The 56,784-nt window shown below is 66.4% G+C and carries 55 protein-coding genes, 1 tRNA gene and 1 pseudogene (1 of these 57 only partly in view); 32 read left to right on the top strand and 25 right to left on the bottom strand.

What is annotated here, in order from left to right; all coding sequences use genetic code 11:
• On the top strand, nt 1–420 hold a 420-nt coding region (locus WS62_RS28360), incomplete at its 5' end, for an IS3 family transposase (RefSeq protein WP_156441176.1).
• Between the two features lie 257 nt (nt 421–677).
• On the opposite strand, the gene WS62_RS28365 is transcribed toward WS62_RS28360, so the two are convergent.
• On the bottom strand, nt 678–1,154 hold the full coding sequence (locus tag WS62_RS28365; RefSeq protein WP_066578048.1) for a DUF721 domain-containing protein: 477 nt from the start codon (nt 1,152–1,154) through the stop codon (nt 678–680).
• A 624-nt stretch (nt 1,155–1,778) separates the two neighbouring features.
• Here WS62_RS28365 and secA point away from each other — a divergent pair.
• The 4 genes from secA (at nt 1,779) to WS62_RS28385 (ending at nt 7,300) form a co-directional block, all read left to right on the top strand.
• The gene (gene secA, locus WS62_RS28370; protein WP_066578050.1) at nt 1,779–4,565 is read left to right on the top strand and encodes a preprotein translocase subunit SecA; all 2,787 of its coding nucleotides are present in this window, start codon (nt 1,779–1,781) and stop codon (nt 4,563–4,565) included.
• 157 nt (nt 4,566–4,722) lie between these two features.
• Nucleotides 4,723–5,964, top strand: coding sequence for a bifunctional glutamate N-acetyltransferase/amino-acid acetyltransferase ArgJ (argJ, locus tag WS62_RS28375; RefSeq protein WP_066578279.1), 1,242 nt, complete (start codon nt 4,723–4,725; stop codon nt 5,962–5,964).
• A gap of 20 nt (nt 5,965–5,984) precedes the next feature.
• A complete protein-coding gene (locus WS62_RS28380) occupies nt 5,985–6,854 on the top strand; it encodes an ATP-binding protein (RefSeq protein WP_066578051.1) in 870 nt (289 codons plus the stop codon).
• Nucleotides 6,851–7,300 (top strand): NUDIX domain-containing protein, encoded by a 450-nt coding sequence (locus tag WS62_RS28385; RefSeq protein ID WP_066578053.1) that lies wholly within the window; start codon nt 6,851–6,853, stop codon nt 7,298–7,300. Before WS62_RS28380 ends, WS62_RS28385 begins: the two co-directional genes overlap by 4 nt.
• Nucleotides 7,301–7,413: 113 nt before the next feature.
• Here WS62_RS28385 and WS62_RS28390 read toward each other — a convergent pair whose 3' ends face one another.
• The 9 genes from WS62_RS28390 to WS62_RS28430 form a co-directional block, all read right to left on the bottom strand.
• Complete coding sequence (locus tag WS62_RS28390; RefSeq protein ID WP_066578057.1) at nt 7,414–7,617, bottom strand: DNA gyrase inhibitor YacG; 204 nt, start codon at nt 7,615–7,617, stop codon at nt 7,414–7,416.
• A 35-nt stretch (nt 7,618–7,652) separates the two neighbouring features.
• Nucleotides 7,653–8,408, bottom strand: a complete 756-nt coding sequence (gene zapD, locus WS62_RS28395; protein WP_066578060.1) for a cell division protein ZapD — start codon at nt 8,406–8,408, stop codon at nt 7,653–7,655.
• Nucleotides 8,409–8,557: 149 nt separating this feature from the next.
• A complete protein-coding gene (gene coaE / locus WS62_RS28400; RefSeq protein WP_066578063.1) occupies nt 8,558–9,169 on the bottom strand; it encodes a dephospho-CoA kinase in 612 nt (203 codons plus the stop codon).
• 3 nt (nt 9,170–9,172) lie between these two features.
• Nucleotides 9,173–10,084, bottom strand: coding sequence for a prepilin peptidase (locus tag WS62_RS28405; RefSeq protein ID WP_066578065.1), 912 nt, complete (start codon nt 10,082–10,084; stop codon nt 9,173–9,175).
• A 44-nt stretch (nt 10,085–10,128) separates the two neighbouring features.
• Nucleotides 10,129–11,346 (bottom strand): type II secretion system F family protein, encoded by a 1,218-nt coding sequence (locus WS62_RS28410; RefSeq protein ID WP_066578067.1) that lies wholly within the window; start codon nt 11,344–11,346, stop codon nt 10,129–10,131.
• Entirely contained in the window at nt 11,343–12,620 is a 1,278-nt protein-coding gene (locus WS62_RS28415) for a GspE/PulE family protein (RefSeq protein WP_066578069.1), read from the bottom strand. Before WS62_RS28415 ends, WS62_RS28410 begins: the two co-directional genes overlap by 4 nt.
• 114 nt (nt 12,621–12,734) lie before the next feature.
• Nucleotides 12,735–14,030, bottom strand: coding sequence for an HlyC/CorC family transporter (locus tag WS62_RS28420; RefSeq protein WP_066578071.1), 1,296 nt, complete (start codon nt 14,028–14,030; stop codon nt 12,735–12,737).
• Nucleotides 14,031–14,179: 149 nt separating this feature from the next.
• Nucleotides 14,180–14,256: transfer RNA gene (locus tag WS62_RS28425), tRNA-Pro, on the bottom strand.
• Nucleotides 14,257–14,286: 30 nt separating this feature from the next.
• Nucleotides 14,287–15,279, bottom strand: coding sequence for a polyprenyl synthetase family protein (locus tag WS62_RS28430; RefSeq protein WP_066578282.1), 993 nt, complete (start codon nt 15,277–15,279; stop codon nt 14,287–14,289).
• Between the two features lie 221 nt (nt 15,280–15,500).
• On the opposite strand from WS62_RS28430, the gene rplU reads away from it, so the two are divergent.
• The 4 genes from rplU (at nt 15,501) to proB (ending at nt 18,609) form a co-directional block, all read left to right on the top strand.
• Nucleotides 15,501–15,812 carry a 50S ribosomal protein L21 gene (rplU, locus tag WS62_RS28435; protein WP_059470690.1) on the top strand — a complete coding sequence of 104 codons (312 nt, stop codon included), beginning with the start codon at nt 15,501–15,503 and terminating at the stop codon, nt 15,810–15,812.
• Between the two features lie 28 nt (nt 15,813–15,840).
• The gene (gene rpmA, locus WS62_RS28440) at nt 15,841–16,104 is read left to right on the top strand and encodes a 50S ribosomal protein L27 (RefSeq protein ID WP_066487665.1); all 264 of its coding nucleotides are present in this window, start codon (nt 15,841–15,843) and stop codon (nt 16,102–16,104) included.
• Nucleotides 16,105–16,290: 186 nt separating this feature from the next.
• Nucleotides 16,291–17,409 carry an Obg family GTPase CgtA gene (gene cgtA, locus WS62_RS28445; RefSeq protein WP_066578073.1) on the top strand — a complete coding sequence of 373 codons (1,119 nt, stop codon included), beginning with the start codon at nt 16,291–16,293 and terminating at the stop codon, nt 17,407–17,409.
• 81 nt (nt 17,410–17,490) lie between these two features.
• Nucleotides 17,491–18,609 (top strand): glutamate 5-kinase, encoded by a 1,119-nt coding sequence (gene proB / locus WS62_RS28450; protein ID WP_066578076.1) that lies wholly within the window; start codon nt 17,491–17,493, stop codon nt 18,607–18,609.
• Between the two features lie 172 nt (nt 18,610–18,781).
• Here the strand turns inward: proB and WS62_RS28455 are convergent, their stop codons facing one another.
• On the bottom strand, nt 18,782–19,339 hold the full coding sequence (locus WS62_RS28455) for a CNP1-like family protein (RefSeq protein ID WP_197422941.1): 558 nt from the start codon (nt 19,337–19,339) through the stop codon (nt 18,782–18,784).
• An 87-nt stretch (nt 19,340–19,426) separates the two neighbouring features.
• Nucleotides 19,427–20,077, bottom strand: a complete 651-nt coding sequence (locus tag WS62_RS28460) for an RNA pyrophosphohydrolase (RefSeq protein WP_066578082.1) — start codon at nt 20,075–20,077, stop codon at nt 19,427–19,429.
• Nucleotides 20,078–20,295: 218 nt separating this feature from the next.
• Between WS62_RS28460 and WS62_RS28465 the strand changes: the two genes are divergently transcribed.
• Together WS62_RS28465 and WS62_RS28470 are read left to right on the top strand one after the other, a co-directional pair.
• The gene (locus WS62_RS28465) at nt 20,296–22,032 is read left to right on the top strand and encodes a proline--tRNA ligase (protein WP_066578084.1); all 1,737 of its coding nucleotides are present in this window, start codon (nt 20,296–20,298) and stop codon (nt 22,030–22,032) included.
• 24 nt (nt 22,033–22,056) lie between these two features.
• Nucleotides 22,057–22,659 (top strand): MarC family protein, encoded by a 603-nt coding sequence (locus WS62_RS28470; protein ID WP_066578086.1) that lies wholly within the window; start codon nt 22,057–22,059, stop codon nt 22,657–22,659.
• A gap of 127 nt (nt 22,660–22,786) precedes the next feature.
• Here WS62_RS28470 and WS62_RS28475 read toward each other — a convergent pair whose 3' ends face one another.
• Together WS62_RS28475 and ffh are read right to left on the bottom strand one after the other, a co-directional pair.
• A complete protein-coding gene (locus WS62_RS28475) occupies nt 22,787–23,338 on the bottom strand; it encodes a hypoxanthine-guanine phosphoribosyltransferase (RefSeq protein WP_066578089.1) in 552 nt (183 codons plus the stop codon).
• 97 nt (nt 23,339–23,435) lie between these two features.
• Nucleotides 23,436–24,803 carry a signal recognition particle protein gene (gene ffh, locus WS62_RS28480; RefSeq protein WP_066578090.1) on the bottom strand — a complete coding sequence of 456 codons (1,368 nt, stop codon included), beginning with the start codon at nt 24,801–24,803 and terminating at the stop codon, nt 23,436–23,438.
• 87 nt (nt 24,804–24,890) lie between these two features.
• Between ffh and WS62_RS28485 the strand changes: the two genes are divergently transcribed.
• From WS62_RS28485 to ampD, 3 genes are read left to right on the top strand one after another with little or no spacing between them, the layout of a single operon-like run.
• On the top strand, nt 24,891–25,790 hold the full coding sequence (locus WS62_RS28485) for a cytochrome C assembly family protein (RefSeq protein WP_066578092.1): 900 nt from the start codon (nt 24,891–24,893) through the stop codon (nt 25,788–25,790).
• A 13-nt stretch (nt 25,791–25,803) separates the two neighbouring features.
• Entirely contained in the window at nt 25,804–26,121 is a 318-nt protein-coding gene (locus tag WS62_RS28490) for a PP0621 family protein (protein ID WP_066578095.1), read from the top strand.
• Entirely contained in the window at nt 26,118–26,708 is a 591-nt protein-coding gene (gene ampD, locus WS62_RS28495; RefSeq protein WP_066578096.1) for a 1,6-anhydro-N-acetylmuramyl-L-alanine amidase AmpD, read from the top strand. The genes WS62_RS28490 and ampD overlap by 4 nt, the downstream gene beginning before the upstream one ends.
• A gap of 152 nt (nt 26,709–26,860) precedes the next feature.
• Here ampD and WS62_RS38930 read toward each other — a convergent pair.
• Nucleotides 26,861–27,144 (bottom strand): annotated as a pseudogene (locus WS62_RS38930) (hypothetical protein).
• A gap of 24 nt (nt 27,145–27,168) precedes the next feature.
• Here WS62_RS38930 and WS62_RS28500 point away from each other — a divergent pair.
• From WS62_RS28500 to WS62_RS28510, 4 genes are all read left to right on the top strand, one after another.
• The gene (locus WS62_RS28500; RefSeq protein ID WP_066578098.1) at nt 27,169–30,168 is read left to right on the top strand and encodes a ribonucleoside-diphosphate reductase subunit alpha; all 3,000 of its coding nucleotides are present in this window, start codon (nt 27,169–27,171) and stop codon (nt 30,166–30,168) included.
• Nucleotides 30,169–30,534: 366 nt separating this feature from the next.
• The gene (locus tag WS62_RS28505) at nt 30,535–31,749 is read left to right on the top strand and encodes a ribonucleotide-diphosphate reductase subunit beta (RefSeq protein WP_066487636.1); all 1,215 of its coding nucleotides are present in this window, start codon (nt 30,535–30,537) and stop codon (nt 31,747–31,749) included.
• Between the two features lie 78 nt (nt 31,750–31,827).
• Complete coding sequence (locus WS62_RS35315; protein ID WP_082721364.1) at nt 31,828–32,154, top strand: hypothetical protein; 327 nt, start codon at nt 31,828–31,830, stop codon at nt 32,152–32,154.
• 28 nt (nt 32,155–32,182) lie between these two features.
• Nucleotides 32,183–32,782: a histone H1-like DNA-binding protein gene (locus tag WS62_RS28510; protein WP_066578100.1), complete on the top strand. Its 600-nt coding sequence runs from the start codon at nt 32,183–32,185 to the stop codon at nt 32,780–32,782.
• A 247-nt stretch (nt 32,783–33,029) separates the two neighbouring features.
• On the opposite strand, the gene WS62_RS28515 is transcribed toward WS62_RS28510, so the two are convergent.
• The 10 genes from WS62_RS28515 to WS62_RS28560 form a co-directional block, all read right to left on the bottom strand.
• Nucleotides 33,030–33,503, bottom strand: a complete 474-nt coding sequence (locus WS62_RS28515) for a glycine zipper 2TM domain-containing protein (protein WP_010106539.1) — start codon at nt 33,501–33,503, stop codon at nt 33,030–33,032.
• A gap of 23 nt (nt 33,504–33,526) precedes the next feature.
• Nucleotides 33,527–34,465, bottom strand: a complete 939-nt coding sequence (locus WS62_RS28520; RefSeq protein WP_066487631.1) for a carbohydrate kinase family protein — start codon at nt 34,463–34,465, stop codon at nt 33,527–33,529.
• Between the two features lie 101 nt (nt 34,466–34,566).
• Nucleotides 34,567–35,070, bottom strand: a complete 504-nt coding sequence (gene tpx / locus WS62_RS28525) for a thiol peroxidase (protein WP_066578101.1) — start codon at nt 35,068–35,070, stop codon at nt 34,567–34,569.
• Between the two features lie 67 nt (nt 35,071–35,137).
• Nucleotides 35,138–36,472 carry a DUF3426 domain-containing protein gene (locus tag WS62_RS28530; protein WP_066578103.1) on the bottom strand — a complete coding sequence of 445 codons (1,335 nt, stop codon included), beginning with the start codon at nt 36,470–36,472 and terminating at the stop codon, nt 35,138–35,140.
• A 47-nt stretch (nt 36,473–36,519) separates the two neighbouring features.
• Entirely contained in the window at nt 36,520–37,422 is a 903-nt protein-coding gene (gene prmA / locus WS62_RS28535; RefSeq protein ID WP_066578105.1) for a 50S ribosomal protein L11 methyltransferase, read from the bottom strand.
• A 2-nt stretch (nt 37,423–37,424) separates the two neighbouring features.
• Nucleotides 37,425–38,792 (bottom strand): acetyl-CoA carboxylase biotin carboxylase subunit, encoded by a 1,368-nt coding sequence (gene accC / locus WS62_RS28540; protein ID WP_066487625.1) that lies wholly within the window; start codon nt 38,790–38,792, stop codon nt 37,425–37,427.
• 85 nt (nt 38,793–38,877) lie between these two features.
• Nucleotides 38,878–39,351: an acetyl-CoA carboxylase biotin carboxyl carrier protein gene (gene accB, locus WS62_RS28545; protein ID WP_010106527.1), complete on the bottom strand. Its 474-nt coding sequence runs from the start codon at nt 39,349–39,351 to the stop codon at nt 38,878–38,880.
• A gap of 66 nt (nt 39,352–39,417) precedes the next feature.
• A complete protein-coding gene (gene aroQ / locus WS62_RS28550) occupies nt 39,418–39,870 on the bottom strand; it encodes a type II 3-dehydroquinate dehydratase (protein ID WP_066578107.1) in 453 nt (150 codons plus the stop codon).
• A 194-nt stretch (nt 39,871–40,064) separates the two neighbouring features.
• On the bottom strand, nt 40,065–40,619 hold the full coding sequence (locus tag WS62_RS28555; RefSeq protein WP_066578109.1) for a TlpA family protein disulfide reductase: 555 nt from the start codon (nt 40,617–40,619) through the stop codon (nt 40,065–40,067).
• A gap of 4 nt (nt 40,620–40,623) precedes the next feature.
• Nucleotides 40,624–41,268, bottom strand: a complete 645-nt coding sequence (locus tag WS62_RS28560) for a UDP-N-acetylmuramate--alanine ligase (protein ID WP_066578112.1) — start codon at nt 41,266–41,268, stop codon at nt 40,624–40,626.
• A gap of 193 nt (nt 41,269–41,461) precedes the next feature.
• Here WS62_RS28560 and mpl point away from each other — a divergent pair, with 193 nt between their 5' ends.
• The 14 genes from mpl to araH all read left to right on the top strand — a co-directional run.
• Nucleotides 41,462–42,874 (top strand): UDP-N-acetylmuramate:L-alanyl-gamma-D-glutamyl-meso-diaminopimelate ligase, encoded by a 1,413-nt coding sequence (gene mpl / locus WS62_RS28565; protein ID WP_066578284.1) that lies wholly within the window; start codon nt 41,462–41,464, stop codon nt 42,872–42,874.
• Nucleotides 42,871–43,440 carry a YqiA/YcfP family alpha/beta fold hydrolase gene (locus tag WS62_RS28570; protein ID WP_066578116.1) on the top strand — a complete coding sequence of 190 codons (570 nt, stop codon included), beginning with the start codon at nt 42,871–42,873 and terminating at the stop codon, nt 43,438–43,440. Before mpl ends, WS62_RS28570 begins: the two co-directional genes overlap by 4 nt.
• A 115-nt stretch (nt 43,441–43,555) precedes the next feature.
• A complete protein-coding gene (locus tag WS62_RS28575) occupies nt 43,556–45,634 on the top strand; it encodes a ribonuclease catalytic domain-containing protein (RefSeq protein ID WP_066578118.1) in 2,079 nt (692 codons plus the stop codon).
• Nucleotides 45,631–46,509: a shikimate dehydrogenase gene (aroE, locus tag WS62_RS28580; RefSeq protein ID WP_066578120.1), complete on the top strand. Its 879-nt coding sequence runs from the start codon at nt 45,631–45,633 to the stop codon at nt 46,507–46,509. Before WS62_RS28575 ends, aroE begins: the two co-directional genes overlap by 4 nt.
• 124 nt (nt 46,510–46,633) lie before the next feature.
• The gene (gene mtgA, locus WS62_RS28585) at nt 46,634–47,299 is read left to right on the top strand and encodes a monofunctional biosynthetic peptidoglycan transglycosylase (protein ID WP_442855112.1); all 666 of its coding nucleotides are present in this window, start codon (nt 46,634–46,636) and stop codon (nt 47,297–47,299) included.
• A gap of 481 nt (nt 47,300–47,780) precedes the next feature.
• Entirely contained in the window at nt 47,781–49,415 is a 1,635-nt protein-coding gene (locus WS62_RS28590; RefSeq protein ID WP_066578125.1) for a S10 family peptidase, read from the top strand.
• A 91-nt stretch (nt 49,416–49,506) separates the two neighbouring features.
• On the top strand, nt 49,507–49,905 hold the full coding sequence (locus tag WS62_RS28595; RefSeq protein WP_066578128.1) for an EF-hand domain-containing protein: 399 nt from the start codon (nt 49,507–49,509) through the stop codon (nt 49,903–49,905).
• 265 nt (nt 49,906–50,170) lie between these two features.
• On the top strand, nt 50,171–51,097 hold the full coding sequence (locus WS62_RS28600; RefSeq protein WP_066578131.1) for an IclR family transcriptional regulator: 927 nt from the start codon (nt 50,171–50,173) through the stop codon (nt 51,095–51,097).
• Entirely contained in the window at nt 51,094–52,107 is a 1,014-nt protein-coding gene (locus tag WS62_RS28605) for a 2-dehydro-3-deoxygalactonokinase (RefSeq protein ID WP_066578134.1), read from the top strand. The genes WS62_RS28600 and WS62_RS28605 overlap by 4 nt, the downstream gene beginning before the upstream one ends.
• A gap of 40 nt (nt 52,108–52,147) precedes the next feature.
• Nucleotides 52,148–52,837: a 2-dehydro-3-deoxy-6-phosphogalactonate aldolase gene (locus tag WS62_RS28610; RefSeq protein WP_066578137.1), complete on the top strand. Its 690-nt coding sequence runs from the start codon at nt 52,148–52,150 to the stop codon at nt 52,835–52,837.
• Nucleotides 52,834–53,613 carry an SDR family oxidoreductase gene (locus WS62_RS28615; protein WP_066578140.1) on the top strand — a complete coding sequence of 260 codons (780 nt, stop codon included), beginning with the start codon at nt 52,834–52,836 and terminating at the stop codon, nt 53,611–53,613. The genes WS62_RS28610 and WS62_RS28615 overlap by 4 nt, the downstream gene beginning before the upstream one ends.
• A gap of 130 nt (nt 53,614–53,743) precedes the next feature.
• Nucleotides 53,744–54,739, top strand: coding sequence for an arabinose ABC transporter substrate-binding protein (locus tag WS62_RS28620; RefSeq protein WP_066578141.1), 996 nt, complete (start codon nt 53,744–53,746; stop codon nt 54,737–54,739).
• A gap of 135 nt (nt 54,740–54,874) precedes the next feature.
• Nucleotides 54,875–56,386 (top strand): L-arabinose ABC transporter ATP-binding protein AraG, encoded by a 1,512-nt coding sequence (gene araG, locus WS62_RS28625; protein ID WP_066578286.1) that lies wholly within the window; start codon nt 54,875–54,877, stop codon nt 56,384–56,386.
• Between the two features lie 104 nt (nt 56,387–56,490).
• Nucleotides 56,491–56,784, top strand: the 5' portion of a protein-coding gene (araH, locus tag WS62_RS28630) for an L-arabinose ABC transporter permease AraH (RefSeq protein WP_066578143.1). Its footprint extends 711 nt past the window's final position; 294 of the gene's 1,005 nt are visible here — the first part of the coding sequence; the start codon lies at nt 56,491–56,493; the stop codon falls past the right edge of the window.

Genomic DNA, 56,784 nt, shown 5'->3' on the forward strand with positions numbered 1-56,784 from the left:
CCGGTGATGGATCTGTACAACGGCGAGATCGTGGCCTACCAGATGGATCGACGCCCGAGCTTCGAACTGGTCAGCGGCATGCTGAAGAAGGCGCTGGCCAAACTCAGACGCAAGGACAAACCGCTAGTGCATTCGGACCAAGGCTGGCAATACCGCATGCCGGCGTTTCGCCGGCAACTGAAGCGGCGCAAGCTGACTCAAAGCATGTCTCGCAAGGGCAACTGCCTCGACAATGCTGCGATGGAAAGCTTCTTCGGCACGCTCAAGTCCGAGTGCTACAAGGGGCATCGCTTCACTTGCGTGGAGCATTTGCGCGACACGCTCGATCGCTACATCCGCTATTACAACCACGAACGCATCAAGCTCAAATTGAAAGGGCTGAGTCCCGTGCAATACCGAACTCAGCCCTTGGGCGCCTAGCCTTCAACCACCGTCCAACTTTGTGGGGTCAGTTCACTGCGGGCCGCTTTTTTTATCGCGTCGAGCGTTTTGCGGGGTGGCGACGTCGTCGTCGCGCGCTGCGGTCTCGTTTGCGCTCTCGCGGCGGCGGCTGGATTCGTCGCTTCGTGCGCTGTGCGTCAATGAGCCGTGCCTTCGGTGTCGCGCGCGGCGCGCCGTCCGGCGATCGGGACCGTGTTTCCGGTTCCGCGTGCGGACACATCGCGGCGCGGGGCTGATTAGCGAGGTGCTTTCGTGTGGCGCGCGGCCATCCGCGCGAGCGCGCTTTGCAGCGGCGACTGCTCGAGCGTGTCTGCGAGCTGGCGCAGTGCGTCGGTGCCGGCCGCCGACATCCGCGCTTGCTTGACGCGCGGCGGTTCGGGTGCGGGCTGCGGGCGCACGCGCACCTTCAGCGCAGCCACGGCCCAGCCGCGCGCCTGCAGCTCGGACAGGAGCCGCGGTTCGACTTGCCGCAGCCGTGCGGCAAGCGCGTTGTGCGCGGCGAACAGCGTGAGCGTGCCGTCCTTGATGAAGCCCGGCTCGACGTGATTCGCCAGATAATCGGGGAGCAATGCGGTGAGATCCCGCTGCAGCGCCGCGACTTGCTCGATGCCCGCGCGCAGCGCGGCGAACGCGTCGGTGCGCTTGAGGACGTCGGCGGCGGCTTGCGGCCGCGACCAGTCGTTGGGACGAAATTGCTTCGGCGGTCGGTTCATGAGGGAAGTCGGCAGCGCCGCGTGGTTTGGCGTGTGACGGGCGACCGGATGGTGGAGCGATGCGCCGATTGTACCGCGATGTCGTTTGGCGGCCGAGGGTATCGACTGTCGGGGGCTGAGTCCCGAATTCACCGCCAATACTGGCTTCCGGAGCTGGAACTAGAACCAACGCCGCTCATGCCCGTGGGCGAACCGGGGCCCAAGCCCATGAGGTTCCCTCGATTTTTCGCCTTCCAACGGTCCCGAGTTATGCGGCGGCGTCCTTGGTCTGCTGAGCTTTGACCCAGTCGCGAAGGAACCGCTCTGGAGAAACAAAGCCGAGCGACGAACATTCACGTCCTGTTCATCGCGTTGGCGCGGCTGCCACCCCGGCGCTTCACGCGCCTCCAGGCACCGGGCACGAGCGCCGGGCGCTGCGCCGCTCCCGCCTGCCGGTCAATTTTTGGCCGCCCACGCGGCCGAACCGCGCCCCATGGCGGCTGCCGCCGCCGACACCGGCGCGCCCTGGTGCGCGTGCTAAAATTCGACGTTTGAATTCACTTCTACGCTAAGCCGCCGAGGCTCGGCGCGCCGGGGAGGGCGTATACCGCTCCGGGGCCGTTGCACCGACGCACACCCGATCCGATGACAACCGGTTTTCTTCAGAAAATTTTTGGCAGCCGCAATCAGCGGCTCGTCAAGCAATACCAAAAGACCGTCGTGGCGATCAATGCGCTCGAAACGCAGATCGAGACGCTGACGGACGACCAGTTGCGCGGCAAGACAGGGGAGTTTCGTCAGCGCATCGCGGCTGGCGAGGCACTCGACAAGCTGCTGCCCGAAGCGTTCGCCGTGTGCCGCGAAGCGAGCCGCCGCGTGCTGAAGATGCGCCACTTCGACGTGCAGTTGATCGGCGGGATGGTGCTGCATTACGGCAAGATCGCCGAAATGCGCACGGGCGAAGGCAAGACGCTCGTCGCGACGCTCGCCGTGTACCTGAATGCGCTCGCGGGCCGCGGCGTGCACGTCGTGACGGTCAACGACTACCTCGCGCAGCGCGACGCCGAGTGGATGGGACGGCTCTACAACTTCCTCGGGCTGTCGGTCGGCATCAACCTGTCGGGGATGGAGCACGACCAGAAGCAGGCGGCGTACGCAGCCGACATCACGTACGGCACGAACAACGAATTCGGCTTCGACTACCTGCGCGACAACATGGTCTACGAGACCGATGCGCGCGTGCAGCGGCCGCTCAACTTCGCGGTCGTCGACGAAGTCGACTCGATCCTGATCGACGAAGCGCGCACGCCGCTCATCATCTCGGGCCAGGCGGAAGACCACACCGAACTGTACGTGCGGATGAACGCGCTGCCGCCGCTCCTCGAACGTCAGATCGGCGAAGAGAAGGCGGACGGCACGGGCGTCGAGAAGCCGGGCGACTACACGCTCGACGAGAAGGGCCGCCAGGTGTTCCTGACCGAGTCGGGCCACGAGAAGGCCGAGCGGATGCTCGCCGAATGGGGCCTCATCGGCGACGGCGAGAGCCTCTACGCGCCGCAGAACATCACGCTGATGCACCACGTGTATGCAGCGCTGCGCGCGCACACGCTGTTCCATCGCGATCAGCACTACGTCGTGCAGAACGACGAAGTAATCATCGTCGACGAATTCACGGGCCGCCTGATGCCGGGCCGCCGCTGGTCCGACGGCCTGCATCAGGCGGTCGAGGCGAAGGAGCACGTGAAGATCCAGAGCGAGAACCAGACGCTCGCGTCGATCACGTTCCAGAACTACTTCCGGATGTACGCGAAGCTCTCGGGCATGACCGGGACGGCGGACACCGAAGCGTACGAATTCAACGAGATCTACGGCCTCGAGACGGTCGTGATCCCGACCAACCGGCCGCCGAAGCGGATCGACAAGCAGGACCAGATCTACAAGACCGCGAAGGAACGCTACGACGCGGTGATCCGCGACATCCGCGACTGTCACGAGCGCGGCCAGCCGGTGCTCGTCGGCACGACGTCGATCGAGAATTCGGAGCTGCTGTCGCACCTGCTCAAGCAGGCGGGCCTGCCGCACGAGGTGCTGAACGCGAAGCAGCACGCGCGCGAAGCGGAGATCGTCGCCGAAGCGGGCCGGCCGAAGCGCATCACGATCGCGACGAACATGGCGGGCCGCGGTACCGACATCGTGCTCGGCGGCAACGCCGAGAAGCAGGCCGCGTTCCTCGAGGCCGACGAATCGATCCCGGCCGACGACAAGGCGCGCCGGATCCAGAAACTGCATGACGAGTGGGAAACGCTGCACGAGCAGGTGAAGGCCGCGGGTGGCCTGCACATCATCGGCACCGAACGCCACGAATCGCGCCGGATCGACAATCAGCTGCGCGGCCGCGCGGGCCGTCAGGGCGATCCGGGCTCGTCGCGCTTCTACCTGTCGCTCGAGGATCCGCTCCTGCGCATCTTCGCGGGCGATCGCGTGCGCGCGATCATGGAGCGCCTGAAGATGCCGGAAGGCGAGGCGATCGAGGCGGGCATCGTCACGCGTTCGATCGAGTCGGCGCAGCGCAAGGTCGAGGCGCGCAACTTCGACATCCGCAAGCAACTGCTCGAATACGACGACGTCGCGAACGATCAGCGCAAGGTGATCTATCAGCAGCGTAACGAGCTGCTCGAGGCGCACGATATCGCCGAGACGATCGGCGCGATGCGGCACGGCGTGATGTCGGAAGTGGTCCGCCAGTTCGTGCCGGCGGGCAGCATCGAAGAGCAGTGGGATCTTCCGGAGCTCGAAGAGGCGCTGCGCAACGACTGGCAGCTCGACCTCGCGATCCAGGAAATGGTGAACGAGTCGTCGTCGATCAATGCGGACGAGATTCTCGACGCCGTCACGACGGCGGCCGACGAGCACTACGAAGCGAAGGTCGCGCTGGTCGGCCGCGAGTCGTTCAGCGCGTTCGAGCGCTCGATCATGCTGCAGACGCTCGACCGCCTGTGGCGCGAGCATCTCGCAGCGCTCGATCATCTGCGCCAGGGCATCCACCTGCGCGGCTACGCGCAGAAGAACCCGAAGCAGGAATACAAGCGCGAGGCGTTCGAACTGTTCGCGGCGATGCTCGACGCGGTGAAGCAGGAAGTCACGCGGATCGTGATGAACGTGCAGATCCAGTCGCCGGAGCAACTGGAGGAAGCGGCCGAGCAGATCGAGGAGCAGGGTGGTCATCTCGAGAACGTCGAATTCCAGCATGCCGATTTCGCGGCAGCGGCGGCCGCGGGCGGCGTGGCGGTCGCGGATGCGACGGCCGAGATGGTCGGCCACGCGATGAGCCACAGCGGCCCGGCGGGCGAGGTGCCGCGGGTCGGCCGCAACGATCCGTGCCCGTGCGGCAGCGGCAAGAAGTACAAGCACTGTCACGGCAAGCTGAACTGACGTGATCGAAGGCGGCGCGCGATGAGCGCGCCGCGTCGTCTGTGCGCAAGATTCTTGAGGTGTGATGCGCGGCGGCGCGCGCGAGCGGCCGCCGGTTCTTCAGTCCAATCGATGCCGGCTCGAACGCCGGCATTTTCCTTCGGGGCAGGTGCTTCAGATGGCTGTCAATTTTCCCTCGATCGATCCCGCGCAGTTGCATCCCGTCGCCGGCGTGACGCTCGGCTGGGCGGAGGCGAACATTCGCAAGCCGAACCGCAAGGATGTGCTCGTCGTCTCCGTCGACGAAGGCGCGACCGTGTCGGGCGTGTTCACCGAGAACCGTTTCTGCGCGGCGCCCGTGACGGTCTGCCGCGAGCATCTGGCGCAGGTGCGCGCGGGCGGCGCAGGCATTCGCGCGCTCGTTGTCAACACGGGCAACGCGAACGCGGGCACGGGCGAGCCGGGTCTCGCGCATGCACGCGAAACCTGCGTGGCGCTCGCGAGCCTTGCGGGCATCGCGCCCGAGCAGGTGCTGCCGTTCTCGACGGGCGTGATCCTCGAGCCGCTGCCGATCGACCGCCTGAAGGCCGGCCTCCCCGACGCGCTCGCGAACCGCGCGGCCGCGCACTGGTACGACGCCGCGCAGTCGATCATGACGACGGACACGCTGCCGAAGGCGGCATCGCGCCAGGTGACGATCGACGGCCACACGATCACGCTGACGGGCATCAGCAAGGGCGCCGGGATGATCAAGCCGAACATGGCGACGATGCTCGGCTTCCTCGCGTTCGACGCGAAGGTCGCGCAGCCGGTGCTCGACGCGCTCGTGAAGGACGTCGCGGACCGCTCGTTCAATTGCATCACGGTCGACGGCGACACGTCGACCAACGACTCGTTCATCCTGATCGCGTCGGGCAAGGCGAGCCTGCCCGAGATTGCGTCGGCCGATTCGCCCGCCTACGCGGCGCTGCGCGACGCGGTGACCGCAGTCGCCCAGACGCTCGCGCAACTGATCGTGCGCGACGGCGAAGGCGCGACGAAATTCATGACGGTGAAGGTCGAAGGCGGCAAGAGCGTCGCCGAGTGCCGCCAGATCGCGTACGCGATCGGCCACTCCCCGCTCGTGAAGACGGCGTTCTACGCGTCGGACCCGAACCTCGGCCGGATTCTCGCGGCGATCGGCTACGCGGGCGTCGCGGACCTCGACGTCGGCAAGATCGATCTGTATCTCGACGACGTGCTCGTCGCGAAGGCGGGCGGCCGCAATCCCGCGTATCTGGAAGAGGACGGCCAGCGCGTGATGAAGCAAAGCGAGATTGCGATCCGCGTGCTGCTCGGCCGCGGCGACGCGCAAGCGACGATCTGGACTTGCGATTTGTCGCATGATTACGTGAGCATCAACGCCGACTATCGTTCGTAAGTCATACGGGGCACGACATCATGGACCCACTCGAGCAGTTCCTCATCCGCGCCGAAGCGCTGCTTGGGCGCCTCGAAGCGATTCTTCCGCCGCCGCCGCCGGCAATCGACTGGACGTCCGCGTTCGCGTTTCGCTGGCGCAAGCGCCAGGGACGCGGCTATCTGCAGCCGGTCGCCGCGCGTTCGATGATCGCGCTTGACGATCTGCGGAACATCGATCGCCAGAAGGCGCTGATCGAGCAGAACACGCGCCAGTTCGTGAGCAGGAAGCCCGCGAACAACGTGCTGCTGACGGGCGCGCGCGGCACCGGCAAGTCGTCGCTGATCAAGGCGTGCCTGAACGCCTACGCGGCCGACGGATTGCGGCTCATCGAAGTCGACAAGGAAGATCTGCACGATCTGGGCGACATCGTCGAGCTGATCTCCGCGCGCCCGGAGCGCTTCATCGTGTTCTGCGACGATCTGTCGTTCGAAGAGGGCGAATCGGGCTACAAGGCGCTCAAGGTCGCGCTCGACGGGTCGGTTGCCGCGCAGTCCGACAACGTGCTGATCTACGCGACGTCGAACCGCCGCCATCTGCTGCCCGAGTACATGAGCGACAACGAGACGTACAAGCATCTGCCGGACGGTGAGATCCATCCGGGCGAGGTCGTCGAGGAGAAGATCTCGCTGTCGGAACGCTTCGGCCTGTGGGTCAGCTTCTATCCGTTCAAGCAGGACGACTATCTGACGATCGTCGGCCACTGGCTCAAGCATTTCGGCTGCGACGACGCCGAGATCGATACGGCGCGCGGCGATGCGCTCGTCTGGGCGCTCGAGCGCGGCTCGCGCTCCGGCCGGGTCGCATGGCAGTTCGCGCGCGATCGCGCGGGCCGCAAGGAGAACGTATGAGTATCGAAGTATCGAACGACGCGGCGCCGGCCGGCGTCGCCCGCAAGGTGACCGAGGTCGCGGTCGGCGTGCTGGTGCAGCCGGACGGCCGCTATCTGCTCGCGCAGCGTCTGCTCGGCAAGCCTTACGAGGGCTACTGGGAGTTTCCGGGCGGCAAGCTCGAGGCGGGCGAGAGCGTCGAAGCGGCGCTCGCCCGCGAACTGCACGAGGAACTCGGCATCGTCGTGACCGAATGCCACCGCTGGCATACGCTCGAGCACGACTATCCGCACGCGTACGTTCGCCTGTATTTCTGCAAGGTGACGGGCTGGACGGGCGAGCCGCATAGCCGCGAAGGGCAGGCGTTCGTCTGGCAGCGTTTGCCTGTCGACGTCGCGCCGCTGCTGCCCGCCGCGCTGCCCGTGCTCGAACTGCTCGCGCGCGAGCAGGGCGGCGAGCGGCAATAAACGTGCGCGGGCCCTTGGTCCGTCAGCTTTCCTTCTATCCCGTCACGACCTTCTTGGGACGCGGTCCGCGGCGCCGGCCGCATCCGGCCTCGGCCGTTCGATGCGGCCGGCGGTCAGCCGCGGCCGCCGTCTTCCCGATGGCCTGCGTCGTCGTCGGACGGCGCTTCGTCATCCGTTCCGCCGATCTTGTACTTCTCGGCTGCCCAGGCACCGAGATCGAGCTGCTTGCAGCGGGCGGAACAGAACGGGCGGAAACGGTTTTCGGGCGTCCAGCGGACTTCCTTGCCGCAGGACGGGCATTTCACGACAGTAACCATACGGATGGAATAATCGATGCGGCGCGAGGCCGCCGTTACAGATTGCAGAGCGTGAGCTGGAATGGTACGTCGATGTCGACCGCGCGCGGCCGGACGTCGCCGTCCTGCGCGGTGAAGCGCACCCACAGCATGTACTTGTTCGCGCTCGCCTCGGGAATCACGCGCAACTCGGGGGGGACACGCACCTGCATCAGCTGATAGGTGCGCCCGGACAGCATCTGCTGATAGCTGCCCTGCATCGCCATCACCTTCGAGGCTTGCCCGGATTCGCGCGCGAGGCGCAGCACGATCATCGCGGCGTCTCGCAGCGGCAAGAGCGGCATTGCCCATTTGGCGATGTCCTGGCGGCGCTGCCCGGCGGGCCACTGCTGCCACGCGTAGTACGACGGGAGATCGAATTTGCAGGTGCCGCCGGGGATGACCGCGCGGCTACGGATGCTTGCGAGCCATTCGTTGTCGATCAGATGCTGGCCGGTCTTGCCTTGCATCTGCGCGAGGTTCGAGAGCGTCTGCTCGATTTCGCCGAGCACCGCTTCGAGCGCGTTCTGCTCGATGCCGGGATTGCCGCGAAACGGCGCGAGCGTCTGCCGCTGGCGCTCGAGTTCCTTCATCAGATCCGATTTCAGATCTGCGCGGCCCGCGACTTCGGAGATTTCGAACAGCGTCGTCAGCGCGACATGATGCTCTCTCGCGTCCTCTTGAGCCACGAAGAACGTGAAGCGTTCGAACAAATCTTCGAGACGCAACAGCGTGCGGATTCGCTCGTTGAACGGATACTCGTAAAGAATCAAGCGCGCTCGCCTCTCGCGTAGGGGGTGACCAAAATTGCAGGGACATTCTAATGCTCACGGCCTACCCTAGCAATCGCGCCATTTTTCGGGACGCATGACGGCGTGTTGCAGTTCCGTGCATCGGACGCGACGTATGCGCCGCAGGCTCGTCAATTCTTCGCCGCGGCTGCGTATGCGAGATAGCGTTGGTGCAGTGCGGCGACTGCGGCTGCGAGTTCGTCGTGCGGCGCATTGTCGTTGACGATCACGTCGTCGGCGGCGGCAAGCCGTGCGTCGCGCGACGCCTGTCTTGCGACGATCGCCTCCACCTGCTCGCGGCTGAATCCGTTGCGGCGCATCACGCGCGCGATTTGCGTCTCGACGTCGCAATCGACGGCGAGCACGCGGTTCACACGCGCCTTCCACGTTCCCGATTCGACGAGGAGCGGCACGACGAAGACGACGTACGCGCCTCGCGCCGCGATAGCCTCGCGCTCGGTCTCTTCGCGGATCAGCGGATGGGTGATCGCTTCGAGTCGCTTGCGCGCGAATTCGTCGCTGAAGATCAGCGCGCGCATCTTTGCGCGATCGAGCGAACCGTCGGCTGCGATGAACTCGGCGCCGAACTCGCGCGCGATGAGCGGCATCGCGAGGCCGTGCGGCGCGGTGATGCGGTGCGCGATCAGATCGGTATCGACGATCGATGCGCCGAGCTCGCCGAACAGATTCGCGACGGTCGTCTTGCCGCTGCCGATTCCCCCCGTCAATCCCACCGAAAACATAGATCAGCCTCCGAGCAGCAGGTAGAACGGCGTGCCGAAAAAGAGAGTCGCCGCGCCGCCTGCCGCAAGGAACGGGCCGAACGGCAGCGGTTCCTCGAAGCGCATGCGGCCGCGCCAGGTTGCGACGAGACCGATCGCCGCGCCCGCGACGGCGGCGATCAGCACGATTTGCGGCAACGCTTCCCAGCCGAGCCACGCGCCGAGCGCGGCGAGGAGCTTCAGGTCCCCGTAGCCGATCCCTTCGATGCCGCGCAGCAATTTGAACAGCCACAGAATGCACCAGAGGAAGAGATAGCCGGCGATTGCGCCGATCACCGCAGTGCGCAGGCTCACGAACGTATCCCACAGATTGACGCACAGGCCCGCCCACAAGAGCGGCAGTGTCAGCGAATCTGGCAGGAAGCCGGTCTGCATGTCGATCGCGCTCATGGCGAGAAGCGCCGCGCACAGGCCGAACGCGGTGAGCGCAGCGCCGCTCGGCCCGAAGAGCGCGAGCGCACCGGCGGCGAGCGCGCCGCTCGCGAGTTCGATGAGCGGATAGCGTGCGCCGATCGGCGCACGGCAGCGGCGGCAGCGACCGCGCAACGCGATGTAGCTGAGGACCGGAATGTTCTCCCACGCGCGGAGCACATGGCCGCAGTGCGGGCACGCGCTGCGCGGCACGCAGAGGTTGTAGCGCGGCGGCAGGCTGTCGTCGGCGGGCGGCTCGCCCGTCGCTTCGGCGATTTCCGCGAGCCACGCGCGTTTCATCATGATCGGCAGCCGATGGACGACGACGTTGATGAAGCTGCCGACGACGAGGCCGAGCACGATCGCGAACGCAAGCTGCATCCCCGTGGGGAGCGTCGCGAACGCGGCGAGCGGCCCGGCGGCAGCGTGCGCGGCCGGATCGGGAAGGAACGGATTGGGCGTCATCGAGGCGGTTGGCATCGCAAATGGAGTCGGATTCGGCTGCGATGCTACACCACGTTGCCGAGCTGGACGATCGGCAAGTACATCGCGACCACGAGTGCGCCGATCAGTGCGCCCAGCACGACGATCACGACGGGCTCGCACAGGTTCGCAAGCACGCCGATCTGTTCGTCGATGCGGCGATCGCAGAGCGTCGCGACGTCGATGAGCATCGTGTCGAGCGTCCCCGATTCCTCGGCGACGGCGATCGGCTGCACGACGTCGTCCGGAAAACAGTCTTCGGCGCGCATCGCGCGAGCGAGCCGCTCGCCGTGCTGCAGGCGTGCGGCGATGCCGGCCGTCGCGCGATCGAAGCGCGCGTTGCCGGTCGCGTTCGATAGCGCGGCGAACGCGTCGGTGAGCGGCGTGCCGGCGGCGAGCAGCGTGCCGAGCGCGCGGCTCCAGCGCGCAGCGGCGAGCATGCGCACGAGCGGTCCGGCGAGCGGTGTGCGCAGCAGCGCCTGTGCGAGCGCAAGGCGCGCGGCTTCAGAGCGGTGTGCTGCGTAGCGGGCGGTGAAGCAGACGAGCAATGCTACCGCGGCGGCAGGCGCGCTCCAGCGTGTCGCGCCGGCCGACAGCGTCAGGATGACGCGGGTCGGCGCCGGCAGTGCGGCGCCGAAGCCCGCGAAAATCTGTTCGAACGTCGGCACGACCCAAATCAGCAGGGTCGCTGTGATCGCGAGCGCGAACAGCAGCACGGCGACCGGATAAGCGAGCGCGCCCCTGACCCGCGCATACTGGGCAGCCGCACGTTCTCGATCGTCGGCGAGCCGCGCGAGCACCGCGGCGAGCGCGCCCGCTGTTTCGCCGACCGCGACCAGTTGGCAGAAGAGCGGATCGAACTGGCGCGGGTAGCGGCGCAGGGCGGCGGAGAACTGCCGTCCTGCAATGATCTCCCTCGCGAGCCCTGCCGCGATGCGGGGCATTTCGCTTCGCTGCGTCGCTTGCGCGAGCAGTTCGAGCGACGGCGCGAGCGCGAGCCCCGCGTGCAGGAGTCCTGCGAGTTGACGCGCGAAACGTGTGACGTCGCGTGCACGCACGCCGGGCTGCGGCGCCGTACCGCGCGCTTCGAGATGCAGCACCGTGACGCCCATGCGTTTGAGCGCCGTGCGTGCGGCGGACGGATTGACTGCGATCAGCGTGCCGCGGCGTCGCGCGCCATCGGTCGTCACGCCCGCCCAGCGATAACGGGCCTCGATCGGTGTGGCCAGGCTGCGCGCGCTCATCCAGCCTCCGTCGCGCCGAGCGCTTCGTCCAGGCTCGTCGTGCCGTCGCGCACGCGTGCGAGCGCCGCATCGCGCAAGCTCGTCATGCCTTCGGCGTGTGCCTGCCGCGCGAGTTCGGCGCTGCTCGCGCGGGCGACGATCAGATTGCGTTGCGCGGCAGACAGCGGCATCACCTGATGAATGCCGATGCGCCCCCGATAGCCGATTCCGTGGCACGCGGCGCAGCCCGTCGCCGCATAAGGGCGCCAGCCGGCGACGAGCGAAGCGGGGTCGAGGCCCGCCGCGCGCAGCGCATCGGGCGACGCGTCGGACGGCGCGCGGCACGCGGTGCAGAGGCGGCGCACGAGCCGCTGGGCTGTCACGAGTCGCAGCGCGGCAGCGAGGTTGTGCGGCGCGACGCCGATGTCGAGCAGTCGAGCAACCGCTGCGGGCGCGTCGTTCGTATGCAGTGTCGACAGCACGAGGTGGCCCGTTTGCGCGGCTTTCAGCGCAACGTCGGCAGTTTCTGCGTCGCGTATCTCGCCGACCATGATGACGTCAGGATCCTGGCGCAGAAACGCGCGCAGCGCGACCGCGAAGGTCAGGCCCGCCTTCTCGCGCACGCCGACCTGATTGATCCCGTCGAGTTCGATTTCGGCCGGATCTTCGACCGTGCAGACGTTTCGCGACACGTCGTTCAGCATTTGCAGGAAGCAGTACAGCGACAGCGTCTTGCCGCTGCCCGTCGGTCCCGTGACGAGGACGAGACCGTGCGGCGCGCCGATCGCCGCTTCGACGCGGCGCGTCTGCGCGGCGTCGAAGCCGAGTGCGGCGAGCGACAGATCGGCGGGAAGCGTCTCGAGACGCCGCAGCACGAGCTTTTCGCCGTGCAGCGTCGGCAGCGAACTGACCCGGTAGTCGCCCGCGCGCCCCGGCGCGAGCGCGAGCCGCAGCCGGCCGTCTTGCGGCACGCGACGCTCGGCGATGTCCATCCGCGCGAGCACCTTGATGCGTGTCACGCATGCGTCGCGCAGATGGGCAGGCAGCCGGGCGAATTCGTGGAGCACGCCGTCGATCCGCAGGCGCACGCGCCAGCCCGATTCGCCTGGCTCGACATGAATGTCGGACGCGTCGCGTTCGTGTGCGGCGCGCAGCATGTCGGCGACGATGCCGACCGCGGGCGCGTCGTCGGCGAGTTCGGCGGCGCGGGGACGGGGCGGGGCGGACGCCGCGGGCGGAAGCGGCGCCGTCGGCCACGTGGAAGAAAAAGAAGGGGAAGAGGGTGTTGCGGACATCGGACTCGGCCTCGCGGCCGCCTGCTCGACACGATGGAGCGATCATCGCGCGTCGCGCAGGGCGGCCGCCAGTCGGTCGATTGGCCAACCGCGCCGCGCGTCACACGCCGCTCGTTACGCGCTCAGCGCGCGTCCCCCGAGCGACGTGCGCGGCTTGAACAGCTTGACCGTGCGCACGCCCTGATCGTCGCTGCGCATCACTTCGATCATCACGTCGCCGATCTTCAGGCAGATATCGCCTTCGGGAATTTCCTCGAGCATTTCGAGGATCAGGCCGTTGAGCGTCTTGGGTCCCTTGGTCGGCAGGCTCAAGTGCAGCCAGCGGTTCAACTCGCGCAGCGGCATGCTGCCGGCGACGATGCACTCGCCGTTCGCGTCCCAGCCGCTCTTCGAATTCTCGCTTCTCGGCATCGTCGTCGTGAATTCGCCGATCAACTCCTCGATGATGTCCTCGGGCGTGACGAGCCCCTGCAGCTCGCCGTATTCGTTGACGACGAGCGCCGTGCGCTGCCGGCTTTCCTGGAAGTACTGCAACTGCTGGAACACGGGCGTGCCGGACGGCACGTAGTACGGCTCCGTGAGCAGTTCGCGCAGCGTGTCGCGGTCGAAATCCTGGTTGTGGAGCGCGGCGAGCGTCTTGCGCACGTGCAGCACGCCGAGCACGCGGTCGATGTCGCCTTCGTAGACGACGAGCCGGTTGTGATAGCAGGTCTCGAGCTGATGCAGCACGTCGTCGAGCGGCGCGAGGATGTTGAGCGCCTCGATCTGGCGGCGCGGGATCATCACGTCGTCGACGGTGATGTTCTCGAGATCGAACAGGTTGAGCAGGATGCTGCGGTGCTTGGTCGGCATGAAGCTGCCCGATTCGAGCACGAGCGAGCGCAGCTCCTCGGTCGACAGCCGCTGGTCGCGCCCCCCTTTCGTGTTGATCCGCAGCGCCGCGAGGATCGAGCCCGACAGCGTGTTGACGAACCACACGACGGGCATCATCACGCGCATCAGCGGCGCGATCACGACGCTCGCCGGCAGCGCGATCCGCTCGGGGAACGTCGCGCCGACGATCTTCGGCGTGATTTCCGCGAACACGATGATGAGAAACGCGACGATGCCGGTCGCGATCGACAGCACGAAGTTGTCGTGGCCGAACGTGCGCAGCGCGATCGACGTCGTCAGCACCGGGATGATCGTGTTGAACAGATTGTTGCCGATCAGGATCACGCTCAGCAGCTGATCGGTCCGCGCAAGGAGCCCCTGCGTCGTTTTCGCGCCAAGCGCGCCACGGCCCGCGAGGTGCTTCAGCCGATGGCGGTTGAGTGCCATCATCGCGGTTTCAGAAATGGAGAAGAAGCTGGAGCAGAGAAGAAGCAGGAAGATGGCGCCGATTTGCGCCCATAAGGGAATTTGGTCCACGCGTCGGAGAGTCGGTGAATGACAGGAATGGAAAAGACTATAGCAGAGGGGCGCGGTCGGTTCGCGCATGGCATCGCATCGTGCCGTGGGGCAACGCCGCCGTCGCGCAAAAAAAAACCGCGCATCGTGTGCGCGGTTTTCTGCAAATCTGGTCGGGGTGAGAGGATTCGAACCTCCGGCCTCTACGTCCCGAACGTAGCGCTCTACCAGGCTAAGCTACACCCCGATTTGGACTCTTTCGTCGCTTCGGTCTAGATCAAGACTGGCGTGACGTCGAATAAGAACATAATTCTAGCAGGCTCTCTTTGAAAATGGAAGCGGGAAATGAAGAAATTGCCGCGGCCGCGGCCTCGGCTTCTTGGCGGGCGCATTCGAGCGTATGGTCGAGCGCGCCCGAACGCGTGATTGCGTCGAAGATCGTGTCGAAGCGGTCGGTGCCGCCTTGCTCGATCGCTTCGCGCGCGAGCGCCGACTGCTCGGCCGTGCCGCGTTCGATCAGATAGATGAGCGGCAGCGTCGGCTTGCCTTCGCGCAGGTCGTCGCCGGCGTTCTTGCCCATCGATTCGGCGGTGCCCGCGTAGTCGAGCCAGTCGTCCATGATCTGGAACGCAGTGCCGATCCGGCGGCCGTATTCGGCGGCGGCGGCCTCGGTCGGCGCGTCGGCGCCCGCCAGGACCGCGCCGAGGCGCGCGGAGGCCTCGAACAGCTTCGCGGTCTTGTAGCGGATCACCTGCATGTAGCGGGTTTCGTCGACGTCGGCGTCGTGCATGTTCAGGAGCTGCAGCACTTCGCCCTCGGAGATGATCGTTGTCGCTTCCGACAGGATCTCCATCACGCGCATCTTGCCCACGCCCACCATCATCTCGAACGAGCGCGAGTAGAGATAATCGCCGACGAGCACGCTCGCTGCGTTGCCGAACAGCGCGTTCGCGGTCTTGCGGCCGCGCCGCAGCTCCGATTCGTCGACGACGTCGTCGTGCAGCAGCGTCGCCGTATGGATGAATTCGACAACGGCCGCGAGCACGTGCTTCTGGCTCGTGTTTTCGCCGAGCGCGCCCGCGACGAGAAGGAGAAGCGCCGGTCGCAGCCGCTTGCCGCCCGCGCCGATGATGTACTCGGCGATCTGGTTGATCAGCAGCACGTCGGACCCGAGGCTTTGCCGAATGACGCGATTCACCTGCTCCATATCGCTTGCGATCGGGGCGAGCAAGTGGGCGGCGCTGAGGGAGGGGGTGGCAGTCGACGACATGATCATGGAAATGGGTAGTGCCGCGGATTATAAGGCGAATCGCCCGCGAGCCGGGCCGTCGTGCGACTTCTTCACGCGTTTTTCGGCCGTTCGGCCGATGCCCGCGCCACGGTCGGGCGCGGCAGGCGCGGATGATCTTTGACCGAAGCGCTAACTCTATGTATAATCACGCGTTTTCCGCGCACGGTGCACGGAAAAATGGATCCAGAGTGAGGTTCTCAATGTACGCGGTCATAAAAACCGGCGGCAAGCAGTACAAGGTTGCCGTTGGCGAAAAACTGAAAGTAGAACAGATGCCGGCAGACATTGACGCAGAAATCACGCTCGACCAGGTTCTCGCAGTGGGCGAAGGCGAATCGATTAAGTTCGGTACGCCGCTGGTCAGTGGGGCTTCCGTCAAGGCCACCGTCATATCGCACGGTCGTCATGCCAAGGTCACCATCTTCAAGATGCGTCGCCGGAAGCACTACCAAAAGCACGGCGGCCACCGCCAGAACTACACCGAGCTGCGCATCGACGCGATCAACGCGTAAGCGCCTCCCTCGGTAAAGGAGCAATCAGATGGCACACAAAAAAGCAGGCGGCTCGTCCCGGAACGGCCGCGACTCCGAGTCGAAGCGTCTCGGCGTCAAGGTGTATGGCGGCCAGGCGATCAACGCGGGCGGCATCATCGTGCGTCAGCGCGGCACGCGCATGCACGCAGGCGAAAACGTCGGCATGGGCAAGGACCACACGCTCTTCGCGCTGGTCGACGGCCATGTGAAGTTCACGACGAAGGGCGCCGCCAGGAAGCACACGGTCGTCGTCGTCCCGGCCGCGGCCTGAGTTTAGGCGCGACGGGCTTCGTAGCCAAGAAAAGGCCCCGCGGTAACAGCGGGGCCTTTTTTATTTTGTGCGCGAATTTTGCGCGCAGGCATTCGCCGCGCGCATCGGCCGTTCGGCCGATTGGTCAAGCGCGGCGCCGCACGGCACAATAGCGGGAATGGCAGCAAATACTGGACGGAGTGACGGATGAAGTTCATTGACGAAGCGCGAATTGAAGTCATCGCCGGCGACGGGGGCGATGGCAGCGCGTCGATGCGCCGCGAGAAATTCGTTCCGTTCGGCGGACCGGACGGCGGCGACGGCGGCCGCGGCGGCAGCGTATACGTGATCGCAGATCGCAACATCAACACGCTGATCGACTACCGATACGCGAAGAAGCACCTGGCGCGCAACGGCGAGAACGGCCGCGGCTCCGATTGCTACGGCAAGGGCGGCGACGACATCACGCTGCGCATGCCGGTCGGCACCGTCATCAACGACATGGACACGGGCGAGTTGATCGCCGATCTGACCGAGCACGATCAGAAGGTGCTCGTCGCGAAGGGCGGCGCGGGCGGCCTCGGCAACCTGCACTTCAAGTCGAGCACGAACCGCGCGCCGCGCCAGAAGACGGACGGCAAGCCGGGTGAGCGGCGCATGCTGAAGCTCGAGTTGAAGGTGCTTGCGGACGTCGGCCTCCTCGGGATGCCGAACGCCGGCAAGTCGACGTTCATCTCGTCGGTGTCGAACGCGAAGCCGAAGATCGCCGACTATCCGTTCACGACGCTTGCGCCGAATCTCGGCGTCGTGCGCGTCGGGCCGGGCAAGAGCTTCGTGATCGCCGACATTCCGGGCCTGATCGAAGGTGCGGCGGAAGGCGCGGGCCTCGGCCATCAGTTCCTGCGGCATCTGCAGCGTACCGGTCTCCTGCTGCATCTTGTCGATCTCGCGCCATTCGACGAAAACGTCGATCCCGTCGCGGAGGCGAAGGCGATCGTCGGCGAACTGCGCAAGTACGACGAATCGCTGTACGAGAAGCCGCGCTGGCTCGTCCTGAACAAGCTCGACATGGTGTCGGAGGACGAGCGCGGCGCGCGCGTCTCCGATTTCATCGAGCGCTTCGGCTGGGCTGGCCCCGTATTCGAGATTTCCGCGCTGACGGGGCAGGGCTGCGAAGGCCTCGTCTACGCGATCTACGACTATCTCTCCGCGCATTCGGACGCGCATCGCGCCGAGGTCGCCGAGGATCTGGCGTCGGACGTGCGCTTCCGCGACGCGCCGTCCGCCGCCGGCGAACCGCGCGAGCGCGAGGCCGACGCGCCGTAAGCGCCGCCGACCGCAAGCCGCGCCGCGCGGTCCGCACGGCGCGAGATTCACTCGTGCATTACTCACAGGAGACAGCGCACGATGCGTTCGATCATCGCCGATTCGAAACGCTTGGTAGTGAAGGTCGGCTCGAGCCTCGTCACCAACGATGGCCGCGGGCTCGACCATGACGCTATCGGCCGATGGGCTGCCCAGATCGCCGCGCTGCGCAGCGCGGGCAAGGAAGTGGTGCTCGTCAGCTCGGGCGCGATCGCGGAAGGGATGCAGCGCCTCGGCTGGAGCAAGCGGCCGCGCGAAATCGACGAATTGCAGGCGGCTGCGGCCGTCGGGCAGATGGGGCTCGCGCAGGTGTACGAGAGCCGCTTCGCCGAGCACGGCATCCGCACCGCGCAGATTCTTCTCACGCACGCGGACCTCGCCGACCGCGAACGCTACCTGAACGCGCGCTCGACGCTTCTCACGCTGTTGCGGCTCGGCGTCGTGCCGATCATCAACGAGAACGACACCGTCGTCACCGACGAAATCAAGTTCGGCGATAACGACACGCTCGGTGCGCTCGTCGCGAACTTGATCGAAGGCGACGCGCTCATCATTCTCACTGACCAGCAGGGGCTCTTTACGGCCGATCCGCGCAAGGACCCGAGCGCGACGCTCGTCGGCGAGGCGAGCGCCGGCGCGCCCGAGCTCGAGGCGATGGCGGGCGGCGCGGGGTCGAGCATCGGCCGCGGCGGCATGCTGACGAAGATTCTCGCGGCGAAGCGCGCCGCGCACAGCGGCGCGAACACCGTGATCGCGAGCGGCCGCGAGCATGAAGTGCTCGTGCGGCTCGCGTCGGGCGAGGCGATCGGCACGCAACTGATCGCACGCACCGCGCGGATGGCGGCGCGCAAGCAGTGGATGGCGGACCACTTGCAGGTGCGCGGCCACGTCGTCATCGATGCAGGCGCGGTCGACAAGCTGACGGCGGGCGGCAAGAGCCTGCTGCCGATCGGCGTCGTCGCGGTGCAGGGCGTGTTCGCGCGCGGCGAAGTCATCGCGTGCGTCGACGACGCGGGCCGTGAAGTCGCACGCGGCATTACCAATTACAGCAGCGCCGAGACGAAGCTGATCCAGCGCAAGCCGAGCGGCGAGATCGAAACGGTGCTTGGCTATATGCTCGAGCCCGAGTTGATCCATCGGGACAACCTCGTGCTCGTCTGACGCGGGCGCCGCCGTGGCGCAGGGCTTTGAGCGAAGCCGACAAACAAAAATGCCCGCGCGGGCATTTTTGTTTTCGCCATCCCGTCCGGCCGCGGCTGCGCAGCCCGCGCGGCCGATTGCATCGGCGCGTTGGTGCGCCGGCGCCGCGATCGCACGCACCGGCCGTGCCGGATCAGCGGATCTGATTGAGCGTCGTCCGGTTGTAGCGGATGTTCTCGATGATGGCCGAGCGCTTGCCCGTCGGCATCTTGTTCGCGCAGAAGAAGTCCTGATAGAGCGCCGCGTGGTACGCGTTCAGTTCGCCGTTCTCGATCCGCTGCCAGTCGGTTGCGACCGTGCGGTCCCAGCCGTCGTGATCAGCATTCAGTCCCGCGTACTGGCGCCATTCGTACGTATCGCAGCGAATTCCTTCGTAGTTGACGTTGCGCGCGCCCGCGGGGCTCGTGACGACGACGATGTAGCGGACGACGCCGTCCGTGCCGACGTCGAGCGACTTCGAATCGACGGAGAATTTGAGCGGCGTGTTCTGCGACACGTTGAACGGCAGCAGATCGCTCGTCTGCGGCAGCGGCGGCAGCGTCTCGACCTTGTTTTCAGTCCATTGCGGCTGACGGTCGAGCAGGTAGGTGAATGCGCTGTCGTCCTTGTTGGTCGGGGTGTTCGAATGGGCGCAGCCGGCCAGCGCGGCGGCCGCGACGATCGACGCGGCGGCAAGAGCAATCGCTTTCAATATGTGTACCTCGTAAAAAAAAGCGCGGCATCCTTCAATGCCGCGCCCGGTCATGCGTTTTTCATTCCCGTCGGACGAACTCGTGCGTCAATCGCGCAAGCTCAGGCGGGGAGGGTTTTCGTCGAGCGTGCTCGCGCCCGGCTCGACTTCAGAACAGACTGCCGACGTGTCGATCGCTGCCGGTGTTTCCGCGGTCGCGTGTCCGTTCGCAACGCGCGGAAAGCGCGACGCGCGCGGACCGCGCAACTTGTCGGAACGCTGCGCCGGGCGGCGCAGGAAACGCGACAGTTCGGTCAACGCCAACTGATACACATCCCGCTTGAACTCGATCACCGCGTCGAGTGGCACCCAGTATTCGTTCCAGCGCCATGCGTCGAACTCCGGATGATCCGTCGCGCGCAGGCAGATGTCGCAATCGCGCCCGACCATTCGCAGCAGGAACCAGATCTGCTTCTGGCCGCGATAATGTCCGCGCACTTCGCGCTTGATGAACTTGTCTGGCACCTCATAACGCAACCAGTCGCGAGTGCGGCCGATGATCTTGACGTGTTCCGGCAGCAGCCCGGTTTCCTCGTGCAGCTCCCGGTACATTGCCTGCATCGGGGTCTCGCCGTACTTGATGCCCCCTTGCGGAAACTGCCAGGAATGCTCGCGGAGCCGCTTGCCCCAAAACACCTCGTTGCGCGCGTTCAAGAGGATGATGCCGACGTTCGGGCGAAAGCCTTCACGATCCAGCATACAACCACCTTCGAATCCTTTAAAATTGCTTTGATTATAAACAGATAACGGGCGCCGCGCACCGGAACGGAGCGAATCCGGGCGAGGTGCGTCATCTGCACTGTCCCCAATTTGTCTGGTATGTCACCTGCGCCGCACACCACCGCGCGCAGCCGTTAATTCACCTTTAGACTTTTTTCGGGCGGCCCGCGTTGGCCGCCGCTAATGGAACCGTTCGCATGAAAGCCTCTCGTTTCTTTATCGGCACCCTGAAGGAAGCACCCGCCGACGCCGAGATCGTCAGTCACAAGCTGATGGTGCGAGCCGGCATGATCCGCCGCGTCGCCGGCGGCATCTATAACTATCTGCCGATCGGCTTGCGCTCGATTCGCAAGGTCGAGGCGATCGTGCGCGAAGAGATGAACCGGGCGGGCGCGATCGAGCTGCTGATGCCCGCCGTGCAGCCCGCCGAGCTGTGGCAGGAGTCGGGGCGCTGGGAGCAGTACGGCCCCGAGTTGCTGCGCTTCAAGGATCGCAAGCAGAACGACTTCGTGATCGGGCCGACTCACGAAGAGGTGATCACCGACATCGCGCGCAACCAGATCAAGAGCTATCGGCAGATGCCGGTGAACTTCTATCAGATCCAGACGAAGTTCCGCGACGAGATTCGCCCGCGCTTCGGCGTGATGCGCGGTCGTGAGTTCCTCATGAAGGACGCGTACTCGTTCGACCGGGATCACGAAGGCCTCAAGGAGTCGTACAAGAAAATGTACGACGCATACGTGCGGATCTTCACGCGGATCGGCCTCGAATTCCGTCCGGTCGCGGCGGACAACGGCTCGATCGGCGGCAGCGGTTCGCACGAATTCCACGTGATCGCCGACACCGGCGAGGACGCGATCGCCTACTGCCCGACGTCCGACTTCGCGGCGAACGTCGAGGCGGCCGAGGCGCTGCCGCTGCTCGCGAGCCGTGCGGCGCCCGCCGAGGCGATGCAGAAGGTCGCGACGCCCGGCAAGGCGAAGTGCGAGGCGGTTGCCGAGCTTCTGGGCATCCCGCTCGAGCGCACGATCAAGTCGATCGTGCTCGCGACCGACAACGACGGCGCCGAGCCGACGATCTGGCTGCTGATGCTGCGCGGCGACCACGACCTGAACGAGATCAAGACGGCGAAGCTGCCGGGCTTGGCCGGCTACCGCTTCGCGACCGAGACGGAGATCGTCGAGTGGTTCGGCACGCCGCCCGGCTACCTCGGCCCGATCGGCACGAAGAAGCCGGTGCGCGTGATCGCCGATCGCACGGTCGCGAACATGAGCGACTTCGTCGTCGGCGCGAATGAAGTCGATTACCACGTCGCCGGCGTGAACTGGGGCCGCGACTTGCCGGAGCCCGTGATCGCCGACATCCGCAACGTGAAGGCGGGCGATCCGTCGCCGGACGGCAAGGGCACGCTCGACATCTGCCGCGGCATCGAAGTCGGCCACGTGTTCCAGCTCGGCGCGAAGTATTCGGAAGCGATGGGCGCGACGTTCATCGACGAATCGGGCAAGGCGCAGCCGATGGTGATGGGTTGCTACGGGATCGGCGTTACGCGGATACTCGGCGCGGCGATCGAGCAGAACTTCGACGACAAGGGGATCATCTGGCCCGAGGCGATCGCGCCGTTCGAGGTCGTGCTGTGCCCGATGGGCTATGACCGCAGCGACGCGGTGCGCGAAGCGGCCGACAAGCTCTACGCGGATCTCGCAGCGGCGGGCGTCGACGTGATCCTCGACGATCGCGGCGAGCGTCCGGGCGTGATGTTCGCGGACTGGGAGCTGATCGGCGTGCCGCACCGCCTCGTGATCGGTGAGCGCGGCCTGAAGGACGGCAGGGTCGAGTACCAGGGCCGCCGCGACGTCGAAGCGACGCTGCTGCCCGCCGATTCGGCCGCGGCGGCGATCGTCGAGAAGGTTCGCGCGGCGCTCGGCCGCTGATCGCCGGCGAAACGGAGGCGCGCGTTGGAGTCGAATTTCCTGTCGGCGACGGTGCTCCTCATCCTCATCACCGATCCGCTCGGCAACATCCCGCTCGTCATCGCGGCCCTGCGGGACGTGCCGGGCGAACGGCGCGTGAAGGTCATCCTGCGCGAAGTGGCGATCGCGTTCGTGATCCTGCTGTTCTTCATGGTCGTCGGCGACCGCTTCCTGCGGATGATGAGCCTGACCGACGTGTCACTGCGGATCGGCGGTGGAATCGTGCTGTTCCTGATTGCGCTCCGGATGATCTTCCCGCATCCGGACGGCGCGCTCGGCAGCGATCCGCGCGCGGACGGCGAGCCGTTCATCGTGCCGCTCGCGATTCCGGCGCTCGCCGGGCCGTCGGCGCTCGCGACGGTGATGCTGCTCACGTCGCAGGCGCCCGGCAAGATGTTCGAATGGGCGGGCGCGCTGACGGTGACGATGCTCGTGTGTGCGGTGACGCTCGTGCTCGCCGAACGGATTCAGCAGTGGCTCGGCGAGCGCACGGTGCTCGCGTTCGAGCGGCTGATGGGGCTCGTGCTCGTCGCGATCTCGGTCGAGATGATGATGGCGGGCATTCGTGCGTTCGTTCACCAGTTGTGATGGGCTGACCGACTGCGACGCTGCGGGACCTTCGATCGCCAAACAAGAAAAAGCGGCTCGCGCATCACACGCGAGCCGCTTTTCTTGGGTGTCTTCGGTGCACCGTGCGCGTGCCGCCGCGCCGGCGTCAGACGTCCGCCGTCAGCGCGCGGATCGTCGGCAGGTTGCGCCAGTAGCCCTTCGCGTCCATCCCGCAGCCGAACACGTAGCGGTCCGGCACCGCGAACCCGCAGAAGTCCGGGTGCAGCGGCTTCGCCTTCGCGAGCGTCTTCTCGCACAGCACCGCGGACAGGAAGCGCTTCGCGCCCATCTCGAGGATGCGGTCGCGGATCGCGGCCATCGTTTCGCCTTCGTCGAGGATGTCGTCGAGCACGAGCACGATGCGGTCCTTCACCGATTCGCGCGGCGCGACGCGCCAATGCATATCAGGGCTGCCCTTCGTCGTGTTGCGATAGCGGGTCAGGTGGATGTAGTCGAACTCGAGCGGGAAATCGAGGTGCGGCAGCAGCATGCCGGTGAACACCGCCGCACCGCCCATCACCGACAGCACGAGCGGGAACTCCTCGCCGATCTGGCCGCGGATCTCTGCAGCCATCCGACCGATCGACGCGTTGACCTCGTCGGCGGAGACGATCTCTTCGGAGTGTTGGAAAATGTGGAGGGCTTCTTCTCGATTCATGAGGTCTGGCGAGCGGTCTCGTCTGGGATACCAATAAGAATGAAACAATGCGGCGCCGCGCGCTACAGCATATACCCGTGCGCGGCGCCGCGGCGAATCAGCGCATGCCGGGCATCATGCCCTTAATGCCGCGCATCATCTTCTGCAGGTTGCCGCCCTTCAGCTTCTTCATCATCGTGCGCATCTGGTCGTACTGATTCAGCATCCGGTTGACTTCCTGCACCGGGACGCCCGCGCCCGCCGCGATCCGGCGCTTGCGCGTCGCCTTGATGATCTCGGGCTTCGCGCGCTCCGCGGGCGTCATCGAACTGATGATGCCTTCCATTCGGCGGATCTGCTTTTCGGCCTGGCTCATGTCGGCGCCCGCCGCGGCCTGCTGGAACTGCGCGGGCAGCTTGTCCATCAGCGACGACAGCCCGCCCATGTTCTTCATCTGCGAGATCTGCGCGCGGAAATCGTTCAGGTCGAAGTCGCCGCCTTTCTTGACCTTGTTGGCCAGTTTCTCCGCGGCCTTGATGTCGACGCCGCGCTGCGCTTCCTCGACGAGCGCGAGGATGTCGCCCATCCCGAGAATCCGGTTTGCCATCCGGTCCGGGTAGAAGATCTCGAGGCCGTCGAGCTTCTCGGCCACGCCGACGAACTTGATCGGCTTGCCCGTCACGTGGCGCACCGACAGCGCGGCGCCGCCGCGCGAGTCGCCATCGAGCTTCGTCAGCACGACGCCCGTGAGCGGCAGCGCGTCGTTGAACGCCTTCGCGGTGTTGACGGCGTCCTGGCCGAGCATCGCGTCGACGACGAAGAGCGTCTCGACCGGCTTGAGCGCCGCGTGCAGCGCGGTGATCTCCTGCATCATCGCTTCGTCGATGCCGAGGCGGCCTGCGGTATCGACGAGCAGCACGTCGTGATAGTGGCGCTTTGCCCAGTCGACGGCCGCGTTCGCGATGTCGACGGGCTTCTGGTCGGGCGTCGACGGGAAGAAGTCGGCGCCGACCTGCTCGCTCACCGTTTTCAGCTGCGCGATCGCGGCGGGGCGGTAGACGTCGCACGAGACGGTGAGCACCTTCTTCTTGTACTTCTCGCGCAGCAGCTTCGCGAGCTTGCCGACGGTCGTCGTCTTGCCGGCGCCCTGCAGGCCGGCCATCAGGATGATCGCGGGCGGCGTGACGGCGAGGTTCAGCTCGGCCGCCTTGCCTTCGTAGTCGCCGCCGATCACGGCGGTCAGTTCCTTCTGGACCACGCCGACGAGCGCCTGACCGGGCGACAGGCTGCCGACCACGTCCTCGCCGAGCGCCTTTTCCTTGACCTTCGCGATGAAATCGCGGACGACGGGCAGCGCGACGTCGGCTTCGAGGAGCGCGAGCCGCACCTCGCGGAGCATCTCCTGGGTGTTCGCCTCGGTGAGCCGGGCCTCGCCGCGCAGCGTCTTGACGACGCGCGCCATCCGTTGGGTGAGATTGTCGAGCATGGGGAGCGATGGACAGTGAAGCCCGCAGGCGCGAGTGGGACAAAAAGCCGGCCGTCGCGGGTAGGGGGCCTAGTGTAAACTTCGAACATGGATATTGTACTGTATGCCCTCACTGCGCTCTTATATGGCGGCCTCGCCGTCGCCAGCTGGCGCACGCGCCGCGTCGGCGCGGCGCGGCCGCTCGTCGCGAGCGTGCCGGCCGTCCCGCACGCTCGCGAACCCGTCTCGGCCGGGATGGGCGGGCTCGGGCGCACGATCCTCTGCGCCGCGCTGCTCGCGCATGGGGTGCTGCTGCACATGACGATCTTCCCGCATGACGCGATGGTGTTCGGCTTCGCGTTCGCGCTGTCGGCGATGTTCTGGCTCGGCGCCGGCATCTACTGGATCGAGAGCTTCTTCTTCCCGCTCGACGGCATGCGGCTTCTCGTGTTGCCGCTAGCGTGCGGCGCGTCGCTCTTGCCGCTGGCGTTCGGCGGCGTGCACGTGCTGCCGTATGCGGCCGCGCCGCTCTTCAAGTTGCACTTCCTGATCGCGAACATCGCGTACGGGCTCTTCGCGATCGCGGCGCTGCACGCGGTGCTGATGCTGATGGTCGAGCGGCGTCTGCACGCGCTGCGGCACGACGGGCTGCGCGAGTCGTCGAGCTGGGTCGCCGGCTGGCTCGATACGTTGCCGCCGCTCCTCACGCTCGAGAAGCTGTTATTCCGCCTGATCGGCGCGGGCTTCGTGCTGCTCACGCTGACGCTCGCGACGGGCATCCTGTTCAGCGAGCAGATCGACGCGCGCGCGCTCAAGCTCGATCACAAGACCGTGTTCGCGATCCTGTCCTGGCTGATGTTCGGCGGGCTCCTGGTCGCGCACAAGGCGTCCGGCTGGCGCGGCCGCGGCGTCGCGCGCTGGGTGCTCGCGTCGTTCGTCGCGCTGCTGCTCGCGTACGTCGGCAGCCGCTTCGTTCTCGAGGTGCTGCTGCACCGCTCCGTGGTTTGAATACCTGATCTCGATGCGACAAATCCTTCTCCTTATCGTGTTGTTCTTCGCGAGCTCGTGGCTCGCGAGAAAGATCCGCCAGGCGCAGGCGCGCGGCAACGGGCCGTTTGCAGGCGGCGGAGCGGGTGGCCCCGCAGGCCCCGCGTCCGAGCAGGGCGGTGCGGGGCGCGCGGGCGACGGCGGCGCGCTGCCCGAGCCGATGGTCCGCTGCGCGGAATGTGGCGTGCATGCGCCGAAGAGCGATGCGATCGCGGCGGGCGGCGTGTATTTCTGCAGTCCGGAGCACGCGGCGCGTCACGCCGCGCATTCGGGCAGCCGCAGCGAGCGATGAGCGGTGCGAGGCGCTTCGCCGTCGATGTCGGCGGCTGGGTCGACGGCGCGCTGCGCGAGCCGTCGCCGAATTTCGATGCGCGGCCAGAAGGCGTCGCGCCTTCGCTCGTCGTGATCCACAACATCAGCCTGCCGCCCGGCGAGTTCGGCGGCGAAGCGATCGTCGAGCTGTTCCAGAATCGCCTCGACTGCGACGCGCATCCGTTCTACGACGCGCACCTGCGCGGCGTGCGGGTATCCGCCCATTTCCTGATCCGGCGCGACGGCGTGCTGATCCAGTTCGTGTCGTGCGACGCGCGCGCATGGCACGCGGGCGCGTCGAGCTTCTTCGGCCGCGAGCGCTGCAACGATTTCTCGATCGGCGTCGAGCTCGAAGGCGCGGACGACGTCGCATTCGACGCGCCGCAATATGCGACGCTCGCCGCGCTTGCGCGCGCGCTTGCCGCGCATTACCCGATCGATGCGTTCGCGGGCCACGAGCACGTTGCGCCCGGACGCAAGACCGATCCCGGTCCGCACTTCGATTGGCAACGTCTCTCTGACGATGCCGGTTTTCCGGCTCGATACTTTCCCTACCGGAAGCACTGAGGGCGAGGTCTTTTTGACGCGCATCGCACTGTTTCGCCGGGCGCGCCTTGTCGTGTCGGCGTATCGCGCTTGTCAATAGACTTCGAGCAAATTTTTCCTTTGGCGCTTCCGCGAGGCTCCACTATACTTGGGGCCAATCGAGCAGTTCGGCACTACATATAGTGTGTCGATCGGGGGCGTTTCCCGTTCCCGACCGCGGTCCCCGGCGTCATCGCCGGAGCGCGACATTCTCAGTGCGGCGCATCCGGCCAGCGGTCCGGCGCGCTGCGACCCGCGTGGAAAAGTGTAGCCAGGGGCGCGATGCGCATGATGAAGACCAATGTCGAATCGAGCGCGTCGCGTGGGCCCAACCGGCAACGCAGCCGCTTCTTCCGCGTCTTACCGCTCGCGCACCTCGTGGCGCACCGTTCGTATTAATCCGCGGTCCCTTCCGCATCACCCAACACCAGGAGTTTTGCCCATGCAAACCACCGACAACGCGACGTCCCAATTCGAGAGCGCGGCGAGCCGCCCGCTCGCCGGTGGCGCACAAGGCGCGCCGGCACTTGCGTCGCAGACGACGTACGCCGACTACAAGGTGATCCGCCGCAACGGCAGCGTGGTGTCGTTCGAGCCGTCGAAGATCGCGATCGCGGTGACGAAGGCGTTCCTGGCCGTCAACGGCGGCCAGGGCGCCGCGTCGGCTCGCGTGCGCGAGCTCGTCGAGCAACTGACGCAGAACGTCGTGCGCGCGCTCGTGCGCAGCCGCCCGAACGGCGGCACGTTCCATATTGAAGACATTCAGGATCAGGTCGAGCTCGCGCTGATGCGCGGCGGCGAGCACAACGTCGCGCGCGCGTACGTGCTGTACCGCGAGAAGCGTCACCTCGAGCGCGTCCACGCGGGCGAGGCGGCGGACGTCGAAACGTCGACGGGCGGCGGCATCAACGTGACGGACAACGGCGTCACGCATCCGCTCGACATGAGTGCGCTGCACGCGCTGATCGTGTCGGCATGCGAAGGGCTTGGCGACGCGGTGAGCCCGGAGCCGATCGTCTCGGAAACGGTGAAGAACCTGTACGACGGCGTGCCGATGACCCAGGTCTACGATTCGGCGATCCTGGCCGCGCGCACGATGATCGAGAAGGACCCGGCGTACAGCCAGGTCACGGCGCGCATCCTGCTGCACACGATCCGCCGCGAGATCCTCGGCGAGGAAGTGACGCAGGCGGAAATGTCGGCGCGCTACGCCGAGTACTTCCCGCAGTTCCTGAAGCGCGGCGTCGAAGCCGAGCTGCTCGACGACAAGCTGCTGCAGTTCGACCTGAAGCGCCTGGGCGATGCGCTCGACGCGAGCCGCGACCTGCAGTTCGGCTACCTCGGCCTGCAGACGCTGTACGACCGCTACTTCCTGCACATCGACGGCACCCGCATCGAGATGCCGCAGGCGTTCTTCATGCGCGTCGCGATGGGTCTCGCGCTGAACGAGATCGACCGCGAAGCGCGCGCGATCGAGTTTTACAACGTGCTGTCGAGCTTCGACTTCATGAGCTCGACGCCGACGCTCTTCAACTCGGGCACGCGCCGCTCGCAGTTGTCGTCGTGCTACCTGACGACGGTCGCGGACGACCTCGACGGCATCTACGAAGCGCTGAAGGACAACGCGCTGCTGTCGAAATTCGCCGGCGGCCTCGGCAACGACTGGACCCGCGTGCGTGCGCTCGGCTCGCATATCAAGGGCACGAACGGCAAGTCGCAAGGCGTGGTCCCGTTCCTGAAGGTCGTCAACGACACGGCGGTCGCGGTGAACCAGGGCGGCAAGCGCAAGGGCGCGGTGTGCGCGTACCTGGAGTCGTGGCACCTCGACATCGAGGAATTCCTCGAGCTGCGCAAGAACACGGGCGACGACCGTCGCCGCACGCACGACATGAACACGGCGAACTGGATTCCCGACCTGTTCATGAAGCGCGTGATGGAAGGCGCCGACTGGACGCTGTTCTCGCCGTCGACCTGCCCGGACCTGCACGACAAGTTCGGCGCCGAGTTCGAGGCGGCGTACGTCGGCTATGAAGAGAAGGTCGCGCGCGGCGAAATCAAGCTGTTCAAGAAAATCCCGGCGCAGCAGCTCTGGCGCAAGATGCTCGGCATGCTGTTCGAGACCGGCCACCCGTGGATCACGTTCAAGGATCCGTGCAATGTGCGCTCGCCGCAACAGCACGTCGGCGTCGTCCACTCGTCGAACCTGTGCACGGAAATCACGCTGAACACGAGCGACACCGAGATCGCCGTCTGCAACTTGGGCTCGGTGAACCTCGTCGCGCACCTCGCGAAGCAGGCCGACGGCAGCTACGCGCTCGACCAGGAGAAGCTGAAGCGCACGGTCCGCGTCGCGATGCGGATGCTCGACAACGTCATCGACATCAACTACTACGCGGTCGCGAAGGCGCGCAACTCGAACCTGAAGCACCGTCCGGTCGGCCTCGGCATCATGGGCTTCCAGGACTGCCTGCACCTGCTGCGCACGCCGTACGCGTCGGAGGCGGCGGTCGAGTTCGCCGATCGCTCGATGGAAGCGGTCTGCTACTACGCGTACTACGCGTCGACCGAGCTCGCCGAAGAGCGCGGCCGCTATTCGAGCTACCGCGGCTCGCTGTGGGATCGCGGCATCCTCCCGCAGGACACGCTGAAGCTGCTGACGGAAGCCCGCGGCGGCTACGTCGAGGTCGACACGAGCGCGACGCTCGACTGGCCGGTGCTGCGCGCGCGGATCGACTCGTTCGGCATGCGCAACTCGAACTGCGTCGCGATCGCACCGACGGCGACGATCTCGAACATCATCGGCGTGTCGGCGTGCATCGAGCCGACCTTCCAGAACCTGTACGTGAAGTCGAATCTGTCGGGCGAATTCACGGTGGTCAACGAGTACCTGGTGCGCGACCTGAAGGAGCGCGGCCTGTGGGACGAGGTGATGGTCGCCGACCTGAAGTACTTCGACGGCATGCTGTCGCGCATCGACCGCGTCCCGGCCGACCTGCGCGCGATCTACGCGACCGCGTTCGAAGTCGATCCGAAGTGGCTCGTCGAGGCGGCGTCGCGTCGTCAGAAGTGGATCGACCAGGCGCAGTCGCTGAACATCTACATGGGAGGCGCGTCGGGCAAGAAGCTCGACGAGGTCTACAAGCTCGCGTGGCTGCGCGGCCTGAAGACGACTTACTACCTGCGCACGATGGCGGCGACGCACGTCGAGAAGTCGACGGTCGCGCACGGCGCGCTGAACGCGGTGCCGACGTCCGGCGGCTCGAGCGGCGGCGGTGCGGCGGGCGGCGCGCAAGGCGCGGCAGGCGCGGCAGGCGGCTTCGGCGCGGCGGGCGGCGATGCGCAGTCGGGCGCGATGAACGCGGCGGCGATCGAAGCGGACGGTCCGGTGTGCACGATGCGTCCGGGCGATCCGGGCTTCGAAGAGTGCGAAGCGTGCCAGTGATGCGGCGCGCGTAGCGCTCGATGAGGACGAGCGGCGCGCGACGAAGACCGATAAAGGTTGAAGTGCGCGCCGCTCTCTACTAAAAAAATGATAAGGAATCTGTAACGCAGCAAACGCGTTGCAGGCAGCAGGAAGCGTGATCGAAACATCCCCGACGACGTCGCGTTTCGATCCGCGTTCGATGCGTCGAGCGCACCTCGCGAATCACGCGCGGCACACATCACGCGCTGCATGAGTGACGACGCGTTGCTCAAAGTGTTGTATCGAGGTCGCAACGCGAATCGAAAAAAGGATTTTTCATGAGCGAACCCTTTTATCGCTCAGGAAAAGATGGTACAAACCGATCTAAATTGATGGTGAGAATTTATGCTCAACTGGGATGACGAGAAGACTGCCGTAACTCCCGCGAGCGGAGCGCAGCAAAACGCGATGCGCGACCCCGCAGGAATGGCTGTCGGATTGCAGGCCGCGGTGCCTGCCGCTCATCAAGCTTCGTCGGCGCGCGACATCTTCGCAGGCGATTTCGCCGTGGCGCCGCATGCGTCCGCAGCCGTCGCGTCGGAAGCGCGGGTCAACGTCGCCGACAAGCGCATCATCAACGGCCAGACCGACGTCAACCAGCTCGTCCCGTTCAAGTACAAGTGGGCGTGGGAGAAGTACCTGGCCGGTTGCGCGAATCACTGGATGCCGCAGGAAATCAACATGTCCCGCGACATCGCGCTGTGGAAGGACCCGAACGGCCTGACCGAGGATGAGCGCCGGATCGTCAAGCGCAACCTCGGCTTCTTCGTGACCGCCGATTCGCTCGCGGCGAACAACATCGTGCTCGGCACCTACCGCCACATCACGGCGCCGGAGTGCCGGCAGTTCCTGCTGCGCCAGGCGTTCGAAGAGGCGATCCACACGCACGCGTATCAATATATTGTCGAATCGCTCGGCCTCGACGAAGGCGAGATCTTCAACGCGTACCACGAGGTGGCGTCGATCCGCGCGAAGGACGAGTTCCTGATTCCGTTCATCCATACGCTGACCGACCCGGCCTTCAAGACGGGCACGCTGGAAGCCGATCAGAAGCTGCTGAAGTCGCTGATCGTGTTCGCGTGCATCATGGAAGGCCTGTTCTTCTACGTTGGCTTCACGCAGATTCTCGCGCTCGGCCGGCAGAACAAGATGACGGGCGCGGCGGAGCAATACCAGTACATCCTCCGCGACGAGTCGATGCACTGCAACTTCGGGATCGACCTGATCAACCAGATCAAGCTCGAGAACCCGCACCTGTGGACGGCCGAGTTCCGCGCCGAGATCCGCGAGCTGTTCAAGCACGCCGTCGATCTCGAGTACCGCTACGCGGAAGACACCATGCCGCGCGGCGTGCTGGGCCTGAACGCGTCGATGTTCAAGAGCTACCTGCGCTTCATCAGCAATCGCCGCTGCCAGCAGATCGGCCTCGATCCGCTGTTCCCGAACGAGGAAAACCCGTTCCCGTGGATGAGCGAGATGATCGACTTGAAGAAGGAGCGCAACTTCTTCGAGACGCGGGTGATCGAGTATCAGACGGGCGGCGCGCTGTCGTGGGAATGATCCGACGCGCAGTCGACGAGTAACGATGTTCATGCCGGGCGCTGCGCCCGGCGCAAGGTTTAGGAGCAAGAACGCCTGATGCAAAGCATGTCCGGTGCCTCAAGGGCCCAAGTACACGACAGGCACTTTGCGAACCCTTCAGTGGGATGGGCAAACTTCCCTCCGGAAAAGGCGGGCGGCCGAACGGCCGCCGGCTCGATCAAGCGATTAGGGGCGGCGGCGCGGGGCGCGCCGGCCGCCGACTTGATTTGGCGCGCGGTGCCAAGGGGCACGGCGCGCCATACCGTATTCATTAGCGTAAGCAAGCGTCATCCGCGTACGCCGATGAATAGCCCGCTTCGCAGCGCACGTCCTGATAAACGTCCGCGGGAAGCGGGTTTTGACGAAGGGTGTAGTTTGAACTGACTCTCATCTGAACCTGAAGGAGAAAATGATGGCACTTGCCAAGAAGAAACCGGCTGCCAAGAAGGTCGCCGCGAAGAAGGTCGCTGCCAAGAAGGCCGCACCGGCGAAGAAGGCAGCGGTGAAAAAGGTTGCTGTGAAGAAGGTCGCTGCCAAGAAGGCGGCGCCGGCAAAGAAGGTCGCAGCGAAGAAGGTCGCCGCCAAGAAGGTTGCGGTGAAGAAGGTCGCGGTGAAGAAGGTTGCAGCGAAGAAAGTCGCCGTGAAGAAAGTCGCCGTGAAGAAGGTTGCAGCGAAGAAGGTTGCAGCGAAGAAGGCGCCGGCGAAGAAGGCCGCTGCGAAGAAAGTTGCCGTGAAGAAGGTCGCGGCGAAGAAGGCCGCCGCAAAGAAGGCGCCGGCGAAGAAGGCTGCCGCGAAGAAGGCCGCGCCTGCGAAGAAGGCTGCTGCGAAGAAGGCCGCGCCCGCGAAGAAGGCTGCGCCCGCGAAGAAAGCGGCTGCGCCGAAGAAGGCGGTCGTGAAGAAGGCCGCGCCGGCGACGACGGCGTCGACGGCATCGGTTGCTCCGGCATCGGGCGCGAAGACCGCGCTCAACCCGGCAGCGGCATGGCCGTTCCCGACCGGCAGCCGTCCGTAAAGGACTCGCTGCGCCAAGACGGACACATTCGCTGTGTCCTGAATCGAGTAGTCCTACTCGATCGAGATCCCGTCATCGGCTCGCCGATGGCGGGATTTTTTCATTGCCGGTCGCGGCACGGGGCGTGCTCTCGGGCGACGCGCACAAAAAAACGCATGCGCGAGATGCGCATGCGTTTTCGATCGTGCGGCTCGCGCCGCGTCGTGCTTCAGTGCGCCGGATGTACTTGCCGGCGCGCCGATGTCGATCAGTGCGTGACGCGGGTTACGCCGCCGCTCGACAGCAGTCGCACGCGCTCGCCCGCGCGGAACACTTCGGGCGTCGCCGCCTGCGTGATCGAGCGCAGGTCGCCGTTGTCGAGGCGCACGGTGATTTCGACGCCGTTCGCCGAGCTGAGGCCTTGGCCGACTGCATTGCCAGCGACCGCACCGGCAATGCCGCCCGCGATCGCGGTCAGCACCGAGCCGCGACCGCCGCCGATCGCACTGCCGGCGACTGCGCCGAGCGCGCCGCCGCCGAGCGTGCCGAGCGCGCCGCCGCCGCCGTCGCCCTGAATCCGCACTGCGCGGACGCTCTCGACCGTGCCCATCCGCACGGTCTGTTCGCGCTGCGCCTGGCCGACGCTATAGACGTCGGCGGAACCCGGCGGCGTGAAGCAGCCGGCGAGCGTCACCGTCGCGGTCAGCATCGCGGCCAGCGTGAGGGTTTTCCTGGTCAACATGTTTCATCTTCTCCAAACAAGATTCACTTCGGACTGTAGCCGAACGCGGTCTCGAAGCGGGCATCGATTTCCGCGCGGGTCGGTGCGTAAGTCTGCGGACCCTGGTGCGCGATCTTCAGCGAACCCATCAGGCTCGCGAGGCGCCCCGTCGTCGCCCAGTCGAAGCCGTGCTCGATCCCGTACAGCAAGCCACCGCGGAACGCGTCGCCGCAGCCGGTCGGATCGACGATCCGCTCCGCCCGGACGGCCGGAATCTGTTCCTCGCCGTCACGATGGCGGATCGTTGCACCATGCTCGCCGCGCGTGATGATGAGCGCCTGAACTCGGCTGGCGATTTCGTCTTCGGACCATCCCGTCTTGTCGCACACCAGCTTGGCTTCGTAGTCGTTGACAGCAATGTAAGTCGCAAGTTCAATGCTGCGGCGCAAGGTAGCGCCGTCGAACAGGGGCAAACCCTGGCCCGGATCGAAGATGAACGGCACGCCCGCCTGCGCGAGCTCCTCGGTATGCTGGACCATTCCCTGGAAGCCGTCCGGCGCGACGATCGCGAGCTTGACGCCCTGCGCTTCGCCCGCGTGGTTCACGTGCGACTGCATCATCGCGCCCGGGTGGAATGCGGCGATCTGGTTGTTGTCCAGATCGGTCGTGATCATCGCCTGTGCCGAGTACGTGTCGGGCAGCACGCGAACGTATTCGCGCGACAGGCCCAGTGCGTCAAGGCGGTCGAGGTACGGCTGCGCGTCGATCGCGCCGAGCGTGCCCATCATCCGCGCGTCGCCGCCCAGCAGCTTCAGTGCATACGCGATGTTGCCCGCGCAGCCGCCGAATTCGCGGCGCATCGTCGGCACGAGAAAGCTCAGATTGATGAGGTGCACCTGGTCGGGCAGGATGTGCTCGCGAAAGCGCCCTTCGAAGGTCATGATGTTGTCGTAGGCGATCGAACCGCAAATCAGCGTAGCCAAGGTGTGCGTTCCTGTAGATGAAGTTGAGAGGGCGGCCGCGCCGTGCGTGCGCCCGCCGTGCGGCAGGCGGGCGCACGCACGGCGCGGCCGTTCGGTGCGGCTTACTTCAGTGCGGCGAGGGCGTCGTCGTAGTTCGGCTCGTCCTTGATTTCGCCGACGAGCTCGGTATGCGTGACCCTGTCGTTCTCGTCGATCACGACGACCGCGCGCGCAGTCAGTCCGTCGAGCGGGCCGCTCGTCACGTTCACGCCGTATGCGTCGGCGAATGCGCGGCCGCCGCGGAACGTCGACGCGGTGACGACGTTCGCGAGGCCTTCCGTCGTGCAGAAGCGGGTTGCCGCGAACGGCAGGTCGGCCGACACGACGATGACGACCGTGTTGTCGAGCTTGCTCGCCGCTTCGTTGAACTTACGAGTCGACGTCGCGCAGGTCGGCGTGTCGAGGCTCGGGACGATGTTCAGCACCTTGCGCTTGCCGGCGAAGCTCGCCAGCGAGAGGTCGGCGAGGTCCTTGCCGACCAGCTTGAAGTCGGGAGCTTGCGAGCCGATGATCGGGAACGTGCCGGCGATTTCGATCGGGTTGCCACCCAGCGTGACTTTGCTCATGTTCGTGCTCCAAATGTGTGCGCCTGCGCGGCGCACGGGTTGAGGCCACGCGCCGCATGGCGGCGCGTTACGGATAAAGGATCTGGACGCGGAAATTCGACGCGGCGATGCCGTCGGTCTCGATTCTGACGATCATCGTCTGCGTCGCGCCGGCGGGCATGCCCGCTGCGACGCGCGTGCCGGGGCGCACGTAGTCGCGCGGCGCGAGCACGCGGCGCGCGGTGATGTTGTTGGCTTCGTCGAGCAGCGTGAGCTCGATCGACGGATACGCGAGCGCGACGCGGTAGCGGTTCGTGAGCGGCACCTTCAGCTCGAGGAGGCGCGGGCCGTCGAGCTGGCGCAGATCCGATGCGTCGAGCCGCAGGCCGTCGATCGCGCGTGGCGGCGTGACTGTGCAGCCGAGCTTCGCGCACGCCTGCTGGAAAAGCGGCTCCGTCGGCGGCCAGTAGATCGTGATCGTCTCTCGCTGCCACCACGCGAGCTGTGCGGCGAGGAGCGCGGCGAGCGCCAGCGCGACCAGCAGGCCGAGCGCACGCGCGAAGCCGCCGCCCGCCGCGCTCGTCCGCGTTTCGCGGGTCATCGCGAAATGTTCGCGATTGTCGGGTTCGGGCGACGTCGCGAACGGCTGGGCGTCGGATCGGGGCGACGCCGCGGCGCCGAAGCGCGGCTCGTGGGCGCGGGCGGCATCGGCGAGCGTAGCGGCTGCGGGCGCGGGTTCGGCCGCATCGTGCGTCACGGGGCCGGGCGTAGGAGCGCGCGCGGCTTCGGGCTCGCGCTCGGCATCCGTGCGAACGACATCGAGCGTCGGGCTCGGCGGCGGGGGAAATTTGCGGACGCCGACGGCGGACATGTCGGCGTCGGACGTTTGAGCGGCATGCGTGGCGGTGTCGGCTGCGGGCGGCGTGCGAGCAGCTTGTTCAGCGAGCACGGAAGTTTCTGCCAGATGCGTTCGGGGCGTTTCGAGGGCTTCGGGCACTTCGTGCGTCCACGCGCCGGATGCGGTTTCGCGCGATTCATCTGTAGGAACGTGCGTCGCGGCCGCGCCGTTCGTCGCGGCGCCGACACTCGCGCCCGTCACTTGCAGCTTCGGATCGACTGTGCCGTCGAGCCATGGTGCCCACATGTCCCATGCGCCCGGCGCGAAATCGCGGTGGCCGGCTTCGAGCGGACGAAGATCGGGCGACGTTGCGTCGAACAGACGCCGCGGCGCCGGCTGCTGCTGTGGCGCGTGCGGCGCCGCTTGCGCAGAGGCCGCGTCCGGCTCGGCGGGCACGAGCGCGTGCGCCGCGTCGAACACCTGCTGGCAGTGGCCGCAGCGCACGAGACCGTCGTGCAGCGCGAGCTGTTCCTGTTGCAGCCGGAAGACGGTTTCACAATGAGGGCAGCGCGTTGCAAGGAGCATGGTCAGCTGGGCAGCCAGCGGGGCCTGAGTGAAGGACAGCGCTTATTCTAATGGCTTTCCCGCCGCGTTCCGGCAAGGCATACCCAACCTTCGTGTTCACGCCAGACGGCGATATCGATATAGCGGGCGTAGACGCTCGCGACCTCGTCCGCCTGCCGCGCGAGCACGCCCGACAGCGCGATGCGCCCGCCCGGCTTCACTTTCGAGGCGAGCATCGACGCCATCAGCTTCAGCGGATTCGACAGGATGTTCGCGACGACGATGTCGAATTCGCCGTCGGGGCAGTCGTCGGGCAGGCCGTACGCGACGTCCGCGCGATTGCGCTCGCTGTTATGGCGCGCCGCTTCGACCGCCTGCGGATCGATGTCGATGCCGGTCACGCTGCCCGCGCCGCACTTCTTCGCGAGGATCGCGAGGATGCCGGAGCCGCAGCCGTAGTCGAGCACCGTCTGGCCGGGCTGTACGGTCTGCTCGAGCCATTCCATGCAAAGGCGCGTCGTCGGGTGGCTGCCCGTGCCGAACGCGAGACCCGGATCGAGCTCGAGCACGAGCGCGTCGGGCTCCGGCGCGTCGTGCCACGACGGCACGACCCAGATCCTCTCGCCGATGTGGATCGGGTCGAATTGCGATTGCGTGAGCCGCACCCAGTCCTGCTCCTCGACTTCGCGCAGCGCGAAGCGCGGCGTTTCGGCGAGGCCGGCTTCGTTCGCGGCGGCGGTGAGCAGCACGGCGGGATCCTGCGTCGCGTCGACGAGCGCGATCACGCGCGAATGCTGCCACGCCGTGCGTTCGGGCGTCAGACCCGGTTCGCCGAAGAGCGGCTGCTCGTCCGGCGTGTCGGCGTCGGCGTCCTCGACGGACACCGACAATGCGCCCAGCTCGACGAGCGCGTCGGACAGTGCCTCCGCGTGCTCGCGCGGCAGTTCGGCGACGAGTTCCCGATAGCTCATGATTACGCTTCTTCCGGCGCGGCCTGTAGTTTCTGCGCGAGCCGGTTTTCGAGGTAGTGGATGCTCGTGCCGCCTTCGACGAACTTCGAATCGAGCATCAGCTCGCGATGCAGCGGGATGTTGGTCAGAATGCCTTCGACCACCATTTCCGACAGCGCGATGCGCATCCGGCTGATCGCCTGCTCGCGCGTCGCGCCGTAGGCGATCAGCTTGCCGATCATCGAATCGTAGTTGGGCGGGACGAAATAGCCATTGTACGCGTGCGAATCGACGCGGATGCCCGGGCCGCCCGGCGTGTGCCACGACGTGATCCGGCCCGGCGACGGCGTGAACTTGAACGGATCTTCGGCGTTGATCCGGCATTCGATCGCGTGGCCGCGGAACTGGATGTCGCGCTGGCGGAACGACAGCTTTTCGCCCGCGGCGATCCGGATTTGCTCCTGGACGATGTCGACGCCCGTGATCAGCTCCGTCACCGGATGCTCGACCTGGACGCGCGTGTTCATCTCGATGAAGTAGAACTCGTTGTTCTCGTACAGGAATTCGAACGTGCCCGCGCCGAGGTAGCCCATCTTCTTGCACGCGTCCGCGCAGCGATCGCCGATCCGGTCGATCAGGCGGCGTGCGATGCCGGGTGCGGGCGCTTCCTCGATCACCTTTTGGTGACGGCGCTGCATCGAACAGTCGCGCTCACCGAGCCAGACCGCGTTCTTGTGCGAGTCGGCAAGCACCTGGATCTCGATGTGGCGCGGATTCTCGAGGAACTTCTCCATATAGACCTGCGGATTGCCGAACGCGCGGCCCGCTTCCTCGCGCGTCATATTGACCGCGTTCACGAGCGCCGCCTCGGTGTGGACGACGCGCATTCCGCGTCCGCCGCCGCCGCCGGCCGCCTTGATGATCACCGGATAGCCGACCGAGCGCGCAATTTTCACGATCTCCTTCGGATCGTCCGGCAACGCGCCGTCCGAACCCGGCACGCAGGGCACGCCGGTGCGGATCATCGTCTGCTTCGCGGTGACTTTGTCGCCCATCATGCGGATCGTGTCCGGACGCGGGCCGATGAACGTGAAGCCCGATTGCTCGACGCGCTCGGCGAAATCGGCGTTTTCCGACAGGAAGCCGTAGCCCGGGTGGATCGCTTCGGCGTCGGTGACTTCGGCCGCGCTGATGAGGGCCGGCATGTTCAGGTAGCTCAGATTCGACGGAGCCGGGCCAATACAGACCGCTTCGTCGGCTAACTTCACGTACTTGGCTTCCTTGTCGGCCTCGGAATAGACGACCACCGTCTTGACGCCGAGCTCGCGGCACGCGCGCTGAATGCGCAGCGCGATTTCCCCGCGATTGGCAATGAGGATTTTTTCAAACATAGCGAGTATTCGTCTCTTCGATGGGCGCGCGAGCGCGCGCCTTGAGAGGAGCGGCGTCGCTGACGGGCGCGCCGCGCGGCGGGTCTTAGCCGATCACGAAAAGCGGCTGGCCGTATTCGACGGCCTGGCCGTTTTCGGCGAGGATTTCCTTGATGACGCCTGCCTTGTCAGACTCGATTTCGTTCAGGAGCTTCATCGCTTCGATGATGCAAAGCGTCTGGCCTTCCTTCACGGTGTCGCCGACCTGGACGAACGGATCGGCGCCCGGCGACGGCGCGCGGTAGAAGGTGCCCACCATCGGCGACGTCACGACGTGGCCCTGCGGCGCGCTCACGGCGGGTGCGGCGGCGGGTGCCGGAGCGCTCGCGCCTTCGGCCTGCAGCGTCATGGCGGGAGGGGGGGCGCTCACCTGCGGCGCGTAGCCGCCCGGCTGCTGCACATAGACCGGCGGCGCGTTCTTGACGATGCGCACCTTGCCTTCGCCTTCGGTGACTTCCAGCTCGGAGATGCCGGATTCGGAGACGAGGTCGATCAGAGTTTTCAGCTTGCGAAGGTCCATCGGGAGTTCCCCTTTCAATACGTGAAACGCCGGTTCGGGACCGGCGCTGAATCGAGTTCTTGAAAATCAGCCGCGCGACGCGCTTTGCAGCTTGTCGAGCGCGTATTCGAGCGCGTACAGATAACCCTTCCAACCGAGGCCGCAGATCACGCCTTCGGCCTGATCGGAGAAATAAGAGTGATGCCTGAACGGCTCGCGGCGGTGCACGTTCGACAGATGAATCTCGACGAACGGAATGCCGACGCCCGCGAGCGCATCCCGGATCGCGACGCTCGTATGCGTATACGCAGCCGGATTGATCAGGATGAACTCGGTGCCGTCATTTCTCGCAGCCTGGACGCGATCGACGAGCGCGCCCTCGTGGTTGCTCTGGAACGACTCGAGTTCGACGCCCGCCTCCTGCGCCCGTGCGGCCAGCGCCTGATCGATCTGCGCGAGGGTCACGCGGCCGTACACCTCCGGTTCCCGGGTGCCGAGAAGGTTCAGGTTAGGGCCGTGCAGTATCAGCAATCGTGTCATGGTCGCTTCTTTTTCTGCGGAATTGCGCGAACTTTATCGCCAATTAGAGAAATTTGTCTAGTTTTGCCGAAAGGACTATTGCTTCGGCGAACGCGAATCCGCGCGCCGGTGAAGTCAGAATCGGTCAATTTCGGGTAAGTTGGGGCTAATCGATCCCAAATATCGGCAACGTGCCAGTAGCCGGGCGGCTTGGGTCAGAGTGTGTCGAGCGTGCGTTTCAGCTCGTCCGGATGGATTTGCCCCAATTTTGTCTCGCGAACTTTGCCGGTTTCGTCGATGACGACGGTAAAAGGCAGCGCGCCGGCTGTATTTCCGAAGTTGCGGGCCAGATCGGCCCCGGCATAGCCGCTGACGACGATCGGATAGTCGACCGGCACTTTCTTCAGGAAATTTTTCACGTTCTGCTCGGAATCGACGCCAATCCCGACAAAACGTACACCCTTCTTCTCGTATTCGCGCGACAGCTTCACGAGCTCCGGCATCTCTTCGACGCATGGGCCGCACCAGGACGCCCAGAAATTGACGACCACTTTCTGTCCCTTGAAGGCAGCGAGCCCTTGCGGCTTGCCGTCGACGTCCGGATACGATGCGGCCCACAGCGCGTCCACCGCGTTGCTCGCGGTGGGCGCGCTCGTCGGCGCGCGGCCGTCGGCCGAACTGCCGTCGCGCACCCAGTGGCCGGCGGCGAGCCCGCCTGCGATCGCGACGGCCGCGATCACGATGCCTGCGAAAATCCCTTTGCTGTTCATCGGTTCAAGATTCGGTTGGTGAGGAGGGCGACGCTTCGACGAGCGCGCGCAGCGCTTGCGCGTCGGCTCGCGACAGGCGGCCGCGGGCGTCCGCCTTCACGGCGCCGCGCAGGTCGTCGCTTGTATACAGTGCGACGTGGATGCCGATGGGCTCCGCGCCGCGCGCTTCGCGCCACAGGAAACTGAGCGTCTCGACGTCGCCGCGTCCCGCGAAGTGGCGGGTCTCGGACACGTCGTACTGGATGTTCTGGTTCAGCAGATAGATCGCGACGTCCTTCTGGTTGTCGCAGAAGGCGAGCAGATGGACGTCGGAATGCGCGTTCGCCGTGCCGTTCAGCACCGCGCCCGCGATGTATGGATTGAACGGCGCGAGCCGGCTCATCCACGCAAGCGCGACAAGACGCAGCCGGCGCAGTTCGGCGGGCTGCGTTTCGCCTTGGAACAGCGCGAGGTATTCGTGCAGTTCTTCTTCGATCTGATCGTTATCCGGTAGCCATTCGCCGGCAATTCGGCTGTCGCCGAGCACTTGGCGCGCGGCTTTGCGCTTCGCGCCGGCGTAATCGAGCCCGTCTTCGGCGATCAGGCGCGCTGCGGCGAGCGCGATTTCATCGCGTACGCGCCGCGGGTCGAGTAGGGATTTGCGAGACATGATCCGGCAATCATACTAGATCGGTGCCGACCGACCCGGCGGTTGCGTCAACCGTCGTTCGCGTCGGGGCCGTCAGTTACAATAGCCCCCTTTGCGCGGCGGCGCGAGCGCCACGTCGCACGTGTTTCCCCGGCAACCGGCGCGACGCGCGGCCGGCCTCCGATTCGACTACGCCCACGCGGCGCGACGCTTTATGCATATCCACATTCTCGGCATCTGCGGCACCTTCATGGGCGGTCTCGCCGTGCTCGCCCGCGCGGCGGGCCACACCGTGACCGGCTGCGACGCGGGCGTCTTTCCGCCGATGAGCACGCAGCTCGAGGCGCAGGGCATTCGGCTGATCGAGGGCTACGGCGCCGAACAGATCGACCTGAAGCCCGATCTGTTCGTGATCGGCAACGTGGTGTCGCGCGGCAATCCGCTGATGGAGGCGATCCTCGATCGCGGGCTGCCGTACGTGTCCGGTCCGCAGTGGCTCGGCGAGCACGTGCTGGCGGGCAAGTGGGTGCTCGCTGTCGCCGGCACGCATGGCAAGACGACGACGAGCTCGATGCTCGCGTGGATCCTGGAAGACGCGGGCCTGAATCCCGGCTTCCTGATCGGCGGCGTGCCGCTGAACTTCGGCGTGTCCGCGCGCCTCACCGATTCGAGCTTCTTCGTGATCGAAGCGGACGAATACGACACCGCGTTCTTCGACAAGCGCTCGAAATTCGTCCACTACCGGCCGCGTACCGCGATCCTGAACAATCTAGAGTTCGATCATGCCGACATTTTCCCGGATCTCGCCGCGATCGAAACGCAATTCCATCACCTTGTTCGTACGGTGCCGAGTGTCGGCCGGCTCGTGACGAACGGTCGCGAAGACGCGCTCGAACGCGTGCTGTCGCGCGGCTGCTGGAGCGACGTCGAGCGCTTCGGCGTCGACGGCGGCTGGCAGGCGCTGCCCGCTGAGGACGGCGTGCCGGTCGACGAGCGCTTTGCCGTGTATTGGCGCAGCGAGCGGGTAGGCGCCGTCGACTGGCAGGTGCAGGGCGAGCACAACCGGATGAACGCGCTCGCCGCGATCGCGGCCGCGCGCCATGTCGGCGCGCCGCCTGCGCAGGCGGCCGCCGCGCTGGCGTCGTTCCGCAACGTGAAGCGTCGGATGGAAGTGCGCGGCAGCGTCGACGGCGTGACCGTCTATGACGACTTCGCACATCATCCGAGCGCGATAGAAACGACCATCGCCGGTCTTCGTGCCCGCATCGGCAGCGAAAACACTCGAATCCTCGCGGTGCTGGAGCCGCGTTCGAACACGATGAAGCTCGGCACGATGAAGGCGCAACTGCCGGCGAGCCTCGCCGACGCCGATCTCGTGTTCGGCTACGGCGCGCCGACGGGCCGAGACGCGCTCGGCTGGAGCCTCCCCGATGCCCTTGCACCGCTCGGCGACAAGGCGCGCGCGTTCGACGACCTGCACGCGCTCGTGAAGGCGGTGGCGGCGGCGGCGCGGCCGGGCGACCAAGTGCTCGTGATGAGCAACGGCGGCTTCGGCGGCGTGCACCAGAAGCTGCTCGACGCGCTGTCGGCTCGCGGCGACGCGGTATCGGCCCGGAGCGGCGCGTGATTCTGTATCTGCACGGCTTTCGCTCGTCGCCGCAGTCGTTCAAGGCGCGCGCGCTTGCCGCCCGGCTCGCCGATCTCGGACGCGCGGACGAGTGGTGCTGCCCGACATTGTCGGTGGCGCCGCTCGACGCGATCGCGGCGGCCGAGGCGGAAGCCGCCGGCGTGCCTGCGTGCGACGTCACCGTGATCGGCAGCTCGCTCGGCGGCTACTATGCGACCTGGCTTGCGGAAAGGCACGGCTGGCGCGCGGTGCTGCTCAATCCGGCGACGCAGCCGCAGCGCGACCTGCGTCGCTATCTCGGCGAGCAGCCGCTTTGGCACGGCGGCGGCACGATCGTTGTCGAGCCGCATCATCTGGACGAGCTGAACGCGTTGCGCATCGCGGCGGTCACGCGGCCCGAGCGCTACTATTTGTTCGCGGCGACAGGCGACGAAGTGCTCGACTACCGCGAGATGCTCGCGCGCTATCCGGGCGCGCGAACCCGCGTCATCGATGGCAGCGATCACGGGATCAGCGAATTTGCGGACTACATCGACGACGTTCTCGCATTTTGCGACGCCGGATAGGCCGGCGCCGGATGCGAGGTCCGGCGCATGGCGCCTTACACACCACACGCGGCGTCGCCTGCTTCCGAAGCGAAGCGCGGCGCGCGGAAGTCTGAACGAAAGACGAGAGTACTGAGTGAACGTTTTCTTCGAGGAATCGGGCAGTTTCAAGGCGGGCAGCGTGCTGTCGCGCCAGGGCGATGCGTTTCAGGTCGAATTGCCGGGCGGCCGGCGCGCGAAGGTGCGCGCGAAGGACGTGCTGATTGAATTCGAGAAGCCCGCCGCGAGCGAACTGATGCAGCAGGCGGACGAGGCCGCGCAGCAGATCGATCTGGATTTTCTGTGGGAATGCGCGCCCGCCGAGGAATTCGCGTACGCGGCGCTCGCTGATGAGTATTTCGGCGCGAGCTATGGCCCGGTCGAGCGCGCGGCGCTCGTGCTGCGCCTGCACGGCTCGCCCGTCTATTTCCGCCGCAAGGGGCGCGGCCAGTATCAGCGCGCGCCCGAAGAGCAGCTGAAGATGGCGCTCGCCGCGCTGGAGCGCAAGCGTCAGCAGGCGCTCGTGCAGGCCGGCTACGAAGACGAGCTGAAGACGGGCAAGCTGCCCGACGCGTTCGCCGGCAAGGCGCTCAACCTCCTGACGAAGCCGGACAAGAATTCGATCGAATACAAGGCGCTCGACGCGGCGGCGCTCGCGCGCGGCGTGTCGCCCGCGCGGCTGATGCTCGACTGCGGCGGCATTCCGTCCGCGCGCGCGTTGCACGAAGCGCGCTTTCTCGCCGAATACTTCCCGCACGGCACGGGCTTTCCGTCCATCACGGTCGGCAAGCTGCCTGACGACCTGCCGCGCGCGGACGTCGGCGCGTTCTCGATCGACGACATCACGACGACCGAGATCGACGATGCGTTCTCGGTCGAGCATCTGACCGACGGGCGCGTGCGGATCGGCGTGCACATCGCGGCGCCCGCGCTCGGCGTCGTGCGCGGCGACGCGGTCGACTCGGTCGCGCGCGCGCGGCTGTCGACCGTCTACATGCCGGGCGACAAGATCACGATGCTGCCGGACGACGTCGTCGGCGTGTTCACGCTGAAGGAGGGCGACTACCGCCCGGCGCTGTCGCTGTACATCATCGTGAAGCGCGACACGCAGGAGATCGTCGCGAACGAGACGCGCGCCGAATACGTCTATGTGAAGAGCAACCTGCGCCACAACACGCTCGACGAGCTCGTCACCGAGGATGCGCTCGCGGCCGGCACGGGCGACTATCCGCACAAGGACGACATCGCGGTGCTCTGGCCGCTCGCGCAGGCGCTCTTCGAGAAGCGCCAGGTCGCGCGCGCGGGCTACGGGCTCAGGCGCGAAGTGCAGCGCAATACCGATTACAACTTCTACGTCGAAGGCGAGCACGTGACGATCACGCCGCGCCGGCGCGGTTCGCCGCTCGATCTGATCGTGTCCGAACTTGCGATCCTCGCGAACTCGACGTGGGGCGCGTTCCTGCATGACCATAGCGTGCCGGGCATCTATCGCACGCAGCGCGCGTTCGGCATGCCGAGCGGGCCGAAGCGCACGCGGATGCAGACGAGCGCCGCGCCGCACGAAGGGCTCGGCGTGCCGCAGTATGCGTGGAGCACGTCGCCGCTGCGCCGCTACGTCGATCTCGTCAATCAATGGCAACTGCTCGCGTGCGTGCAGCACGGCGTGACCGCGAAGCTCGCCGCGCCGTTCAAGCAGAAGGACGCGGATCTGTACGCGGTCGTGCAGGGCTTCGACGATACGTACGCCGCGTACGCCGATCATCAGCGCCGGATGGAGTATTTCTGGTGCCTGCGCTGGATCAAGCAGGAAGGCCGCAAGCACGTGAGCGCGACCGTCGTGAAGGGCGAACTCGTGCGTCTCGATGAAGTGCCGCTGCTGCTGCACGTGCCCGCGCTCGGCGTGCACGCGCGCGGCACGCGCGTGCTGCTCGACGTGATGTCCGTCGACGAACTGACGATCGAGGCGTCGGTGCGGCTCTTGAGCGTGCTCGACGCGCCGACGGTGTCGGGCGGCGAGCCGGCCGAGGACGAAGAGGAGGCCGAAGCGGCCGACGACGTGCCGCTCGACGCCGCCGACGAGTCGGCCGAAAGCGAAGCGGAAGCGCTCGCCGAGGCGGGCGGCGCGGCGGGCGGCGAGGGCGACGCGTCCGCGAACGGCGAGGAGCAGCCGAAATGAGCACGACCGTCGAACCTGCTGCGGGCGCGCGCGATCGCTACGCGGTGATCGGCAATCCGATCGCGCACAGCAAGTCGCCGTTCATCCACACGCGCTTTGCCGAGCAGACGGGCGAGACGATCGCGTACACGCATTTGCTCGCGCCGCTCGAGGGCTTCACGGCCGTGGTGCGCGAATTCGTCGCGCAGGGCGGCCGCGGCGTGAACGTCACGGTGCCGTTCAAGCTCGAAGCCTATGCGCTCGCCGACACGCTGTCGCCGCGCGCGGCGGCGGCGGGCGCGGTGAACACGCTGCGCTTCGACGAGAGCGGCATCTTTGGCGACAACACTGACGGCGTCGGTCTCGTGCGCGACATCGAAACGAATCTCGGCGTGAGCCTGACGGGCGCGCGGATCCTGCTGCTCGGCGCGGGCGGTGCGGCGCGCGGCGTCGTGCTGCCGATGCTCGAGCGCGCACCCACGTCGCTCACGATCGTCAACCGGACGGCGAGCAAGGCGGAAGAGCTCGTCGGCCAGTTCACGCAAGCCGCGCACGACGCGGGCTGCGTGCTCGCGGGCGGCGGTCCCGGGCGGATCGCGCGCGAGCCTTACGACGTGATCGTCAACGCGACGGCGGGCAGCCTCGACGCGGCGCTGCCCGAATGCGACGCCGCGGCGTTCGGCCCGGCAACGCTCGCGTACGACATGATGTACGGCGCGCGGCCGACCGTCTTCATGGCGCACGCGGCGGCGCTCGGTGCGCGCGCGGCGGACGGGCTCGGGATGCTCGTCGAGCAGGCGGCGGAATCGTTCTACGTATGGCGCGGCGTGCGGCCCGACAGCGCGCCCGTGCTCGCCGCGCTGCGCGCCGCGCTCGCGGCGTCGGCGGCGCACTGAGCGCAAGAGGCGCTGGGGGATGCGGAACAGTCCCGTTTCGCCCGGCCCGGGCTTCGCGCCCGCGCGCGGCGCGACCGGCGCGCGCAAGCGCGGTCGCGCGCGCTGGTTCGCGTATGCGGGCGGCGTGTTCGCCGGCGCGTGGCTCGCGACGCAGCTTTATTACTTCGCGCAGATCGCGATGTGGACGGTGGCCGATCCGGGGTCGAGCGCGTTCATGCGCGCCGACGCGTGGCGCTTGTCGGCCGCGCGGCCCGCGGTGACGATCCGGCATCAGTGGGTGCCGTACGAGCGGATCTCGCGGAACCTGAAGCGCGCGGTGATCGCATCCGAAGACGCCGATTTCGCGAACAATTCGGGCTACGAAGTGGACGCGATCCTGCAGGCGTGGGAAAAGAACCGTGCGCACGGCCGGATCGTGTCGGGCGGCTCGACGATCACGCAGCAGCTCGCGCGCAATCTGTTCCTGTCCAGTGAGAAGAGTTACATCCGCAAGGGGCAGGAGCTCATCATCACGTGGATGCTCGAAACGCTGCTCGACAAGGAGCGCATCTTCGAGATCTACCTGAACTCGGTCGAATTCGGCCGCGGGGTGTACGGCGCGGAAGCCGCCGCGCAGTACTACTTCCGGATTCCCGCGAGCCGGCTTTCCGCGTGGCAATCGGCGCGCCTCGCCGTGATGCTGCCGAATCCGAAGTATTTCGACACGCATCGTGGCTCGTCTTACCTTGCGCAGCGCGCGGGCGTGATTGCGAGACGGATGGGCGCGGCGGAATTGCCCGCGTCGCAGTGAGCGCGGACGGGCCGCCGCGCGATCGCTTGCCGACGTGCGCCCCTGTCGATCGACGGCGCTTCTTCATGCAGGAATCAGCGCGCCCTTTGCGGCGCACCATCCCAATATCTGCGCTTCCACAAATCTTTCAGAATCGATACGTCGGGCATTCGGGTAATTACTCGATTTATTTCGATCACCAAATTAATTCCGCCGTGCAGTGCGAATCAAGCAATAAAAAATCTGCTCTACCGTCGGTTTTGTCTCGATCGTATTGACAAAATGCCGCTCGAAAGCCTGATTCCGCATCGATTTTGTTCAAATGAAAAATCGAATTTGAAAGAATAAAGTAAACCTTGTTTCTTTCAAATGTTTCGCTATTTTTCAAATCGAATCTTGTCGCGTATATTGGCCCACGCCTTGGCTTATCGGGCCGATCGAGCAAGGTGGGGGCGCCTATCCGGCCGCTCTGAAAAAACAACATGAGAGAAGGAAAACGACTATGCCAGCACGTAAAACGAAGCTGTTATTAGCCGCCGTATTCTCTTCGCTGCTCCTCGCAGCGTGCAACGGAGATGATACGAATCCCGCCGCGGGCGCCGCCGCAAGCGAAAACAGTTCGAGCAGTACCGACACCTCATCCGGCGCGGACAAGCCGTATCAAGATCCCAACCGTTATTCGTCGAGCGCGAGCGCATCGCTGTCGGCTTCCGCCGCGACCGAGAACGCCGCGATCACGCATCACCAGATCACGTTGAACGGCAAGACGATCAACTACACAGCGAGCGCGGGCCACCTGAGCGCGCGCAACCCGCAGACGGGCGCGGCCGAGGCGTCGTTCTTCTACGTTGCGTACACGGCGGACAACCAGCCGCTCGGCAAGCGTCCCGTCACGTTCTTCTACAACGGCGGCCCCGGCTCGTCGACGGTCTGGCTGCACCTCGGCTCGTTCGGCCCGAAGCGCCTCGTGACGGGCGACCCGAACGCGAACAGTCCGACGCCGTTCCCGTTCGTCGACAACCAGGAAACGCTCCTCGACACGACCGATCTCGTGTTCGTCGACGCGATCGGCACGGGCTTTTCTGAAGCGATCGCGCCGAACACGAACCAGACATTCTGGGGCGTCGATCAGGACGGCGGAGCATTTCGCGATTTCGTGATCCGCTATTTGCAGGTGAATCAACGCAACGATTCGCCGAAGTACCTGTTCGGCGAATCGTACGGCACGCCGCGCACCGACGTGCTCGCGAACCTGCTCGAGACGGCCGGCGTGAAGCTCGACGGGATCGTGCTGCAGTCGTCGATCCTCAACTACAACAGCAACTGCGACATGGCGAGCGGCAATGTCGGCAATTCGAACAACGGGGCGAGCACGATCAGTTGCGCGGGCTTCGTGCCGAGCTACGGCGCGGTCGGCGCGTACTATCGGCTCGACAATCCGAACCCGGCTGACCTGCCGCAGTATGCCGACCAGATGCGTCTCCTGACGGCGGGCACGTATTCGCCGGCTGTGAACGCCTATCTCGCGAGCAATACGCAGCCGCCGCAGAGCCTCGTGACGACGATGTCGAATTCGACGGGCGCGACCCCTTCGCTGTGGCGCGCGAACTTCAATCTGCTGCCGACTACGTACGACAACAGCTATCAGCTGGCGCTGATCCCGGGCACGCTGATCGGCCGCTACGACGCGCGCGTGAACGTGCCGACGAACAGCCCGCTCGCATCGGGCGGCGATCCGTCGAGCAGCTTCATCACGAAGCCGTTCACCGACACGATCGGCACCTATTTGCCGAACGTGCTGAAGTACTCGGCGAAGTCGGCCTATGCTGTAGGGAGCAATGCAATCTACACGTGGGACTGGAGTCACGACGGCCTCGACCTGCCCGATACGATTCCGGATCTGGCCACGGCGCTCACGCTCAATCCTTCGCTGAAGATGCTGTCGTTGAACGGCTATCACGACATCGCGACGCCGTTTTATCAGACGGAACTCGATCTCGCCCGTCTCGGTGCGCAGCCCAATCTGACGATCAAGGACTACCAGGGCGGGCACATGGTCTATCTGGACGATACGTCGCGGCCGCAGGAGAAGGCCGATCTGGTGGCGTTCTATGGTGCGACGCCCGTCGCGCAATGACGTCGAACGATGCTTCACCGTCCGTCGCGCTGCGCGCATGATGCGCCGCGCGCGACGGGCCATGACGACCCCATTTCTCATCGGAGCTGACATGAAAATCCAATCGGCATTCGCCTGGTCGGCGCTGTTCGCCGCGGGCCTCGCGTTCACGCAAGCGGCGTGCGCGCAGGAGGCGGCGAGCGACGCGCAACCCGATCGCCACACGCAGGCGCAGCTCGGCGATCCGTACGTGCCGCCCGCCGCGCGCAAGCCGACGGCCGGCACGCAGACGTCGGGCGCCGCGCTGCATGCGCAGGTCGTGCGCAAGCTGCAGCGCCAGTTCGCGGCGGCCGACGCGAACAACACGGGCCTGACCGAAGCGCAGGCGAAGGCAGCGGGCCTCGGCTACGTCGCGAAGAACTTCAAGCAGATCGACGCGAACCATGCGGGACGCGTGTCGTTCTCCGACGTGCAGCGCTACATTCAATCGCAGAGCGCGACGCAGAAGTAAGCAAGTCGCGCATCGCTTACCCCACGAGGACCACGGGGTGCGCATCGAACGGGCTCAGCCGGACATTCGGCTCAGCCCGTTTTTTCATGCGCGCGACCGGCTCGCGGGAACGATTAGAATTCCCAATATATGAGCGCTTCACTCAAATATTGGAGATGGCAGCACGCCCCCCTACAATCCGAAGCACATCGACACGCTTCGGCAGATACGCAATCGTCGCGAACTCGACGACTCGCGTGTCTGATTTGCCGGAGTTCATCGCACCATGAACAAAACGCCCATGACGATTGCCTTGAACGGCGCGACAGCCGTCCATCCCGACACGTCCGATATGTCCGATATGTCCGACGCGACGCTCGCCGACAGCATCGGCGCGACGGGCACGCCGCTCGATCTCGCCGCGCAGCAGGCGGGCACGCAAACGCTGTTGCGCGGTCTTGCGATCCTCGAGGCGGTCGCGGGCGGCGCTCGCGACATGCGCGCGATCGGCGCTGTGCTCGGCACGACGCGCAGCACGACGCACCGCCTCGTCAGCAGCCTCGTGCAGGCGCGCTATCTGCGCCAGGTGCAAGGCGGCTATCTGCTCGGTCCGAAGCTGATCGAGCTCGGCACGATCGCGCTCGAGCAGATGCCGCTCACGGCGGTCGCGCGCCCGCATCTCGAAGCGCTCGCGCAAGCGACGCTCGACACGATCCACCTCGGCGTGCGCGACGGCGACGACGTGCTCTACATCGACAAGATTCCCGGCACGCGCGGCCTCGAGATGCGCTCGCGAATCGGCCACCGGATGCCGCTCGCGTCGACGGGAATCGGCAAGGCGATGATGCTCGATCTCGATCCGGACACGTGGCGCTCGCTGTTCGACGCGTCGAAGCGCGCGCTCGCGGGCGTGAACTTCAAGCCGGATCGCCGTCCGGATATCGGCACGTTCCTGCAGCGCATGGCGCACTACGCCGCGGGCGGCTACACGTTCGATCTCGAGGAAAACGAAACGTCGATTCGCTGCGTCGCCGCGCCGGTGCGCGACGCGTCGGGCGCGATCGTCGCCGCGCTGTCGGTCGCGAGCACGATTCCCTACATGTCGCTCGACCGGATGAACGAACTCGTGCCGCTCGTGCAGCGCGGCGCGCGCGCGATTTCGGCCGACCTCGGCTGGAGCGCGCCGCAGGCGACGCGCAGGATCAAGCGATGACGGCACACGCGAGCACGCCCGCGCTGATCGGGCTCGACTGGGGGACGACGTCGCTGCGCGCGTACCTGTTCGACGCCGACGGCTCGGTGCTCGACACGCGTGCGTTCGCGGCCGGCGTGATGAGCCTGCCCGGCGCGGCGGGCGCGTCGCCGTCGCAGGCGTTCGATGCCGCGTTCGAGCACGCTTGCGGCGCATGGCTCGACCGCACGCCGCACGTGCCGGCGCTCGCGTCGGGGATGGTCGGCAGCGCGCAGGGCTGGCGCGAGGCGCCCTACGTGACGATGCCGGCCGATGCCGATGCGTTCGCGTCGAGCCTCGTGCGGCTTCGCACCGCGCGCGGTTCGGCGCTCGCGATCGTGCCGGGCGCACTCGAGCCGGGCGAGCTGCCGGACGTGATGCGCGGCGAGGAAACGCAGATCGTCGGCACGCTCGCCGCCGAGCCGTTGCTTGCGCACGAACGCGCAGGCGCGCTGATCGGCCTGCCCGGCACGCACGCGAAATGGGCGTGGGTGCGCGATGGCCGCATCGAGTGGTTTCGCACGTACATGACGGGCGAGCTGTTCGCCGCGCTACGCGGGCACACGATTCTCGGCCGCACGATGCAGCCGAGCGATGCGCCGGACTGGGCGGCGTTCGTGCGCGGCGTGCGGATCGCACGACGCAAGCGCAGCGAAGGATTGCTCGCGACGCTGTTCAGCACCCGCACGCTCGGGCTGACCGGTCAGCTCGCGCCGCAGGCGCAGGGCGACTATTTGTCCGGACTGCTGATCGGTCATGAGCTGAACGCGCTCGACGCGTTGCTGGACAGCCACCGCGCATCGCTCGCGGCGCTGGCGCCGCGCCTCGTCGGCGACGGCGCGTTGTGCGATCGCTACCGGCGCGCGCTCGCCGAATTCGGTTGCGGCGATGCGCGCATCGTCGAACGTGCTTCCGAGCGCGGCCTGTGGCGCATCGCGACGCAGGCGGGGCTCGTCGGCGCGGCAGGCGGCGCCGTCTGCGCGCCGCAATAGACGCGAAACGCGTCTCGATACGAAGTTGCTGGAGGAGGGGATGTCGATGGATGCAGAAGCACTCCGTTTTCCCGCGCCGTATGCGCCGCATCGCGGACTGATGCGCGCGTTCGACGCGTGTCCGCTGATCGCGATCCTGCGCGGACTCACGCCCGCCGACGCGGCGGCGCACGGCGCTGCGCTGTACGAAGCGGGCTTTCGCATCGTCGAGGTGCCGCTCAATTCGCCCGATCCGTTCGACAGCATCGCCGCGTTGCGCGCCGCGTTGCCCGCCGACGCGATCATCGGCGCGGGCACGGTGCTGCGTGCCGAATACGTCGACGAAGTGGTGCGCGCGGGCGGCGAGCTGATCGTGATGCCGCATGCGGACGGCGACGTCGTGCGCCGCGCGAAGACGCTCGGCATCGCATGCGCGCCCGGCGTCGCGACGCCGACTGAGGCGTTCGCCGCGCTCGCGAACGGCGCGGACGTGCTGAAGATCTTTCCCGCCGAGCAGCTCGGCCAGTCCGCCGTGAAGGCGTGGCGCGCGGTGATCGACGCGCGGGTGCCGCTCGTGCCGGTCGGCGGGATCACGCCCGAGAACATGGGCCCGTATCTCGCGGCGGGCGCGAACGGCTTCGGCCTCGGCTCGGCGCTGTATGCGCCCGGACAGGCGCCCGCCGTCACCGCTTCGCACGCGCAGGCGTTCGTCAAGGGGCTGCGGATCGCGCGCAAGGGAGCGGCGCGGTGAGCCGGCTCGCGGGCAAGGTCGCGCTCGTGACGGGCGCGGGACGCGGCATCGGCGCTGCCATCGCGCGCGCGTTCGTGCGCGAAGGCGCGGCCGTCGCGCTCGCGGAGCTCGATGCCGCGCTCGCCGAAGAGACGGCCGACGCGATCGGGCGCGATGTCGCCGATGCGCGCGTGCTCGCGATACAGACGGACGTCACGCAAGCCGAATCGATGTCGGCCGCGGTTGCGCAGGCGGCGCGCGCATTCGGCCCGCTCGACGTGCTCGTCAACAACGCCGGCATCAACGTGTTTCGCGATCCGCTCGCGCTCACCGACGACGATTGGCGGCGCTGCTTCGCGGTCGATCTCGACGGCGTCTGGAACGGCTGTCGCGCGGTGCTGCCGGGGATGGTCGAGCGCGGACGCGGCAGCATCGTGAACATCGCGTCGACGCATGCGTTCAAGATCATCCCCGGCTGCTTTCCGTATCCGGTCGCGAAGCACGGCGTGCTGGGCCTGACGCGCGCGCTCGGCATCGAATACGCGCTGCGCAACGTGCGCGTGAATGCGATCGCGCCGGGCTACATCGAGACGCAGGCGACGCACGACTGGTGGAACGCGCAGCCCGATCCGCAGGCTGCGCGGCGCGAGACGCTCGCGCTGCAGCCGATGAAGCGGATCGGACAGCCGGACGAAGTCGCGATGACCGCGGTGTTCCTCGCGTCGGACGAGGCGCCGTTCATCAACGCGAGCTGCATCACGATCGACGGCGGCCGATCGGTGCTGTACCACGACTGATTCACTCGCGCGGTCGTCCCGTCAGGGATGCACGACGTGCGAAGGCGGCGCGCGACGGTCGCACGCGCCGCGTCGAGACGACGAAGCGGCCGACAGATCCGGTGACGGAGACAACAAGGAGACAAGCAACATGAAACGCAGAATGTTCATCACGCTGGCGGCAGCGGCGACGGTCGCGGCGGCGGGCCTGCCCGCGCACGCGGCCGAGCCCGTGAAGATCGGCTTCCTCGTCAAGCAGCCCGAGGAGCCGTGGTTCCAGGACGAATGGAAATTCGCCGAGATGGCCGCGAAGGAGAAGGGCTTCACGCTCGTGAAGATCGGCGCGCCGTCCGGCGAGAAGGTGATGAGCGCGATCGACAATCTCGCCGCGCAGAAAGCGCAAGGCTTCATCATCTGCACGCCCGACGTGAAGCTCGGGCCAGGCATCGTCGCGAAGGCGAAGTCGCACGGCCTGAAGATGATGACGGTCGACGACCGGCTCGTCGACGGCGCGGGCAAGCCGATCGAATCGGTCCCGCACATGGGCATCTCCGCGTACGACATCGGCAAGCAGGTCGGCAGCGGGATCGCGGCCGAGATCAAGAAGCGCGGCTGGAACATCAACGAAGTCGGCGCGATCGACATCACGTACGAGCAGTTGCCGACCGCGCACGACCGCACGACGGGCGCAACCGACGCGCTCGTCGCCGCCGGCTTTCCGAAGGCGAACGTGATCGTCGCGCCGCAGGCGAAGACCGACACCGAGAACGCGTTCAATGCGGCGAACATCGCGCTCACGAAGAATCCGAAGTTCAAGCACTGGGTTGCGTACGGCCTCAACGACGAAGCGGTGCTCGGCGCGGTGCGCGCGGCGGAAGGGCGCGGCTTCAAGGTGGCCGACATGATCGGCATCGGCATCGGCGGCTCGGACTCGGCGCTCAACGAGTTCAAGAAGCCGCAGCCGACGGGCTTCTTCGGCACCGTGATCATCAGCCCGAAGCGGCACGGCGAAGAGACGTCCGAGCTGATGTACACGTGGATCGCGCAAGGCAAGGCGCCGCCGCCTCTCACGTTGACGACCGGCATGCTCGCGACGCGCGACAACGTCGGCCAAGTGCGCGAGACAATGGGGCTCGCGGCGAAATGAGCGGCGTTCGCCGTGCCCGCGATGCGGGCGTCGCGCGACGCGCGGCGCTCGCGGCGGAGAATGCAGCGGAGAACGCAGCGACGAACGCAGCGATGCGACGAAATGGCAATACGGATGGCAGGAGACGGAGGCGACGTGGCTGCGGCACTGCGTTTTGACAATATCGGCAAGGTCTTTCCCGGCGTGCGCGCGCTCGACGGCATCTCGTTCGACGCGCACGCGGGGCAGGTTCACGGCCTGATGGGCGAGAACGGCGCGGGCAAGTCGACGCTGCTCAAGATTCTCGGCGGCGAATATCAGCCCGATTCGGGCAGCGTGCTCGTCGACGGGCAGGCGATGCGGTTTCCGAGCGCCGCCGCGTCGATCGCGGCGGGCATCGCGGTGATCCATCAGGAGCTGCAGTACGTGCCCGACCTGACGGTCGCCGAGAACCTGCTGCTCGGCCGGCTGCCGAGCGCGCTCGGCTGGGTCAGGAAGCGCGAGGCGCAGCGCTTCGTGCGCGAGCGGCTCGCCGCGATGGGCGTCGATCTCGATCCGCAGGCGAAGCTGCGCAACCTGTCGATCGCGCAGCGCCAGATGGTCGAGATCTGCAAGGCGCTGCTGCGCAACGCGCGCGTGATCGCGCTCGACGAGCCGACGAGCTCGCTGTCGCACCGTGAGACGGAGGTGCTCTTCAAGCTCGTCGACGATCTGCGGCGCGACGGCCGCGCGCTCATCTACATTTCGCACCGGATGGACGAGATCTATCGGCTCTGCGATGCATGCACGATCTTTCGCGACGGCCGGCAAGTCGCGTCGCACGCGTCGCTCGCGAACGTGCCGCGCGAGACGCTCGTGCGCCAGATGGTCGGCCGCGAGATCAGCGACATCTATCACTACGCGCCGCGCGAGCTCGGCGAAGTGCGTCTGTCGGCGCGCGGGCTCGAAGGCGACGCGCTGCGGGAAGGCGCGAGCTTCGACGTGCGCGCGGGCGAGATCGTCGGCTTCTTCGGGCTTGTCGGCGCGGGGCGCAGCGAACTGATGCGCGTGATTTACGGCGCGGACCGCCGGACGGGCGGCGCGCTCACGCTCGACGGCAAGCGGCTCGACATCCGCTCGACGCGCGACGCGATTCGCCACGGGATCGTCCTGTGTCCCGAGGATCGAAAGGAAGAGGGGATCGTCGCGCATGCGTCGGTCGCCGAGAACATCAACATCAGCTGCCGCCGCCATGCGCTGCGCGCGGGCCTCTTCCTCGATCGCAAGCGCGAGGCGGAGACCGCCGAGCGCTTCATCAAGCTGCTGAAGATCAAGACGCCTAACCGTCGGCAGAAGATCCGTTTCCTGTCGGGCGGCAATCAGCAGAAGGCGATTCTCGCGCGCTGGCTCGCCGAGCCGGATCTGAAGGTCGTGATCCTCGACGAGCCGACGCGCGGCATCGACGTCGGCGCGAAGCACGAGATCTACGGCGTGATCTACGCGCTCGCGCAACGCGGCTGCGCGATCGTGATGGTGTCGTCCGAGTTGCCGGAAGTGCTCGGCGTGTCGGACCGCATCGTCGTGATGCGCGAAGGGCGGATCGCGGGCGAGCTCGCCCGCGGCGAAGCGAACGAAGAGGCAGTGCTCAATCTCGCGCTGCCGCAGGGTGCGATTGCGCACGCCGCGTGACGGGCGGCGCGCGATCGGCGCGCAACGGTTCGCGGCGGGCGGGACGACTGATTCAATGAACGCAGACGCGGGCGGCAGCGCCGCCCGGCTGAGGAGCAAACGACATGCAAGCGAGAGAGAATCTTCCACAAGCCGCGGCGCACGCGGCGATTGCGCCGGCCGAAGACCGGCAGCGCTGGCGGCAGCACATCGCCGACTACAGCCTCGTTGCGATCTTCGCGGTGATGTTCGCCGCGATGTCGCTGACGGTCGATCATTTTTTCTCGATCGACAACATGCTCGGCCTCGCGCTGTCGATCTCGCAGATCGGGATGGTCGCGTGCACGATGATGTTCTGCCTCGCATCGCGCGATTTCGACCTGTCGATCGGCTCGACGGTCGCGTTCGCCGGCGTGATG

Origin of the sequence: Burkholderia sp. ABCPW 14 (assembly GCF_001523835.1) — a bacterium.
GTDB lineage: Bacteria > Pseudomonadota > Gammaproteobacteria > Burkholderiales > Burkholderiaceae > Burkholderia > Burkholderia mayonis.

Coding starts and splice junctions, on each gene's coding strand:
- tpx (WP_066578101.1), bottom strand. CDS start 35,070: ATGAGCAAAGTCACGCTGGGTGGCAACCCGATCGAAATCGCCGGCACG.
- WS62_RS28500 (WP_066578098.1), top strand. CDS start 27,169: ATGCAAACCACCGACAACGCGACGTCCCAATTCGAGAGCGCGGCGAGC.
- aroE (WP_066578120.1), top strand. CDS start 45,631: ATGAGCACGACCGTCGAACCTGCTGCGGGCGCGCGCGATCGCTACGCG.
- WS62_RS28475 (WP_066578089.1), bottom strand. CDS start 23,338: ATGAATCGAGAAGAAGCCCTCCACATTTTCCAACACTCCGAAGAGATC.
- accC (WP_066487625.1), bottom strand. CDS start 38,792: ATGTTTGAAAAAATCCTCATTGCCAATCGCGGGGAAATCGCGCTGCGC.
- proB (WP_066578076.1), top strand. CDS start 17,491: ATGCGTTCGATCATCGCCGATTCGAAACGCTTGGTAGTGAAGGTCGGC.
- aroQ (WP_066578107.1), bottom strand. CDS start 39,870: ATGACACGATTGCTGATACTGCACGGCCCTAACCTGAACCTTCTCGGC.
- WS62_RS28415 (WP_066578069.1), bottom strand. CDS start 12,620: ATGTCCGCAACACCCTCTTCCCCTTCTTTTTCTTCCACGTGGCCGACG.
- WS62_RS35315 (WP_082721364.1), top strand. CDS start 31,828: ATGCAAAGCATGTCCGGTGCCTCAAGGGCCCAAGTACACGACAGGCAC.
- rplU (WP_059470690.1), top strand. CDS start 15,501: ATGTACGCGGTCATAAAAACCGGCGGCAAGCAGTACAAGGTTGCCGTT.
- WS62_RS28560 (WP_066578112.1), bottom strand. CDS start 41,268: ATGTCTCGCAAATCCCTACTCGACCCGCGGCGCGTACGCGATGAAATC.
- WS62_RS28610 (WP_066578137.1), top strand. CDS start 52,148: ATGTCGATGGATGCAGAAGCACTCCGTTTTCCCGCGCCGTATGCGCCG.
- WS62_RS28595 (WP_066578128.1), top strand. CDS start 49,507: ATGAAAATCCAATCGGCATTCGCCTGGTCGGCGCTGTTCGCCGCGGGC.
- WS62_RS28510 (WP_066578100.1), top strand. CDS start 32,183: ATGGCACTTGCCAAGAAGAAACCGGCTGCCAAGAAGGTCGCCGCGAAG.
- prmA (WP_066578105.1), bottom strand. CDS start 37,422: ATGAGCTATCGGGAACTCGTCGCCGAACTGCCGCGCGAGCACGCGGAG.
- cgtA (WP_066578073.1), top strand. CDS start 16,291: ATGAAGTTCATTGACGAAGCGCGAATTGAAGTCATCGCCGGCGACGGG.
- mpl (WP_066578284.1), top strand. CDS start 41,462: ATGCATATCCACATTCTCGGCATCTGCGGCACCTTCATGGGCGGTCTC.
- ffh (WP_066578090.1), bottom strand. CDS start 24,803: ATGCTCGACAATCTCACCCAACGGATGGCGCGCGTCGTCAAGACGCTG.
- WS62_RS28460 (WP_066578082.1), bottom strand. CDS start 20,077: ATGCTGGATCGTGAAGGCTTTCGCCCGAACGTCGGCATCATCCTCTTG.
- WS62_RS28410 (WP_066578067.1), bottom strand. CDS start 11,346: ATGAGCGCGCGCAGCCTGGCCACACCGATCGAGGCCCGTTATCGCTGG.
- WS62_RS28620 (WP_066578141.1), top strand. CDS start 53,744: ATGAAACGCAGAATGTTCATCACGCTGGCGGCAGCGGCGACGGTCGCG.
- WS62_RS28430 (WP_066578282.1), bottom strand. CDS start 15,279: ATGTCGTCGACTGCCACCCCCTCCCTCAGCGCCGCCCACTTGCTCGCC.
- WS62_RS28555 (WP_066578109.1), bottom strand. CDS start 40,619: ATGAACAGCAAAGGGATTTTCGCAGGCATCGTGATCGCGGCCGTCGCG.
- rpmA (WP_066487665.1), top strand. CDS start 15,841: ATGGCACACAAAAAAGCAGGCGGCTCGTCCCGGAACGGCCGCGACTCC.
- WS62_RS28380 (WP_066578051.1), top strand. CDS start 5,985: ATGGACCCACTCGAGCAGTTCCTCATCCGCGCCGAAGCGCTGCTTGGG.
- WS62_RS28465 (WP_066578084.1), top strand. CDS start 20,296: ATGAAAGCCTCTCGTTTCTTTATCGGCACCCTGAAGGAAGCACCCGCC.
- WS62_RS28405 (WP_066578065.1), bottom strand. CDS start 10,084: ATGACGCCCAATCCGTTCCTTCCCGATCCGGCCGCGCACGCTGCCGCC.
- WS62_RS28390 (WP_066578057.1), bottom strand. CDS start 7,617: ATGGTTACTGTCGTGAAATGCCCGTCCTGCGGCAAGGAAGTCCGCTGG.
- WS62_RS28600 (WP_066578131.1), top strand. CDS start 50,171: ATGAACAAAACGCCCATGACGATTGCCTTGAACGGCGCGACAGCCGTC.
- WS62_RS28605 (WP_066578134.1), top strand. CDS start 51,094: ATGACGGCACACGCGAGCACGCCCGCGCTGATCGGGCTCGACTGGGGG.
- WS62_RS28365 (WP_066578048.1), bottom strand. CDS start 1,154: ATGAACCGACCGCCGAAGCAATTTCGTCCCAACGACTGGTCGCGGCCG.
- coaE (WP_066578063.1), bottom strand. CDS start 9,169: ATGTTTTCGGTGGGATTGACGGGGGGAATCGGCAGCGGCAAGACGACC.
- WS62_RS28530 (WP_066578103.1), bottom strand. CDS start 36,472: ATGCTCCTTGCAACGCGCTGCCCTCATTGTGAAACCGTCTTCCGGCTG.
- WS62_RS28490 (WP_066578095.1), top strand. CDS start 25,804: ATGCGACAAATCCTTCTCCTTATCGTGTTGTTCTTCGCGAGCTCGTGG.
- secA (WP_066578050.1), top strand. CDS start 1,779: ATGACAACCGGTTTTCTTCAGAAAATTTTTGGCAGCCGCAATCAGCGG.
- argJ (WP_066578279.1), top strand. CDS start 4,723: ATGGCTGTCAATTTTCCCTCGATCGATCCCGCGCAGTTGCATCCCGTC.
- accB (WP_010106527.1), bottom strand. CDS start 39,351: ATGGACCTTCGCAAGCTGAAAACTCTGATCGACCTCGTCTCCGAATCC.
- WS62_RS28505 (WP_066487636.1), top strand. CDS start 30,535: ATGCTCAACTGGGATGACGAGAAGACTGCCGTAACTCCCGCGAGCGGA.
- ampD (WP_066578096.1), top strand. CDS start 26,118: ATGAGCGGTGCGAGGCGCTTCGCCGTCGATGTCGGCGGCTGGGTCGAC.
- WS62_RS28485 (WP_066578092.1), top strand. CDS start 24,891: ATGGATATTGTACTGTATGCCCTCACTGCGCTCTTATATGGCGGCCTC.
- WS62_RS28515 (WP_010106539.1), bottom strand. CDS start 33,503: ATGTTGACCAGGAAAACCCTCACGCTGGCCGCGATGCTGACCGCGACG.
- WS62_RS28385 (WP_066578053.1), top strand. CDS start 6,851: ATGAGTATCGAAGTATCGAACGACGCGGCGCCGGCCGGCGTCGCCCGC.
- WS62_RS28590 (WP_066578125.1), top strand. CDS start 47,781: ATGCCAGCACGTAAAACGAAGCTGTTATTAGCCGCCGTATTCTCTTCG.